This window comes from Actinopolymorpha alba DSM 45243 (assembly GCF_000373925.1).
GTDB classification, from domain to species: Bacteria; Actinomycetota; Actinomycetes; order Propionibacteriales; family Actinopolymorphaceae; genus Actinopolymorpha; species Actinopolymorpha alba.
Genome location: NZ_KB892707.1, coordinates 287,304 through 344,578 on the forward strand (window position 1 = coordinate 287,304; position 57,275 = coordinate 344,578).

Here is a 57,275-nt window from a genome sequence, read left to right on the forward strand (position 1 = left end):
GCCTTCGCCCGCGCACAGTTGGGTGAGCCCTACGTCTTCGGCGCGGCCGGTCCAAGCAGTTGGGACTGCTCGGGCCTGACGATGATGGCCTGGCGCCAGGCCGGCGTGTCGCTCCCGCACTCCTCGCGTCAGCAGTACGCCGGCTCGGCGAAGATCTCGCGGTCGCAGCTCCAGATCGGCGACCTGGTGATCTTCTACAGTGACATGCACCACGTCGGCATCTACGCCGGCAACGGCATGGTCATCCACGCGCCCCGCCCCGGCAAGAACGTCGAATACAGCCCGATCAGCTACATGCCGTACGCCGGCGCGGTCCGGCCTGGCTAAGAAGGTCGCGCGACCTCGCAGATGACGACCCTGACGGCCGGGAGTTTCGCCGGTCAACCTGCCCGACGGCGGGCTGACCGGCGAGGCTCCCAGCCCAACGCCGGCCGTTTCTCCCGGAGCGGTCGGTCCCTTTTTCGTACGATGCGAGGGTGATGGGCGATCCTCCCCGGCGGGTGCGGCGACGTTCGGGGTCTCACGCGCGGACTCTCGTTCTTTCGGCGATCGTTCTGGGCTGCGGTGTCCTCGTCCTCGGGCTGTTCACGTCCGAGGCGGCTCCGGTCAAGGGCCCGTCGATCCCGTCGGCGGCCGATCTGCGAGCCGGCTCCCAGCGCCCGGCAGACCCGCCCCTGACGAAGCCGGCGGCTCCGACCGTGTCGAGTCGCGCCAGCCACCTCGCGGCCGAACGCTTCGACCAGGCCCAGCAGTTGCTCGCCAGACAGGCGGCCGCTGTCCGTGACCGTGACCGGGACGCGTACCTCGCCACCATCGACCCGCAGGAAGCCACCTTCGCGAAGGTCGCGGCCCGTACCTTCGACAATCTCGTCCGGATGGGGGTCACCGACTACCGATTCGGGTCGCTGGTCGAGGACCTGGGAGGGCTCACGCCCGAGCGCCGCGAGGTCCTGGGCCCCACCGCCTGGGTGGCCGACGTGGGCGTGACGTTCCGGCTCGAGGGTCCGGATCCCGAGTTGTGGAAGACCGACCTCCGCACGGTGTTCGTCGAACGCCAGGGCGTGACCTATCTCGCGGCTGACGGCGAGGGTACGGATTCCGGCGCGGCGACACCGCTGTGGCTGTCCGACACGGTAGGGGTCGTGCGGAGCAAGCACACCATGGTGATCGGCGCCGGCCCGCAGAGCCGGCTCGAACGCTACGCCCGAACGGCGGAGCGTTCCGTCTCCCGGGTGAGCCGGGTGTGGGGTGACGACTGGCCGGAGTACGTCGTGGTGATCGTGCCGGCGACGCAGGCGCAGATGGAGCGGATGGTCGGTGTCGAGCCGGACAGCCAGAACGCCGTGGCCGCGGTGACGACCTCGGTCGGCCGGGTCGATCCCTCGAAGGCGTCGCACATCGTGCTCAACCCCGAACCCTTCGACAAGATCGGGTCGCTCGGCCGGATCGTCGTTCTCACCCACGAGACCACCCACGTGGCCGCGCACGCGACGGTGAGCACGATGCCGGTCTGGCTGTCCGAAGGCTTCGCCGACTACGTGGGCTTCCACGAGTCCGGGCTGTCCACCGCCGTCATCGCGCAGGAGTTCCTCGCGGAGGTACGCCGCTCGGGCGGCCCGGAGGAACTCCCGGGCGGCCCCGACTTCGATCCGCAGGCCAAGGCGCTCGACCAGGCCTACGAATCCGCATGGAGCGCCTGCAAATACATCGCGTACCGCTGGGGTACAGACACACTCGTCGAGTTCTACCGCGTGATGGACGGCGCGAAGTCCGAGGCTGAGCAGGACGAGGCCTACGAGACCGTGCTGAACACCACCCGCGAGGACTTCGTCGCGCGCTGGCGCAGGTATGTAGAGGTGAAGAGCAGGGGCGGATAGCGAAGAGCAGGGCGGATAGCAGGTGAACCAACGGGGGATTGCTCGACGGCCCGCACTTGTCGTGCTGGCGGTCCTGGTCGGTTGTCTCGCCGCGGCGGTGCTCTTCACGACGCCGTGGGCGCCATGGGAGGACGTCGCGGCCGCACCCCCCGTGCCGCACATTCCGATCACGGCCGACTTCACCGCTGACGAGATCGCGCGCAGCGAGGCGTTCCAGTTGGTGCGGCTGCCCGTGTACATCTCCAGCGCCGTCGGCCTCCTCGCCGCGATCGTGCTCGGCTTCACCCGGCTCGGCGCCCGGCTGAGCGCGCGCGTTCTGCCCTGCCTGCGTCCCTGGTGGGCGCGGGTGCCGCTCGGCGCGTTCGTGGTGATGGTCGTGACCCGGATCGCGACCCTGCCGTTCGACTTCTGGCTGGAGATCGGGCGGCGGGAGCGGGGTATCTCGACGCAGCCCTGGGGGTCGTGGGCGCTGGACCTGCTGCTCGACTTCGCCGTCGTCGCCTTCGTCACCGTGCTGCTGCTCACCGGACTGGTCGGCTTCGCGCGGCGGTTTCCGCACTGGTGGTGGGCGCCTGCGGCCGCCAGCGCCGCGGTGCTGGTGCTCGTGGGGTCCTACGTCTATCCGGTGTTCGTCGAGCCGATCTACAACCGGTTCGCACCGATGCAGCCCGGACCGCTGCGGACGTCTCTGCTCGAACTCGCCCGCGAGGACGGCGTGGCCGTCAAGGAGGTGCTGATCGCCGACGCGTCCCGGCGTACGACGCGGTTGAACGCCTACGTCTCCGGCTTCGGACCGACCTGGCGCCTGGTCATCTACGACACGTTGCTGGAGGAGGCGACGCCGCAGCAGGTGCGGTTCGTCGTCGCGCACGAGCTTGGCCACGCCAAGCACGAGGACGTCCTTCGGGGCACGCTGGTCGGCGCACTCGGCGTCGGCCTCGGGGTGGTGGCGCTGGCGGTGCTGCTGGACGTACGCCGGGTGCTCCGGTGCGCCGGTGTGCCGTCGGTGGCCGATCCGCGGGCGGTCGCGATCGTGCTCGCGCTGGTCGCTCTGGGTATGCAGGTCAGCGGCCCGTTACAGAACCTCATCTCGCGGCGGGTCGAGGCGCGGGCGGACGTCCATGCGCTCGAGGTCACCCGCGATCCGGCCGGTTACGCGATGACACAACGCTGGCTCGCCGTCACCAACCGGAGCGAGCTGGATCCGGCGCCCCTGGCGTACGGGCTGTTCGCCACCCATCCGACCGCACCGGAGCGGATCGCGCTCGTGCGCTGGTGGGCCGTCCTCGAAGGCGATTCGCCGATCCCGTCGCTGGCCGCGCGCTAGGGGTCGCGGTCGAACGCCGCGGCGTGGGTCCGGTCAGGAGAGCCGGATAGGGTCGGTAGACGTGGCGCGCACTCTGGTGGTGACCAACGACTTCCCGACCCGCCAGGGCGGCATCGAGGCATTCGTGCTCGCCCTGTGCCAGCGGATGCCGCCCGCCGAGGTGGTGGTCTACACCGCGTCGATGCCAGGCGACCGCGCCTACGACGCGACGCTGCCGTTCCCGGTGATCCGTGATCCGGCGGGCACGCTCCTGCCGACCCCCGTGGTCGCCCGGCGTACCACCGAGGTCATGCGCTCGGAAGGCTGTGACCGGGTGGTCTTCGGTGCGGCGGCGTCCCTCGGGCTCCTCGCTCCGGCGTTACGCGCGGCCGGCGCCGAGCGGATCGTCGGGCTCACGCATGGGCACGAGACCTGGTGGGCGCGGGTACCCCTCGCTCGCCAGGCCCTGCGCCGGATCGGGCGGACGACTGACGTCCTCACCTACCTCGGGGAGTACACCCGCTCGGTGATCGCGGCGGCGGTGGCCCCAGACGACGCCGCCCGGATGGCGCGTCTGACGCCCGGCGTCGATGTCGAGGCGTTCCGTCCGGGCACCGGTGGTGAGGTCGTCCGAAAGCAGTTGGGCATCGCTCCCGACCGACCGGTCGTCGTCTGCGTCGCCCGGCTCACCGAACGCAAGGGCCAGGACATGCTGATCCGGGCCTGGCCGCACGTGCTGCGCGAGGTTCCCGACGCCGTGCTTCTGGTGGTTGGCGACGGCCCGCACCGGCTGGCGCTCGAGCGGCTGACGGACGAGGCCGGGGTACGCGACCACGTGGTGTTCGCCGGAGCGGTCCCGTGGTCCGACATCCCGCCGTACTTCGACGCCGGCACCGTCTTCGCGATGCCCTGCCGTACCCGCCTCGGCGGGCTGGAGCCCGAGGCACTCGGGATCGTCTTCCTGGAGGCGCAGGCGAGCGCCCTGCCGGTGATCGTGGGTGACTCGGGTGGTGCGCCGGACGCTGTGCTCCATGGGGAGACGGGGTACGTCGTCGATCCCTACAACCCGGTCGCGGTCGGGGCGAAGGTCAGTGCGCTGCTCGCCGATCCGGCCCGCGCTCGGGCGATGGGGGAGCGTGGCCGGGCCTGGGTCCGCGAGAGCTGGACCTGGGAGGCATCGGTGGCGCGGCTGCGGGACCTGCTGGGATACCCGCGCGACGCCGGATGATCACACTGGCATGGGGATTCGAGTGCGCGGCCGGGTGGCGGCGGCCCGGCGGCGGTAGCTGAGCAGGCGGATCCCGGCAGCGGAGGCGACCAGGACCCCGGCGGCTCCGAACCCGGCCGCGGTACCCAGGACCGGCAGCCCGTAGGCGAGGCACCCACCGAGGAGTACGCCGAGGATGGCCAGCCCGGCAGAGGTGGCGGGATCAGGGCCGGGCGGGTTGGGTCGGCCGGTTTGCGATGCCAGTGGCCCGCGCGGCCGGCCGAGGAACGCCGCCACCACCAGCCCGGCCACCACCACGGCGAGCGCGACGGCGAGGACGACTGACGCCACCATCCACGTACTCCCGAACGTCCGGGACGCCCATGAGGCCGCGACCACGCCCAGCAGCCAGGCGGCGGCACCGCCACAGACCCGGTCCGCGAGGGCGCATCCCTGGCGGACCCGCGCGCGGATGGGACGCCGCCGGTGTGGGGGCGCGAAGACCGTCATCGCGACGCCGGCGACCGTGACCAGCGCGAGGGCCGCCCACGTCGTCCACGACCAGGGGACGCCGTGCCGGCTGAGGGCGGGACGGTCATCGGTCACCGGTGAGGTGTCGCTGCCGGTGCCCGAGGGGCTGGTCAACGTCCTGACCTGACCTCCCGGGGAAGGACATGAATCGGGCTGCCCGGGCCTCGCCCTGACGGTCAGGATGAGCGGCGTTCCAGTTGCCTGGTCGTAGACACAGGGCGGGTGGCCGAACGCCCGCGTGACCGTGGCGTCGATCCGGCCGACGAGGAGGGGCTCGGTGCTGTCGTAACTCACGGCGAGGACGCCGGACGGGGATAGGACCGTGCGCGCCTGGGTGAGTGCCTCCGCGGTCAGGGTGTACGACGAACCTGGCGTGGGAACGCCCGGCAGTTTCGCGCCCGCGATCCGTGCGCTGAGGAGGATCAGGTCGTAGCGAGCGCCGGGATCGGCGCGCTCGAGGAAGGTACGCGGGTCTGTCACGTGGACGCTCACCCGCGAGTCGGCGTACGGCTGGCCGGGGTGGCGCCGGCGACCGAACTGGACCAACGCCGGGTCCACCTCGACCGCGTCGACCTGGTGGGCGCCCCGCGCGAGGGCGAGAGCGACCTCGTTGCCGGCGCCCGCGCCGAGGATCAGCACGCGCGGCGGGTGACCACCGGAGGCCTGGTCGAACGGCACTGCGGCCAAGGGGTCAGACCGCACCAGGGGCTCGGCCTCGCGAAGGGGTGGCACCGGCGCGCCGTCGAGGGTCAGCCGGATCGGCCCCTCGCTCCCGGACGCCTCGGTGATCGAGGCGTACGGCGACCACGTGGTGCCGGTGGCGAGCACCTGCGTGCCGAGGAGCAGCGGCGGGATTGCCAGCACCGCGACCAGCCCGGCCGGCACCGCCGGGCGGGCGAGGAGGCAGATCGACCCGACCGCGACGAGGACGGCCCAGCCGAACGGCGGGGTGTCAGCCGAGAGGAGGGCCGCGTCGACGCCGCTGCCGGCGAGCGCGCCGAGTGCGGCCAGGGCGAGCGCGGTGACGGGGCGCAGCCCGGCTGGTCGGGCCGCCCGAAGGGTCCGGCCAGCGAGTTCGCCGTACCCGGCAAGGATCGCCGCGCTCGCGAGCGCGGCGAGCGGGACCGCGACCTGGGCCGGCGGGAGGGGGACCACCGCGAGCCAGACGACGAGCAGGGCGAGGACCAACGGGCCGTACGCCGGAGCCCAGCGCGGCCGTCCGGCGCGAAGGAGCCCGAACGCCAGTCCGAGCAGGCCGCCGAGGAACACCGCGTTCGGTACCCGCTCGAGCCGGAGGCCGTACCACTCCGCCGAGCGCGGTAGGGCCAGGAGGAGGAGCGTGACCAAGGCCCCGGCCAGGACGATCCGTACGCCGGCCCGCATCAACCCTCCAGGCGCTCCGTGGGTGTTGTCCGGGTCTTTGGGCGCCGGCTCGATCCCCTCAGGTGGACCGGCCGGACATACTGGCGTCCCGGCGTCCGGTTGAATCTATCCGGGCCGGAGGCAGAGAGGCGGAGGTGAGCGGCGTGCCGCAGGTCGACCTCGCGGACGACTCGTTCGTCGTGGCGGGCCCCGCGGTGGTGGCCGACCGGCTGCGCGGCCCGGAGTTCTGGCGGGCGTGCTGGCCCGCGGTCGACCTCGAGCCCTACCACGATCGCGGGGACGAGGGCATGCGGTGGTACGCCACCGGCGCCCTGGTCGGCACGGCCGAACTCTGGCTCGAGCCGTACCACGACGGCACCCTCGTGCACGTGTTCCTGCGCGCGGACCCGGCGGAGGCGCTGCCGCCTGGGCGCCGGTTCGAGCGGTTCCGGCGACGCTTCGCGCTGTCTCTCAAGGCGGCGCTGTTCGCGCTGAAGGACGAACTGGAGGACGGCCGCGCGGTCGGGACCGGGCTGGGTACGCCGGCCGTCGATCCGGCCAGTGGCACTGGTCCGGTCGCTGAGCCAGAGCCGGCCGTCAACGTCGAGCCAGTCGCTGACGCCGAGCCGGCCGCTGACGCCGAGCCGGCCGCTGACGCCGAGCCGGCCGCTGACGCCGAGCCGGCCGCTGACGCCGCCTGGGCCGATCGGGCGGCGTATCGGCGATCCGCACCCGCGACGAGTGGCCTTACCCTGATGCTCTCCGAGCTGGCGTCCGGGGAGTCCGACGCCTACGAACTGGTCGACGTACGCCGGCTCGAGGGCGGCATCGCCACGGCGACCCACCGGATCACCGTGGCCTACGGTCCGGGGCGGACCGAGCGGCAGTTGATCCTGAAGCGGTACGTACCCGACGACACGACGGCGACCCTGGAATGGGAGCGGTTGGCGTTCGCGGCGCGGTGCGGGATCCCGACGCCGGAGCCAGTCCTGCTCGACGCGGAAGGGCGGTGGTTCGGGAGCCCGGCCCTGGTGATGAGCGCGTTGCCGGGCGAGGTGAGGTACGACCACGCTGACCCGAAGGCCTGGGTGGCGGGACTCGCCACGGCGCTCGCGGCCGTCCATCGGACCGACCTGTCACCGCCGGTGCCCTCCGTCCTGCTCAGGACGCCGACCTGGCAGTCGTACGACCCATCGGAGCTGCCGCCCGGCCCGCGGACGGACGCCATCACCCGGGTCGTCGGCCGGCTGCGCGAGATCGCGGCCCAGCAACCCGTGGTGCTCTGCCACAGCGACTACCACCCGGGCAACGTGCTCTTCGAAGACGGCGTGGTCAGCGGTGTCGTCGACTGGAGTGCCGCCCGGCTCGAGCCGGCCGTCTCCGACGTGGCCAACTGCCGGGCTGAGCTGGCTCTGGTCGCCGGTGGCGAGCTGGCCGACCTGTTCCTCGCGGCCTACGTCAAGGCATCCGGCGGACCGCTCGACTCGCTGCCGTACTGGGATGTCCTCGCCGGTGCGCGCACGTCGCGCTGGATCGCGTACGCCGAGGAGGCGATGAACCCGTTGGGCGCGCAGGTGACCGCGGAGGGTGCCCGGAGCCGGGTGACGGCGTTTGTGGACGACGCCCTCGCGGCCGCCGAAGCGGATCTGTAGCGCCGGTATCTTGCTCGAGGGCTCGCCCCGGTTGGCGATGAACGACTCTCGTATCGAAGCTCACCCCGAGCCGTCCACATCTGGATGGCTTACGGATGAGTTTGCAGCGTGATCATGAATCGACCTGTAGGTCGCTCACTATGCGAGATCGCCCACCGGCGTACTGAGGCTTATTCAAACCGCCCTAGTCGTCGAGGCCCTTCCGCAGGTCGGGGCAGGTCGGCGAGAGGCTCTGGCGCAGGTCGTTCGCGCTCGCCCCTAGGCGCCCGGCGGCCGCCCCAAGCGCCTGCCAGGCCCTTGGCGTGGTGTCCTGTCCTCCCCGCAGGTTTTCGATGGCCTTGCTGAGCTGGGAGACCGACCCGGAGAGCGCGGAGACCTGCTTCTCCCACTCCGTCGGGACGACGACACGGAGTGACCGCAGGTTCTTCTGTACCTGGGCGATGGCCCGCTGGGCGCTGTGAATCTCGCTGTAGTCCTGCGCGGTCAGCGCGCCGAGCGAGTTCTGCACGGCCAGGGCCCGCGCACAGACGGTGGCCTTCCCCGCCGGCGTGGGACTCGCCTTGGCCGGGGGCGCGTCCCGCGTCGAGATCGCGGGACGTGCCCGGCTGCCGGCGCCGGAGTCACCGACGCAGCCGCCCGGCGCCACAAGTAGAACGAGGGCGGCAGCGGCGACCGGAATCCTCGGCCACCACCCACCTCGCCTCGGCCCGTTCCGCGCTGCGACACCGAAATCCGGACGGCGCGTAGTACCTCGTTGCCAGACCATCCGTGCCGCCCTCTCGTCACCGGTCAGGCGCCAGTGTTCAGCGAGGAGGAGGGTGGGGTCGCCCTCCTCAGCGGATGAGATGCCACGTGCCCAGGGTCACCGCAGCCGAGCCGTCAGCTCTGCATTGGTTCGGCTGCGGTTCACGGACAGACGTGATGGAGGTGTCTCGGCTTCTTCACCGAAACTCCTCCGCCAAGTCACGGCAACCTCGCGAGCGATCTCGCATAGTGAGCGACACTCGAACCCGACCTAGGATCGTGAAGGATTCTGGTCAAATGTCGACGAAAATCCTTCACGATCATGGCCCGCCACCTCGGCGAAGTTGATCACACCGGCGGTTGTCGGTGCGCGCCCCCATACTTTGGAACGCGCGCTGGCCGTGGCGGCCGGCCACCTTCGACCACGCGCACGACGACGTGCGGGAAGGAGAGGCGACATGACCGTCGTACTCGCGATCGGCACCGGCAAGGGGCTGTTCCTCGCCCGCAGCGGCGACGACCGGCACGAATGGCAGATCAGTGGGCCGCACTTTCCGATGACGGCGGTCTACTCCGTGGCCATCGACACCCGCCGACAGCCGGCCCGGCTACTGGTGGGCGTGAGCAGCTCCCACTTCGGACCCAGCGTCGCCATCAGTGACGACCTCGGCGAGACGTGGCAGGAGCCGGAGGTGGCTCCGATCGCGTTCCCGACCGAGACCGGCGCGGCGCTCGAACGCGTCTGGCAGTTGACTCCCGGCCGGGCGGACCAGCCCGACGTGATCTACGCCGGGGTCCAGCCGTCGGCGTTGTTCCGCTCCGAGGACGGCGGGCGGTCCTTCGCGCTGGTGCGCGGCCTGTGGGATCACCCGCACCGCGAGCACTGGGAGCCGGGGTTCGGCGGCAAGGCCGTGCACACGGTGCTCCCGCATCCGACCGATCCCGCCAGGGTGGTTGTCGCCATGTCCACCGGCGGCGTCTACCGCACCAGTGACGGCGGCGCGACCTGGGAGGCCACCAACACCGGCATCAAGGCGTATTTCCTGCCTGACAACCCCTATCCGGAGTTCGGTCAGTGTGTGCACAAGATCGCTCGCCATCCCGACCGGCCCGAGCAGTTCTTCGCCCAGAACCACCACGGCGTCTACCGCTCCGACGACGGCGGCTCCACGTGGGTGTCGATCGCGGATGGGCTGCCGAGCGACTTCGGCTTCCCCATCGTGGTGCACCCCCACCGGCCGGGCGTCATCTACACCTTCCCGCTCACCGCTGACGGCCTGAGGTTCCCTCCGGAGGATCGCTGCCGTATCTACCGGAGCGAGGACGCGGGCTCGACCTGGACAGCCCTGGCGAAAGGCCTGCCGGAGGAGGGGTTCTACGCGACCGTGCTGCGCGACGCTCTCGCCTGCGACGACGCGGACCCAGCCGGTGTCTATGTCGGTGCTCGGTCGGGCGAGGTCTATGCCAGCGCAGACGAGGGCGAGAGCTGGCGGCTGGTGGCTTCCCACCTCCCGGACGTGCTCTGTGTCCGCGCGGCCGTGGTGGGGTGAGGCATGACTCTTTCCGGTGTGCGGGTCGAGGTGCTGGTCCCGGCCGTGCTGCGTACTGACTGTGGGGGAGCGGCTCGGCTTTCTTTCGTCCTCTCCTCGCCCGCCACCCTCGGTGATCTGCTGGCGGAGGTCGCCGGCGCCCATCCCCGCCTCGAACGCCGGGTACGCGACGAGCAGGGTGCGATCCGTCGCTACGTCAACGTCTACGTCAACGGCGAGGAGGCTCGCTCCCGCGCTGGTGTCGCGACCCCGCTGCACGACGGCACACAGGTGCAAATCGTCCCCTCGGTGGCTGGCGGCTGACCCTCACCGACCCTCAGGTCAGCACGTCCGCCGCGACCCTGAGGTCGGCGACGAGTCCGGCGTACACCTCGTCCTGGTTCTCGGCACGCAGCACCGCGGACGGGTGGATGGTGGCCACCACGACCGGCGCCGGCCGGTGTTCGGAGCGCTTCCCCGCGTGCTCGGAACGCTCGCCCAGGTTGGGGCGCGGCAGCGGGATGCCGCGCTGTTCGGTGACCTTGAACGCCGGCCCGAAGATCGCCTTCGCCGCGGTCGCGCCCAGGCAGATCAGGAGTTCGGGCTCGAGGAGGGCAAGCTCCGCCTCGAGCCAGGGACGGCACGCCAGGATCTCGGCGCGGTTGGGTGTCTTGTGCAGGCGCCGCTTGCCGCGTTCGGGCCGGGTGAACTTGAAGTGCTTGACGGCGTTCGTTACATAGGCGCGGGACCGGTCGATTCCGGCATCCACCAGGGCCTGGTCGAGCACCCTGCCCGCTGGTCCGACGAACGGCTGGCCGCGTCGATCCTCCTGGTCGCCCGGCTGCTCACCGAGCAGGACCACCCGGGCGTCGGGATCCCCGTCACCGAAGACGGTCTGGGTCGCCGACAGATAGAGGTCACAACCTTCGCATGACCTGGCCGCATCCTTCAGCCCGGCCAGGTCGGCATCCTCCGGGACGAACTCCGCGGCGGTGCGCGCCGGTATACGAGCCATCACCTGCGCACCTACCCCGTCGTTCGCGTGCCAATCGATCCCGCGACGCTCCCGCGCGCCAGCGAAACCGCGTCGAACGGCCGCCCGCATCGAACCTGACGGCCGATGCGGGACAGCGCCGAAGCGGATCGGGGCTACGTCGGAGCGCGTGGATACGCTGGCGGCGGTCGGCGTGATCGGGAGCAGGTGTCAACGGAGGCTTGCATGAGCGGATTCCACCAACCACGGGCGGCGCGCCGGATGACCGCGGCCGCGACAGCGTTCCTCGCGGCGTTGGAGCCGCACCAACGCACGGCCGCGACCGCACCGTTCGACACCGCCGACCACCGCGAGTGGACCTACCTCCCCGGGTCGCGACCGGGCCTGGCGCTGCTGGACATGGACCAACACCAGCGCGAGCGCGCGATGGAGTTGCTGGACACCGGCCTGAGTGAGCGGTCCGCGGCCGAGGCCCGCGCGATCATGGAGCTGGAGACGATCCTTCGCGAGCTCGAACGCGCGGCCGGCCGGTCCGGCTGGGAGCGGCGCCACCGAGATCATTTCTGGTTCCGCATCCTGGGCGATCCAGCTGGCACCGCGCCGTGGGCCTGGCGGGTCAACGGCCATCACCTGGCTGTCCACCTGACGGTGGTCGGTGACGCGGTGGCCGCGACCCCGCAGTTCTTCGGCGCCAACCCCGCGGTCGTGCCGAGCGGACCCCATGCCGGACACCGCACCAACCCCGCCTACGAAGACCTCGCCCGCGACCTGCTCGCGGCCCTGACCCCCGACCAGCGGCCGATCGTGATCAGCGATCCGGTGGCATCTGACGACATCCTCACCCGGCACGACCCGGTCGCGGACGTGGGACGCGTGCCCCGCGGGCTGGCGTACGCCGACATGACCGAGCCGCAGCGGGAGTTGCTGAAGAGACTGGTGCGCCGCTACCTCGACCGGGTGACACCCGACGTGGCGCAGGCAGCCTGGCTCGAGGCCGTGGACGCCGGGCTCGAGCGGGTGACGTTCAGCTGGGCCGGCTCGGACGAACGCGGTCGCGGCCACTACTACGCGGTGGTGGGCCCGACGTTCCTACTGGAATACGACAACGTCCAAAACAACGCCAACCACGTCCACACCGTGTGGCGGGACCTCCGCCACGACTGGGGTGAAGACCTGCTCGCCGCCCACTACGCCGCGCACCATTCCTGATCGTTGGGCGGTGCTGGGTCCGTCCGGTGGATCGGTCGTTGATCAGCAGTTGATCAACTCCGCTCGAGCCCGGCAAGGAATCCCGCGACCGCGCGGGCGAACTCCTCCGGATCGTCGTCGTGCACGAAATGCCCGCACCCCGGGAACTCCCGCAGCTCGGTGAGCGGGCGCTGGGCGGCCATCTCGCGTGCCAGCTCCGTGGTGAGGACGGCGCTGTCCTGCCCGTGCAGAAGCAGAGCCGGGCAGGTGGACGCCAGCCAGTCGCTCCACCAGTCGCCGAGCAGGGCGTACTGCGAGGCCATCATGGCGTCGTAGTCGCACAGCAGCCCCCAGCCGTCGTCGTACTCCACGGCGCTGTCAAGGAAGTAGCTGGCGTCGGGGATGCCGTGGGCTTCGATCGCGGCCCTCAGGCCGTCGATGGTGGTGGTCCGTCGTGGCCAGCCGCGCACGTCCAGCACAGGCTCCCGTACAACCGCGCCGGCCTCCTCGATGACCAGCGCGCGCACCAGGTCTGGATGGCGAGCCGCGAGCTGGTAGGCGTTGACGCCGCCCATCGAGTGGCCGAGGACGATCAACGGACCAAGGTCCAGGGTCTGGATGAACGCCGCCGCGTCCTCCACGTAGGCGGACCGGCTGTGGTCGTTGCCGCGCTCACTTCGCCCATGGCTGCGTTGGTCGAGCACGATCACCCGATATCCAGGAGCGAGCGAGGTGGCCAGGGCACTGAACGTCCTGGGGGCACTCGCCGGATCCTATGGGTTGAGTGAACGCACCCGCGCGCTGCAAGGTCCTCTCGGCGCGGCCTCTAATTCGGTCGCGATCGGGTCGGGGACCTGGCCACACTGAGGCAGCATGGGCCACGTCGATGTCGCGGATGTCCGCTATCAGCTGCCCGACGGCCGAGCGCTGCTGAGCGAGGTCAGCTTCCGAGTAGGTGACGGCGCGAAGGTCGCCCTGGTCGGTGCGAACGGTTGTGGCAAGACGACCTTGCTCCGGATCATCGCCGGCGATCTACGCCCGGGCGCGGGCTCGGTGAGCCGCAGCGGCGGACTCGGCGTGATGCGGCAGTTCGTCGGGACCGGCCGGGGTACCCCAACGGTCCGGGATCTGTTGCTGTCGGTGGCGCCCACTCGCGTGCGCGCCGCGGCCGAGCGGCTCGACCTGGCCGAGCTCGCGCTGATGCATCGTGAGGACGAAGCCACCCAGCTCGAGTACGCCGCCGCTCTCGCCGAGTGGTCGGACGCCGGGGGATACGACTCCGAGGTGGTCTGGGACATCTGCTGTACGGAGGCGTTCGGGCGTTCTTACGACGGGGCGAAGTGGCGGGACGTCGGGACACTGTCAGGCGGTGAGCAGAAGCGACTTGTCCTCGAAGCCCTGCTCCGAGGGCCCGATCAGGTGCTCATTCTCGACGAGCCCGACAACTACCTCGACGTACCCGGCAAGCGCTGGCTGGAGGACCGGCTCCAGGAGAGTCGCAAGACGGTGCTCTACGTGTCCCACGACCGTGAGTTGCTGGCCCGGACCGCCGAACGCATCGTGACCCTGGAGGCCGGATCGGCGTGGGTGCACGGGGACGGGTTTGGTTCCTATCACCAGGCTCGGCTGGACCGGCATGCCCGCTTCGAGGAACTCCGCCGCCGCTGGGACGAGGACCGCGCGAAACTGCAAGCTCTGGTTGACACCCTGCGGCTGGCGAAGTCGCCGAAGACGCAGGCGGCGGTGAGCCGGCTGCGGAGGTTCGACGAGGCCGGTCCACCGCCCGAACCCCCGCGCCAGCAGAAGATCCGGATGCGCCTCGCCGGTGGGCGTACCGGCGTTCGTGCGTTGACGTGCACCGGGCTGGCGCTGAGCGGCCTCACCAGGGCGTTCGACCTGGAGGTGTTCTACGGCGAACGGCTCGCCGTGCTCGGCGCCAACGGCACCGGCAAGTCGCACTTCCTCCGCCTGCTCGCCGGTTGGCCCGATCTGGACAAGGTGGCTCACGAGGGCACCTGGAAGCTCGGCGCGCGGGTGGTGCCCGGCCACTTCTCGCAGACCCACGAGCGGCCAGACCTCGAAGGGCGGACCCTGCTCGAGATCCTCTGGGAGGACTGCGCCCTCCAGATCGACGCGGCGGCCTCGACGCTCCACCGTTACGAACTCACTGCCGCCCGCGAGCAGAAATTCGAAACGCTGTCCGGAGGCCAGCAGGCGAGGTTCCAGATCCTGCTCCTGGAAGTCGGGCGTCCGGGGCACCGGGTGCCGCCCGGGGTCCGGGCCGCGGCCGCCGGCGATGGCCGGCTCGCCGCCACGATGCTGATCCTCGACGAGCCGACCGACAACCTCGACGTGGCATCAGCCGAGGCCCTCGAGGCAGGCCTGGGAGACTTCGACGGCACCGTCGTCGCGGTCACCCATGATCGGTGGTTCGCCCGGTCGTTCGACAGGTTCGTGGTCTTCTCATCCGACGGCACGGTCCGCGAGACTCCTGAACCCGTGTGGGACTGCTGATGCACGCGAGCCCTTCTGCACCGCGATAACCTGCACGAGACGGAACGAACACCGTCCGCAGACACATGGCTGCGGGGCAGAGGGGTAGGACGCAGTGGCAGACAGCACAAGCTCCAGCGTCACGATCGCGGCAGAACCGGCAAAGATCATGTCCGTCATCGCCGATTTCGAGTCCTATCCGACGTGGGCGGCGGCGGTGAAGGAGGTGGAGGTCCTCTCCTCACACGAAGACGGCCGTGCCGATCACGTGCATTTCGTCCTGAACGCGGGAGCGATCAAGGACGACTACACCTTGTCCTACACGTGGGATGTCAATCGCGAGGTGCGCTGGACGCTGGTGGAGGCCAAGGTCGTCAAGTCGTTGGATGGCGCCTACACGTTGCGTGACAAAGGCCGCGGCAATACCGAGGTCACCTACCGGTTGGCGGTGGACGTCACTTTTCCGATGATCGGCTTGATCAAACGTAAGGCCGAAAAGGTCATCATCGACACGGCATTGAAGGAACTCAAGAAGAAGATCGAGCAGGGCTGACCCCAAGCCCTGAGCCCCACGCCCGCGGGCGGCCGTGACACGGCCCGACCCGAGGCTGGCGACCTGGTGGCCGGCGCCCGGTACCCTCTCCCGGAGTTCGGCGTACGAGGTCGAGCACTGACCGGATCGTGGGCAGCACCTCATCGTGGGGGTCTGGTCAGCGTCCGGTCGGCTCGTCGTACGGTTTTCCGTCATGGCATGGGCCGGCAGGGCATGGCAACCCTGGTCTGCTGGCCTCATCGGGCCGCATGGGCGCGGGCCGTATCGGGCATCGGAATGTGAGAGGGGCAGGTCGGCGTGAGTGACATGCGCAGGGCCGCTCAAGAAGGATCGCCAGCCGGCACGAGTGTGGAACGCGAGGCCGCGACCCGACCGCCGGGAGATCCGCCGCCCCGGTTGACGATCGGCGTCGACGTGGGCGGCACCAAGACCGCTGCCGGCGTGGTCGACGAGCACGGCGCGATCATCCGGGACGCGCGTCGCGAGACGCCCGCGACCAGCCCAAGCGAGATCATCGCCGCGATCGGTGACCTCGTCGAGGAGCTACGCGGCGACCACGAGGTGGAGGCGATCGGGGTCGGTGCGGCCGGTTTCGTCGACGCCAAGCGTTCGACCGTTCTTTTCGCGCCCAACCTCGCCTGGCGGGAGGAGCCGTTGCGGGCGGAGATCGAGAAGCTGACCGGCCTGTCGACGGTGGTGGAGAACGACGCGAACGCCGCCGCCTGGGCTGAGTTCCAGTTCGGCGCGGCTCACGACGTCGACGACATGATTCTCCTCACGGTCGGCACCGGCCTGGGCGGCGGCCTCGTCCTGGCGGGCGAGCTCTACCGCGGGGCGTTCGGGGTGGGCGGGGAGGTGGGACACCTCCGCGCCGTTCCCAACGGGCACCTGTGCGGGTGCGGCAACAAGGGGTGCTGGGAGCAGTACGCCAGTGGCAGCGCTCTGGTGCGGGAGGCCCGTGAGTTCGCCCGGTCGAGCCCTCCGCAGGCGAGCTGCCTCCTCGAACTCGCGGGTGGTCGGGCCGACCGCATCGAAGGGCCGATGGTCACCAAGGCGGCCGCGGACGGCGATGGGCCCTCCCGCGAACTCCTGGAAGACCTCGGTCGTTGGCTGGGCGAGGGCATCGCGACCCTGGCGGCCGTCCTCGACCCGGCAGTGGTCGTCGTCGGCGGCGGGGTCTCCGAGGCCGGCGACCTGCTACTCGACCCCGCCCGCAAGGCGTTCGCGCGCCAGCTCACCGCGCGCGGGCACCGTCCGGTCCTGGAGATCCGGCGCGCGATGCTCGGCAACGAGGCCGGCATCATCGGGGCAGCTGACCTCGCCCGGCGGCGCTGATGGCGTTCATCCAGGCACTCACCATCGGCGTCGACATCGGCGGCACGAAGGTCGCGGCGGGCGTCGTCGATCCGGAGGGCAACGTCCTCGAACGCCTCCGCCGGGACACCCCCTCGACCAGTCCGCAGGCGACCGAGGACACCATCGCCGATGTCGTCGCGGAGCTGCGCAGCCGTTACGAAGTGACCGCGGTCGGTATCGGCGCTGCCGGCTGGATCGACGTCACGGGCACGTCTGTGTTGTTCTCGCCCCACCTGGCCTGGCGGCACGAGCCGCTGCGAGACGCCGTACGCCGGCGGATCCGGCTGCCGGTGATCATCGAGAACGACGCCAACGCCGCCGCCTGGGCCGAGTGGCGCTTCGGCGCGGGGCAGGGCGAGAGCCACCTGGTATGCGTGACGCTTGGCACCGGCATCGGTGGAGCCGTCATCACCGACGGGGTGATGCTGCGCGGTAAGTACGGCGTGGCCGGGGAGTTCGGGCACATGACCGTCGTACCCGGTGGTCACCGCTGCGAGTGCGGCAACCGCGGCTGCTGGGAGCAGTACGCCAGCGGCAACTCGCTGGTCCGCGAGGCGCGCGAGCTGGCCGCGTCCGGCTCGCCGGTCACCCAGAACCTCCTCGACCGGGTGGGCGGCGATCCCGGGCGGATCACCGGGCCGGCCGTCACCGAGGCCGCCAAGGACGGCGACCCGGTGGCGGTTGAGCTGCTCGAGGAGGTCGGCCGATGGCTCGGCGTGGGGCTCGCCAACATCGCAGCGGCGTTCGACCCGGGCACCTTCGTGGTGGGCGGGGGAGTGTCGGAGGCTGGTGAGCTGTTCCTCGGCCCGGCCCGGGACACCTTCCGGCGTACGCTCACCGGGCGGGGATTCCGGCCTGAGGCGCAGATCCTCCGCGCGGCCCTCGGCAACGAGGCGGGCCTGGTCGGTGCGGCTGACCTCGCGCGGGAGAACATCCGGCTCTTCCGTCGTCGCCGCCGTCGCCGGCCAGCCGGCGAGCGGCTCCGCGCCCGCGTCGACCGGCTCTCCGACCTGTAGCGGGCGCCCGCTCCGAGCCGCTCCCGCGCTTGGTTGGGCCGGCGCCGCACTGGTTGACCTGACAAGGAGTGGAGACTTTCCCGTGTTGGAGCACGGAAAAGTCTCCACTCCTTGACGTCCCAGCCGCCGAGTTCAACCGTCGGGTCACCGAGTTGTCCACAGCGGGCGAAGGTGCTGAGTTATCCACCGGCCGCATCAGCGAGGGCTACCTGCGCGTGCGCATGCCTCATGGTGAAGGGATGCGTGAGGAACTCCCGGGATCGCTTCGACACGACCTTGTCAGACAGGCTGGAGCGGTGTCGCGCCACCAGGTCGTGACGTCCGGCCTGTCCGACGAATTCCTCGAAGCGCAGCTGCGCGCGGGCCGTTGGCAGCGCGTCCATCGTGGCATCTACGTCGCTCACAGAGGACCACTCAGTCGGAAAACCGCTGTCTGGGCCGCCATCCTGTACGCCGGGCCCGGTGCGGCCGCCAGCCATCACACGGCAGCGGAGCTGTGGGGTATCGCGCCGGAGCTCGACGTCACGATCCATGTCGCCGTTCCGTCCAATCGTCGGCCACCGGGACAACGCCTCCACCGTCAGGGGATTCGACACTCTGCGGTGCGGCTGGAACGACGTCGTACGCAATACCTGCGACGTTGCGGCTGAGGTGGCGACGATCCTTCGGCGCAACGGCTGGCGAGCAACACCTTGGGTGTGCCGGCCCGGCTGCGTGGCAGGCAAGGCCTGAGCCCCGCGTACCACCCGTGAGGTCGTAGACAGTGGAGATTTTCCCGTGTTGGAGCACGGAAAGATCTCCACTCCTTGCCCGAAAGTCCCGCTCCGACGCCGCACCTCAGCGGCAGAGCCCGATCAGCGTCCGATCAGCGTTCGATCAGGGTGAGCTCGAAGGAGTAGCGCGAGGCGCGGTAGAGATGCGTGCCGTACTCCACCGCCCGGCCCACGTCGTCGTACGCCGTCCGCGTCATCGTCAGCAGTGCGGCGCCCTTGGTCTCGTGCAGGTCCCTCGCCTGCGCGACCGTGGCCGAGCGGGCACCGATGGTCTGGCGCGCGACCCGTAGTTGGACGCCGCCCGCGCGCAGGAGTTCGTAGAGCCCGTGCTGCTCCAGCTTCTCCGGCGTGATGTCAACGAGCCCTTGCGGTAGGTAGTTGGTCATGAGGGCAAGGGGTTCGTCCTGGGCGTAGCGCAGCCTCCGGATGCGGATGACCTCGGCCTTCTCGGCAAGGCTGAGCGCGTCCGCGATCTCCTCGGGTGCTGGCACGACTCGCAGGTCCCGCACCGTCGTGGTCGGATGCTGGCCTGACCGGATCAGGTCGTCGTACAAGCTGGAGAGCTCGATCGACCGCCGTACCTGCGACTGCACCACCTGGGTGCCGACACCGCGCTTGCGGACCAGGAGCCCCTTGTCGACCAGGTAGCGGATCGCCTGCCGCATGGTCGGGCGGGACAGCGACAGCTGGTCGGCGAGGACGATCTCGTTGGGCAGGCGGGTGCCGGGTGCGAGGGTGCCGGCCATGATCGACTGCTCAAGCTGCTCGGCGACCTGGAAATAGAGCGGGACGGGACTCCGGCGGTCCACGGTCACGGCGAGTTGGGTCACGCCCGGCTCCTAGAGTCTTAAGAAACGACCAAGTAGCGCGCCGCATGGACCGGGCGGACTGGCGGGGCCTGCGCGGCCAGGTGGTCGGCGCGGACACGCGGTCGCTCGGCGCCACGGTCTCGGCGCGAGGTCCAGTCTGCCGTATGAAGGTGCGAAGAAGCTAACGTCAGAATGTCCTAACAAACTATTGACACCCCCGACATGCTGGAGAAAACTCTGCGTTGATCTGGACTGCGCGGAGGTTTCACTACGGAAGGCGGCTGCATGAAGGTTGGGCTGGTCGGCGTCGGGCGCATCGGTGCGCTGCACGCCGAAACCCTCCGTGATCTCCCGGAGGTGGAGACGCTCTTCCTGGCCGACGCGGACGTGGCACGCGCCCGCGACACGGCCGACAAACTCGGCATTTCGTCGTCTGGCAGCGTGGCAGAGCTCCTCGCCAGCCGGCCCGACGGCATCGTGATCGCCGCCGCCACCACCGCCCACGCGGAGCTGGTGCACCTGGCCGCCGACGCTGGCGTCGCGGTGTTCTGTGAGAAGCCGCTGGCCTCCGATGTCGCCGGCACCCGTGAGGTGATCGCCCATGTCGCCGCCGCGGGAGTCCCGCTCCAGATGGGTTTCCAGCGCCGCTTCGACCCCGGATACCAGGCCGCCCGCGCGCGCCTCCAGGCCGGCGAACTCGGTTGGCTCCACTCCGTGTGGGCGTGCACGCTCGACCCGGCGCCACCGCACGCGTCGTACATCCCGACCTCGGGTGGGCTCTTCCGCGACTGCAGCGTCCACGACATCGACGCGATCCGGTGGGTCACCGGCCGCGAGGTGGCCGAGGTGCGCGCGACGGGTGCCAACAAGGGCGCGGACTTCTTCGCCGCGGCTGGGGACGTCGACACCGCGCACGCGCTGCTCACCCTCGATGACGGCACCCTCGCCGCGCTGGCTGCCACGCGCTACAACGGCGCCGGCTACGACGTGCGGCTCGAACTCCACGGCTCCCGCCGCACCTTCGTGGTCGGGCTGGACGACCGTGCCCCGCTGGCGTCGGCCGAAGCTGGTGTCACCTGGCCGACCGAGCCGTCGTACGCGAACTTCGCGGAGAGGTTCCGGAGTGCGTACGCCGCGGAGCTTCGGGCGTTCGTCGACGTGATGGCAGGGCGTACGCCCTCACCGTGCAGTGGGGAGGATGCGTTGGAGGCGTTGTACGTCGCAGAGGCGTGCGAGCTGTCCCGGCGGGAGAGTAGGACAGTGCGGATCGAGGAGGTTCGGCGATGACGTACGACCTGATCACGATGGGACGGGTCAGCGTCGATCTCTATCCCAACGACATCGGCGTACGCCTGCCGGATGTCACGTCGTTCGCGAAGTTCCTCGGAGGCAGCGCGACCAACGTCGCGGTGGCGGCCGCCCGGCACGGCCGGCGGACGGCGGTCATCACCCGCACGGGCGCGGATCCGTTCGGCGACTACATCCATCAGGCGCTGCGAAGCTTCCATGTCGACGACGCGTTCGTCACGCCGGTGCCGGGGCTGCCGACGCCGGTGGTGTTCTGTGAGATCTTCCCGCCCGACGACTTTCCGCTGTACTTCTACCGCTATCCCAAGGCGCCCGACCTTGAGATCCACGAGTCCGAACTCGACTTCGACGCGATCACGTCGGCGCGGATCTTCTGGGTGACCGGGACCGGCCTGTCAGAGGAGCCCAGCCGGTCGACGACGCTGGCGGCGTTGCGCGCCCGCGAGCACCGCCAGCACACCGTGCTCGACCTCGACTACCGTCCGATGTTCTGGCGCACCGACGAGGCCCGCGCGGTGATCGGTGCCGCCGTCGAGCACGTCACCGTGGCGGTGGGGAACCTGGACGAATGTGAGATCGCCGTCGGCACTCGGGATCCCGACAAGGCCGCGCAAGCTCTCCTTGACAGGGGGGTCGAGCTGGCCGTCGTGAAGCAGGGGCCTGCCGGCGTGCTGGCGCGGACGCGTACGCAGGAGGTGGTTGTGCCGCCGGTGCCGGTGGAGGTGGTCAACGGCCTCGGCGCGGGCGACGCGTTCGGTGGGGCCCTGTGCCACGGGCTGCTGGCCGGGTGGGAGCTCGAACGAATCATGGGGTTCGCCAACGCCGCCGGAGCGTACGTCGCGGCGCGGTTGGCCTGCGCCGACGCGATGCCCAACGAGGGGGAGGTCGAGGAGCTGCTGCGGTCGGCGGATCTCCAGGCTGATCCCGCGGAACGAACGGAGCGGGCGGATGGCTAGCCCTCGGGTGGATGTCCGGAAGCTGGCCGAGACCCGCTTCCGCGATCCGGCGGCCGTAGCCTCGGCGTACGCCGCTCGCCGCCGCCGCGCCATCGTCGGTCCGCGCGAGAGCCTCATGATCATCGCCGCCGACCATCCCGCTCGGGGCGCGCTGCGGGCGGGCGATCGGGCGGACGCGATGGCCGACAGGTCGGAGCTGCTGGCCCGCCTCATGGTCGCGCTGGAGCGGCCGGGGGTCGACGGTGTGCTGGCCGCACCCGACGTCCTGGAGGACCTGCTGTTGCTCGGGGCGCTGGAGGGCAGGGTCGCGATCGGTTCGATGAACCGCGGCGGCCTGCCCCGCGCGGCGTTCGAGGTCGACGACCGGTTCACCGCCTACGACGCGGACAGCATCGACCGCTTCCGCCTCGAAGCCGGCAAGATGCTCCTCCGGATCGATCTCGACGATCCGGCCACCGCGGCCACCCTCGACACCTGCGCCCGGGCGGTGAGCGCGCTCGCCGAGCGCCAGCTGGTGGCGCTGGTGGAGCCGTTCATGTCGCGCCGGGTCGATGGCCGGCTCACCAACGATCTCAGTCCGGATGCGGTGGTCCAGTCCGCGGTGGTGGCAGCCGGCCTGGGTACGACGAGCGCGTACACCTGGCTGAAGCTGCCGGTGGTCGAGGAGATGGAGCGGGTGGCCGCGTCGACGACCCTGCCGATCCTGCTCCTGGGTGGCGAGGTCTCTGGCGACGCGGACGCGGCCTACGCTCAATGGGAGAAGGCGCTCGCGCTGCCCACCGTCCGCGGTCTCGTGGTCGGACGCTCGCTGCTGTACCCACCTGACGACGACGTGGCGGCGGCGGTCGACACCGCGGTGAGCCTGCTGCCCACGGGGAGGGAATCGTGACCCATCACCTACCGGCGGGGCTGCTCGCCGACGACATGTGGAGCCTCCAGCTGACGCCGAAGCAGGCGGGGTGGGCATACAGCGGTCTGCGGGTGCTCGACCTGCCAGCCGGCGCCTCGCACGCGTTCAGCACCGGCGAAGAGGAAATGGTCGTCCTGCCGCTGGCTGGGCAGGGCGTGCGGGTCGAGTGCGATGGTGCGGCGTTCGAACTGGCGGGGCGGACCAGCGTGTTCGCGGGCGTCAGTGACTTCGCCTACGTTCCGCGGGACGCCGAGGTGACCGTGCGGGCGCCGCACGGTGCCAAGCTGGCCCTGCCGTCCGCGCGGTGCAACCAGCGGTTGACAGCACGCTACGGTCCGGCGGATCGGGTTCCGGTCGAGTTGCGCGGCGCCGGTCAGTGCAGCCGCGAGGTGCACAACTTCTGTGCGGCTGGGGTCTTCGAGGCCGACAAGCTGATCGCCGTGGAGGTGCTGACGCCGGGCGGTAACTGGTCGTCGTACCCTCCACACAAGCACGACGAGGACCGGCCCGGCACGGAGTGCCCGCTGGAGGAGATCTACTACTTCGAGGTGGCGGACGGACCGCACGGGCCCGGCGTTGCCTACCAGCGCGTCTATGGCACACCGCAACGTCCGATTGACGTACTGGCAGAGGTACGCAGTGGCGATGTGGTCACGATCCCACACGGCTGGCACGGGCCGTCGATGGCCGTACCCGGCTACGACCTGTACTACCTCAACGTGATGGCCGGGCCGAACCCCGACCGCGCCTGGCTCATCTGCGACGACCCCGCGCATGGCTGGATCCGCGAGACCTGGAAGGACCAGCCGGTCGATCCCCGGCTGCCGATGACACGATCGGGAGGTCACTGATGAGCAGGAGCGAACCTGACGCAGTGAGTCGGAGTGGCCGGCGCCCGGTGCCGAAGGCCGCTACGCGCTGTCCGCGAAGCGAATGAGGAGGGTGAGCGACCAATGAGCGCAGTCCGTCTCACTGTGGGCCAGGCCCTGGTGCGGTTTCTGGCCAACCAGTGGTCCGAACGCGACGGCACCGAGCAGCGCCTGATCGCCGGCTGTTTCGGGATCTTCGGCCACGGCAACGTCGCTGGTCTGGGCCAGGCCCTGATGGAGTCGGCGAGGCGCGACCCGGCGGAGTTGCCGTACTACCAGTCCCGCAACGAGCAGGCGATGGTGCACGCCTCCGTCGGCTTCGCGCGGATGCGGAACCGCCTTCAGACGTTGGCATGTACGACGTCGATCGGTCCGGGCGCGACCAACCTCGTCACCGGCGCCGCACTGGCCACGATCAACCGCATTCCCGTCCTGCTACTGCCGGGCGACATCTTCGCCACCCGCGTCGCCAACCCTGTGCTGCAGGAGCTGGAGGATGCCCGGTCGTACGACGTGTCTGTCAACGACACCTTGCGTCCGGTGTCGAAGTACTGGGACCGCATCAACCGGCCCGAGCAGCTCATCCCGGCCGCGCTGGCGGCGATGCGGGTGCTCACCGACCCGGCCGAGACCGGTGCCGTGACGCTGGCCCTGCCGCAGGACGTGCAGGCCGAGGCGTACGACTGGCCCGAGGAGTTCTTTGCCCGGCGGGTCTGGCATGTCGGACGGCCGGTGCCGGAGCCGGCCGCACTCGACCGTGCCGTCGAGCTGATCCGAGGCGCCCGACGCCCGCTCATCCTGGCCGGTGGCGGCGTGATCTACGCCGACGCGACGGAGCAACTGCAGGCCTTCGCCGAAGCGACCGGCATCCCGGTGGGCGAGACGCAGGCCGGCAAGGGTGCCTTGACGTTCGACCATCCCGCCAGCGTGGGTGCGATCGGTGCGACCGGCACGACCGCCGCCAACGCGCTGGCCCGCGAGGCCGACGTGGTGATCGGGATCGGTACCCGCTACAGCGACTTCACGACGGCGTCCCGCAGCCTCTTCGAGAGTCAGAACGTGCGGTTCGTCAACCTCAACGTGGCGGCGTTCGACGCGGCCAAGCAGGCCGGGGAGGGCCTGGTCGCCGATGCGCGGGCCGGCCTGGCGGCGTTGACCGAACGCCTGGCCGGCTGGCAGGTCGAGCCGGCGTACCGTCAACAGGCACGGGACCTTGCCGCCCACTGGCAAGGCGTCGTTGACAGTGCCTACGGCGCCGGCCACGCACCGTTGCCGGCGCAGACCGAGGTGCTCGGTGCGGTCAACGAGGCGGCCGGCGACCGCGGTGTGGTCATCAACGCAGCGGGCAGCATGCCTGGCGAGCTGCACAAGCTGTTCCGGGCGCGTGATCCCAAGCAGTACCACGTGGAGTACGGCTTCTCCTGCATGGGTTACGAGATTGCCGCCGGACTCGGCGTCAAGATGGCCGCGCCTGATCGCGAGGTGATCGTCCTGGTCGGCGATGGCTCCTACCTCATGCTCTCCCAGGAGATCGTCACCGCCGTCCAGGAGGGTGTGAAGCTCACCATCGTGCTGGTGCAGAACCACGGGTACGCCTCGATCGGCTCGCTGTCCGAAAGCGTGGGCGCCGAGCGGTTCGCCACGAGCTACCGCTACCGCAATCCCGAGACGGGCGCCCTGGACGGCGACGTCTTGCCCGTCGACCTGGCCGCGAACGCCGCGAGCCTCGGAGCGGACGTCCTGCGGGCGAGCAGCATCGAGGAGCTACGGTCGGCGCTGGCCAAGGCACGCGAGGCGACCCGCACCACCCTGGTCTACATCGAGACCGACCCGCTGGCCGGCGGACCGTCCTCCGAAGCCTGGTGGGACGTTCCGGTCGCCGCGGTGTCCGAACTCGAGCCGACGCGGCAGGCCCGCGTGGAGTACGAGCGCAACAAGCCCAGCCAGCGGCACTATCTGTGATCGAGGTTTCGCCATGTCCACCAACCAGCACACCCACAACGGCCTGATCGAGCACTGGATCTCCGGCGCGACGACGCCGGGTTCGTCCAGCCGTCGTGCCCCGGTGTGGAATCCGGCGACCGGCGAGCGGCAGGCCGAGGTCGTCCTGGGGACGGCCGCGGATGTCGACCTTGCCGTACGCACCGCCGCGAAGGCGTTCGAGACCTGGCAGGAGGTGTCGGTCACCAGGCGGTCGAAGATCCTCTTCGCGTTCCGCGAACTGGTCAACCAGCACGTCGACGACCTCGCCCGGATCGTGACCTCCGAGCACGGCAAGGTGTTCTCGGACGCCAGGGGAGAGGTGCTGCGGGGCCTTGAGGTCGTGGAGTTCGCGTGCGGAATCCCGCAACTGCTCAAGGGGGAGTTCTCCGAGCAGGTGTCAAGCGGTGTGGACGCGTACTCGTTCCGGCAGCCGCTCGGTGTCGTAGCTGGGATCACGCCGTTCAACTTCCCTGCCATGGTGCCGATGTGGATGCACCCGATCGCGATCGCCTGCGGCAACACCTTCGTGCTGAAGCCGTCCGAGCGCGACCCGTCCGCGGCGCTACTGGTCGCCGAACTCTGGCAGCGGGCAGGCCTGCCCGACGGTGTCTTCAATGTCGTGCACGGCGACAAGGAAGCCGTCGACGCGCTGCTGGACCACCCGGAGATCGCGGCGGTGTCGTTCGTCGGTTCGACGCCGATCGCGCGGTACGTCCACGATCGCGCATCGGCCACTGGCAAGCGGGTGCAGGCTCTCGGCGGCGCCAAGAACCACGCGGTGGTCCTGCCCGACGCCGACCTCGAGTTCGCGGCCGACCACATCACCGCAGCGGCGTATGGCTCGGCCGGCCAACGCTGCATGGCGATCTCGGCCGTCGTCGCGGTCGGAGCCGCGGGTGACGCGCTGGTGGAGAAGCTGCGGACCCGGGCCGAGACCGTGCGGGTCGGGCCGGGCGAGGACGACACCGCGGAGATGGGTCCCGTCGTCACCCGGGAGGCGCGGGATCGGATCGCGTCGTACGTCGACACCGGTGTCTCCGAAGGCGCGGCCGTCGTGGTCGACGGTCGTGGCCTACGCCTCGAGGGTCACGAGGACGGGTTCTTCGTCGGTCCGTCGCTGCTCGACCAGGTGACGCCCGCGATGAAGGTCTACCAGGACGAGATCTTCGGCCCCGTCCTCGTCGTCCTGCGCGCGGAGACGCTGGAGGATGCGATCGAGTTGGTGAACGCCAACCCGTACGGCAACGGCGTCGCCATCTTCACCAGCGGTGGTGAAGCCGCCCGCACCTTCCAGCGCAAGGTCAGCGTCGGCATGATCGGCGTCAACGTACCCATCCCGGTGCCGATGGCGTTCTACAGCTTCGGCGGGTGGAAGGACTCGTTGTTCGGAGACCGGCACATCCACGGTCCCGAAGGTGTGGGCTTCTACACCCGCGCCAAGGCGGTGACGTCGCGCTGGCCCCATGTGGAGCACGCGGGGGACGCGGCCTTCCACTTCCCGACCGCACGCTGAGATCCGGGCGGCGTCAGCGCCGCCACCGTAACGACACGGTGTGGTTCCGGCCCCGCTCGGGCTTCGCCCGTCCGGGCCCACCCCCACCGCAGTTCGGCAACAGAGTAGGTGAGAGTTCCGGCGCGTTTCTCAGACCTCCAAAGGAGGAGGACCCGTGAAGCTCATCCGAGGGTTGGGTGTGGTCGCCGCCGTCGCGGCGCTCGCGATCTCAGGTTGCTCCAACGCCGCTCCCGAGCAGGGCGGCGGTCCGAACGAAGCGGCAACGAACAAGACCGACACCCCCGCCCGGGGTGGGCCCGCCCAGAACGCCATCACGGTCGCCGTGGTCACCCATGGGCAGGCGGGTGACACGTTCTGGGACATCGTGAAGTCGGGGGTCGACCAGGCTGGCAAGGACGAGGACGTCAAGGTCACCTACAACGGCGATGGCGACCCGGCGAAGCAGAGCCAGCTCATCGACAACGCCGTGGCCCAGAAGGTCGACGGGCTGGTGGTGTCGATGGCCAACCCCGACGGCGTCAAGGCGAGCGTCGAACGCGCTGTGCAGGCAGGGATTCCCGTGATCACGATCAACTCCGGACTCGAGCAATCCAAGGCGTTCGGTGCGATCACCCACGTCGGCCAGAGCGAGGAGCTCGCTGGTGAGGCGGCCGGTGAGAAGCTGCGGGAGGCTGGGATCAAGAACGTCATCTGCGTGGTGCACGAAGCCGGCAACGTCGGGCTCGAGGCACGGTGTGATGGCGTCCGCAAGACCCTGGGCGGTCGGGTCAGGAACCTCCAGGTGGAGGTGTCGAACGTCGCCGACGCCCAGAACACCATCAAGAGCCAACTGCTCGCCGACAAGTCCGTCGACGGCGTCCTGACGCTCAACCCGGTGGTCGCGAAGGCGGCGATCCTGGCCAAGGCGGAGGCCGGCAGTCAAGCCCAGCTTGCGACGTTCGATGTCTCCGCGGACATCTGCGCTGCGATCGCGGCCGGTGACATGCTCTTCGCGGTCGACCAACAGCCTTACCTGCAAGGCTATCTGCCGGTGAGTTTCCTGGCGCTCAAGGTCAGGAACGGCAACGATGTCGGCGGCGGCCAGCCGGTCTACTCGGGCCCGGGTTTCGTCACCAAGGACAACGCGGCGAAGGTCCAGCAGTTCGCCGCCCGCGGGACTCGCTGACATGGTCGCGCGGGCTGTGTCGCTGCCGGGTGAGGACGGGCCGACCACCATCAGCCCGCTCACCCGGATGCTGCGCCGCGCCGAGGTCGGCGCGGCGGTCGCCGCCGTCGCGGTCTTCGTGTTCTTCAGCCTCGTGACGGAGAGCTTCGCCACGCCTGGTGGTGTCGCCACCTGGCTGGACTCCGCCGCGTTGTTCGGGATCATGGCGATCGCGGTGGCGCTGCTCATGATCGGCGGGGAGTTCGACCTGTCGGCCGGCACCATGGTCGGCTCCACCGGCCTCATCGTGGGCATCCTCACCACGCACTCTGGCGTCAACGTGTGGTTGGCAGTCGTGCTGGCGTTGGTGTTCGCCGTTGTCGTGGGGGCCTTCAACGGTTTCCTGGTGATGCGTACCAACCTGCCGAGTTTCATCGTGACCCTCGGGACCTTCTTCGTCCTCCAGGGGCTCAACCTCGCGCTCACCAAGGCGATCATCGGGCAGGTCGCGGTCCAGGGACTGAACGCCGTCCCCGGTTTCTTCGACGCCCGGTGGCTCTTCGGCTCGACTTTCTCGTTGTTTGGTACGGCGTTCCAGATCTCGGTCGTCTGGTGGCTCGTCCTCACCGCGGTCGCGACCTGGATCCTCATGCGAACCCGCGCCGGCAACTGGATCTTCGCCGTCGGTGGCGCCCAGGTCAGCGCCCGGCAGGTCGGCGTACCGGTCCTGCGCACCAAGATCGGGTTGTTCGTGGGTACGGCGGCCGCCGGCTGGCTCGCCGGGATGCTCCAGCTGTTCCGTACCTCCACGGTGCAGGCGTCGACCGGTGTGGGCCAGGAGTTCATCTACATCATCTGCGCGGTGGTGGGTGGCTGCCTGCTGACCGGCGGCTATGGTTCGGCGATTGGCGCGGCACTCGGCGCGCTCATTTACGGCATGACCTATCAGGGCATTGTCTTCGCTCAGTGGGACAACAACTGGCTGAAGGCATTCCTGGGCGTCATGCTGCTCGCGGCGGTCCTGGTCAACACCTACGTACGCAGGCGTGTCGAGGTGAGCCGATGACGTCCACGACGCCGGCCGAACGGTCGCCGACCACCGCAACGGCCCTCCTCGAGGTCGAGAAGATCGGCAAGAGTTATGGTCAGGTTCACGCCCTCCGCGGCGTGAGCGCGACGATCAACGCGGCCGAGGTGACGTGTGTCCTCGGCGACAACGGCGCGGGCAAGTCGACGTTCATCAAGATCCTCTCCGGCGTTCATCCGCACACCACTGGAGAGCTACGGGTCGACGGCAGGCGGACGCGCTTCGCGAGTCCCAGGCAGGCACTGGAGGCCGGGATCGCCACGGTCTATCAGGATTTGGCCGTGGTGCCGTTGATGCCGGTCTGGCGTAATTTCTTCCTGGGATCAGAGCCCACCAAGGGAATCGGACCACTGCGCCGTCTCGACGTCGCCTTCATGAGGCGTACGACCCGAGCCGAGCTGGCGAGGATGGGCATCCACCTTCGCGACGTCGACCAGCCCATCGGCACCCTGTCGGGTGGTGAACGCCAGTCTGTCGCCATTGCCCGCGCGGTCTACTTCGGCGCCCGGGTGCTGATTCTGGACGAACCCACCGCGGCGCTCGGGGTGAAGCAGTCCGGCGTCGTTCTGAAGTACATCGTGGCTGCCCGGGACGCCGGACTCGGTGTCGTCTTCGTCACCCACAATCCGCATCATGCCTACCTGGTAGGGGATCGCTTCGTGCTCCTCAAGCGCGGTGTGATGGTGGGTGGCTATGCCAGGACGGAGTTGACGCTCGCGGAGCTTACCCGTGAGATGGCAGGAGGCGCGGAGTTGGCAGCCCTCGGCCACGAGCTGGCCCGGACCGATCCGGGGACATCACCGCCTGATCGGTGGTCGGAAACTGACCCTGTGGGATCCGGCCCCCACGGGCTTCGCCCGTTGGGCCCACCCCCACCGCACCGGGACATTGAGAAAGAATCGCAACAAGGAGTTGACACGTGATGGAGCTAGGTCCGCTGGCCGGCAGGATTGCTGGAGCGCCGATTTCCTGGGGAGTCTGTGAGGCTCCCGGCTGGGGTTACGAGCTTCCCCCGTCGGTGGTGCTCGCCGAGATGGCACAACTCGGGTTGGCCGCGACAGAGCTGGGGCCGACCGGCTATCTCGGGTCCGATCCCGACGCCGTCCGCGCGACGCTGGACCCGCATGGGCTCACTCTGGTGGGTGGGTTCCTGCCGGTGGCCCTTCATGTCGCGCCGGAGGTCGACCTTTCAGAGGCCGAGGCAGCGATCCGCACCCTGGCGGCGGCTGGCTCTGAAGTGGTGGTGCTCGCCGCCGACGCCGGACCCGGTGGGTACGACCGTAAAGTCCAGCTTGACGCGACGGAATGGTCGCAGCTGCTGCGCAATCTCGACCGGGTGCGGTCCCTGATCAGCGACCTCGGACTCCGGTCGACGCTACATCCCCATGTCGGCACCGCGATCGAGTCCCGTGCGTCGGTGCTCCGTCTTCTCCAGGACAGCGACGTCCCGTTGTGCCTCGACACGGGTCACCTCGCCATCGGGGGCACCGATCCGTTGGAGATCGTGCGGAACGCCGCGCAGCGGGTCGGCCACGTCCACCTGAAGGACGTCCGCCTCGACATCGCCAAGCAGGTCGCCGACGAGACCGTGAGCTTCATCGATGGCGTGCGTTCAGGGTTGTTCGCGCCCCTGGGGCAAGGCGACGTTGACATCGCGGGAGTGGTGACAGGCCTTGAGGAGGCGGGCTTCACGGGGTGGTACGTGCTGGAGCAGGACACCGCTCTCGCCGGTCCGCCCGCACCAGGCGAAGGACCGTTGGTCGACGTCCGTCGCAGCGTGGAGTACCTACGGGACACCGTCGTTCCGGCGCTCGCATCGTGAAGGGGCCGTTGATGGACGTACGCGTGGGTGTCATCGGCACCGGGATCATGGGCGCGGACCACGTGCGGACCCTCGCCACCTCGGTGTCCGGCGCCCGCGTCACGGCAGTCGCCGACATCGACCAGGAACGCGCCCGGGCCGCGGTCGCCGGGTTGTCCGGCGTTCAGGTGCACAGCGATCCGATGTCGGTGGTGCAGGACGGTGAGGTGGACGCGGTTCTCGTCGCGTCCGCCGACTCGACCCACGAGAAGCTCGTCCTCTCCTGCCTCGATGCTCAGAAGCCGGTGCTCTGTGAGAAGCCGCTGACGCCGACACCCGAGGGTGCGTTGCGGATCATCGCGGCCGAGACAAGCCTTGGGCGCCGGCTGGTGAGCGTGGGCTTCATGCGGCGGTACGACCCTGGGTACGCCGATGTCAAGGCAGGCTTGCGCCAGGGTGTGGTGGGGGCGCCGCTGATGCTGCACTGCGTTCACCGCAATGCGGCGTCGCGACCGAACACACCGGGAGCGAATCTGATCACCGGCACCGCCGTCCACGAGATCGACATCGCCCGGTGGCTCTTCGACGAGGAGATCGTCGCGGTGACCATCCACCGTGGTCGGCGCTCGTCGAAGGTCGTGGGCGACACACCCGACCCGCTCCTCGTGATCCTGGAGACTGAGTCGGGCGTCCTGGTCGACGTCGAGGTGTTCGTGAACGCGCAGTATGGCTACGACGTGCGCTGCGAGCTGGTGGGGGAGTCCGGCTCGGTGAGCCTTGACGAGCCGGCCCGCACCCTGCTCCGGGGCGCGCGGAGCCGCACGACCGGGGTGTCCCTGGACTGGCGTGACCGGTTCGCGGAGGCGTACCAGCGGGAGCTGCAGGACTGGGTTGACGGTGTGGTCGTGGGCGAGCAGCGCGGGGCGAACGCCTGGGACGGGTACGCCGCGACCGTCGTCGCGGCGGCGGGCGTCCAGGCGTTGAAGCGAGGGGAGCCGGTGCGAGTCCACCTCGAACCCCGACCGGACGGGTACGCGCCGAGTTCTGGCGCGGCGTGAGACGCGCCTTGAATGTCTCCGCAAGCATATAGCTGACCTGGTATGTTTGGTCCTGCTCACGGTCACGGGGGTCGCCGAGGGGTCGCTGCGGGAAGCCGTTGACGATTCCGCGTGACCCCGGGCGTGCCCCCACCCCCCAGGCAAGCCGAGCAGGAGAACTCTCGTGAACGAAACCCTCCGTACCGTGGACGGTCGGCCCGTACTCCGGATCGAACGCCGCCTCGCGCATCCGCCGGAGAAGGTCTGGCGTGCCCTCACCGAACCCGCGGAACTCAGCCAGTGGTATCCCTTCCGGGCAATCGAGCTGGACCTCCGGGTCGGCGGCACGATCCTTTTCGACGACGGCCAGGGCACGACCATGGATGCGGTCATCACCGAGCTCGACCCACCCCGGAGCTTCGCGTTCAGTGAGCGCGCGCCCGCGGAAATGACACGGGAGTCCGACGATATCGTCCAGTTCGAGTTGCATCCTGACGGCGGTGGATGCCTGCTGGTCTTCAGCCACACGTTCGACGACCGGCCCGCGGCGGCCAGCTACGCCGCCGGATGGGTCGGATGCCTCGATGCCCTGCGGATGGTGCTGGACGGTGAGGACGTCAAGCTGCCCGACGATTCCGTCGAGCGCCACGAAAGGTTCATCGCGAAGTTCGGGCTCGGCGTCGGTACAACCGAGACCGGTCCCGACGGGTGGCAGGTGCGATTCGAACGCCAGCTGATGCGCCAGCCGATCGAGCACGTGTGGGCGGCACTGAACGCCGCGTTCGACGTACCCAACTCCGAAATGTCGGCGCCGGTGGTCGGCGGTCCGGTGCCGAGGGGATTCACCACCGCCCAGGTGCCGGCCGGAACGGTCACCGCGGTGAGCGCCCCGACCATGGTGGAGTACGCCTGGCTGGCAGGTGACGAGCCGGCCGGCCGGGTCCGATGGGAGCTGTCCACCGGGCCAGGAGGAGCGCGCATCATCCTCACCCAGTCGGGACCGGCGGGGTACGACGCCCAACGGGCCATCGCGCTGGCGGCCTGGCAGGACCAGCTCGCCGTCCTCGTCAAGCGCCTGCTGGAAGCGACCTGATGACAGGTCACGAAGGGACGCACATGCTGGGAAGGCTCTCCACGACTGACAACGGCCGCTTGTCACTCCGCTACGAGCGGCGGCTCGCCCACCGGCCGGAGAAGGTCTGGCGCGCGCTCACCGAATCCGACCAGATGCGCGCGTGGGGATTTCCGGCAATCGTGGACTTCGATCCCACGCCGGGAGCCAAGCTCCGGTTCGACATGACGCCGGAGGCGAAAGAGCGTTTCGAGATCCCCGAGGACGCAGACACGATCACCGAGGGCGAGGTCACGCTGGCGGAGCCGCCGAAGCTGCTCGAATACACCTGGGGTGCGGAGATCCTCCGCTGGGAGCTCACCTCTGACGGTGACGGTGGCTGCCATCTGGTGTTCACGAACATCTTCGACGACCGCGACGGTGCGGCCGCGATGGGCGCCGCGTGGCACGCGTGCCTGGAGGTGGTCGAGGCGTACCTCGAAGACCGGCCGGTCGACTGGTCGGTCTGGGATCGCGCCGAGGAGCTGACCCGTGAGTACGAGGGCGGCGTCAACTGACGGCCGCCCCGATATCGGGGAGCGCGGACGCGATTCGAGGGCGGACGTGACTCGAGGTCGGAGATGAGCGGAAGCTCGTGGCTCGGTATGGGCGCGGTGTGGCGGTCGTTGGGATGGACCGGCGCCGCAACGTCTGCCCCTGCTGTATGCGGGCTGGCTTGTCGGGCCAGGATGGAGCGGTGATGGACACAGATGGCGGCGATTCGATCGGGCGGTTGCGGGAGGCGATTCGCCGGCTCGCCGAGTTCAATCGCGAACGGACGCCGACGGGGGTTCCGCACGACGACGCCGACGAGGTTGTCGGCACGATGGCCAGTGATGATGCGTTCGGCTTCGACCCGTTTCCCTTGCTACGTGCGCTCGATGATGCTGGAGCGCGGGTGGTTGTGATGGGCCAGGTCGCCGGCATCTTGCACGGGTCGACTGAACTGACCGGTGACCTCGACCTGCTGTGGGATGGCGATGTGGTGCAGGCCCCGGCTTTGGCGGCAGCGTTCGCGCGGGTGGGCGCTGTGCTGACCGATGACAGCGGCGTGGTCGTGCCATGTGCCGCCCAGGCGTTTACCCTGCCCAAGGTGCAGTTTCGCTCTCCGAGTGCCAGCGGTGACTGCTGCACTCCGGCGCTGCCGTGGGGCGATCTGCCGGTCACCCGGTTTCTAGGCCGCTGTCAGATGGCTGTCGCCGACGACGGCACGGTGGTGCGCTACCTCAACCGTGATGACCTCATTCGGATGCGCCTGGCCGTTGGTCGGGTGAAAGACCTGCGCCGCGTCGAGGAGCTGCAGCGGGCACCGTGAGTGGGGAGCGACGCCCTCACGCCAAGTCGAGCGTGGCGATCCCCAACGGTGGCTCGCATGCAGCGAGACGTCTCTTAGCCTTCCCCCGCAAGTTGGAAAGGTGAATCCCGCATTCATTACGTCCGGATCGGCCGTTGGTTGATATCGATCCAGGGTGGGGGTATGTATTCGGGTCTACCATTTCGACCCATGCGGACTTGCCAGCCGCTGTTGTGAATGAGGTTATGGTGCGTGCCGCACAGTAGGACGCCGTTGTTGAGGTCGGTTGGGCCTCCGTCGACCCAATGGGTTATGTGATGGGCTATGCACCACTTCGCGGGGCGGTCCACGCCGGGAAGTTGCATTCCATGCCGTCGGGATGCCGAGGGCGTGGCGTTGGGCGGCGGTGAAGAAGCGGGTGGTGCGGCCCAGGTCGAGGACTTGGCCTTTGCTGTCGAGGACGGCGGGGATGACGTCGGCGTCGCAGGCCAGGAGTCTGGCGGTTTCGGCGGAGATTTGCTCGCCGCTGTCCAATGTCGCGTAGCCGATTCCGGTGACGAGTTGGGCCAGTGTCATGGTGATGATGATCTGCGGCTTGGTCCCACCCCCTGGTAGGGGCTTCACCCGCGGCGAGGGCGAGATCGAGCAACTCTACGAAGGCGTCGCCCAGGCGGCGGGAGGCGGTGCGCGTGTCGGGTCCGTTCGCGTCGGTCTTTCGTGGTCTGGCCAGTGGGTCGAGGAGTGCTTTGAGGCGTGCCATTTCGTCGATGGGTAGTTGGACGCGGGCGGACTGCAAACCTGGGCCGGAGTGGGAGAACGTGATCGAACGCTTCTGTTCAGCCCGCTTGCGTTCCCGCTCCAACTGCTCGCCCAGCCGCCGCTCAGCATCCTCTGGCGCGATGGTCTCGTACAGCTGGATCCCCAACTGCCGAAGCTCTTTCGGATCATGGCGGCTCGCCAACTGCAGCAGACGCGCTTCACCCTCGCGTTTGAGTTCGTCGCTGATGTCCTTGGAAAGCAGGTCGATCGACTCACGGATGATCTTCGCATGCAGGAAAGAGATCCTGCCCGCCGCGAGTGCCTGGCCGGTGGCTTGAAGGTTGGTCTCCAACGCCTTGGCCAGCTTGACATCCGCGCCGATCTCGCCGGGGTGAAGGTGCAGCTTGTGCCGCAGCCACGCCGCCGTCGACGTCGCCCCCGAGGCGAGCTCTCGCGTATCAGCATCATGGATGAACCGCAGCCGCAAAGCCTCAGCCATAGCGACGATCTGGTGCGCCTGCTCCAGCCCGTCAGCAGAGTCGGCGTCCGTACACGACCAGAAAGAGGAGTTCAACGCCTGAGCAAGCCCGTCCTGGACCATATCCAGCAACCCACGCAACGGCAGCGTGGGCGGGGCGCCAGTCGTGACATCCATAACCGAAACACTATCGGCGACCACCGACACAACCCTGCCCGAAAGAGCCCATTCCAATGGCCTCAGGAAGGTAGTTTTCCGTGGCCAGAAATAGCCTTGAGTAATCGAAGTGAGAGCCCTTCCGTGAGCCGCCCATCCATTAAGTGGACCGCCGAAAAACCAGATTCCACGTCTCTCTTTCACGCTCAGCAAATGACCGGGCCCGGCAAGGAGCGCCGCCGCGCCACCAGACACACGAAACCCACGACCGGCGGGTCAGCATCCCTCTGGACGGCAGCGCCGGATACCGTCATCCCATGACGCAGCTGCGGGTCCTCAGCTACAACGTACGGGGGCTGCGAGACGACGTGCCGGTGTTGGCGGAGATCGTCCGCCGCTGCCGCCCCGACGTGCTCGTTGTGCAGGAGGCGCCGGCCGTTCTGCGCTGGCGTTCGAAGTGCGCGGCCCTGGCCCGCACGTGCGGCCTCGTCTATGTGGCTGGCGGGCGCACTGCCGGCGGCAACCTCCTGCTCTGCCATCAGCGGATCAGCGTTCACGGTGTGAGCGAGCAGCGGATTCCACAGCGACTCCGCGACCCGATCCGGGGAGTGGTCGCCGCCACGTTAGGCGAGGGTTCGCTGCGCTTCGGTGTCGTCGGCATCCACCTCGGGCTGTCCGCTGAGGGGCGCCGGCGGGAGGTGGGCGAGGTGCTCGCGACCACCCGCTCGTTCGGTGACCTTCCGGTGATTGTCGCCGGTGACCTCAACGAACATCCGGACGGCCCGAGTTGGAAGGCGTTCACAGAGGCCGGACTGCGCGATCTCGGCGTGGACGGCGCCGTCGCGACGTTCCCGGCCGGCGGCCCTTCGGCCCGGATCGACGGAATCTTCGCATCCGGCGAGCGGATCGTGGGGCGCGGTTGCGGCGTTCCCGAGTCCGCGGGCCTCGCCGACGCCGGGGATCCTGAGGACCCCAGTGACCTCGGCGCGGATTTCGTACAAGCCAGTGACCATCTTCCGGTCCTGGCCGTCCTCGACATCTCCTGACGGTGCCGCCCGCCAGCTTCGTTATACAAGCTATCTGCCAGCCGAATACTCCACCGGTTTCCTTGACGGCATTGGGCCGGACGTTCACGATTCCTTGTGACGCAAGGAGTTTCGAGGCCAGCTTCGACGCCGGAAGAGCGCGTGGCCGCACACGTGAGGGGTGGGACCGGTGGAGTCGGTTCTGGACGCGAAGCTGTTCGAAGGGCGCGTCGTGCTGGTCGTGGGGGGTACCGGCGGCATCGGTGGTGCGGTAGCCGAGGAGTTCGGCCGGCTCGGCGCCAGGGTCATCGCTGCTGGCCTCCCCACTGGCACGCCGTCAGCCGGCGACACGAGGGTCGCTGAGGTCGTCACCGTTGACCTCGCGCGGCCGGGCGAACTCGAGGAGCTGATCGCTCGGCAAGACCAGCTTGACGTCCTGGTCAACAGCGCCGGCATCATCGCGCGCCGGCGAGAGTACGAACCCGCCGTTTTCACCAGTGTGGTGGACGTCAATCTCACCGGCACCATGCGAGCCTGCGTCGCGGCCCGATCGCTCCTTTCGGCCTCGGAAGGCAGCATCATCAACGTCGCTTCGATGTTGAGCTACTTCGGAGGCCCGCTGGTCCCCGCCTACTCCGCCAGCAAGGGCGGCGTCGTCCAGCTCACCAAGTCCCTCGCCGTCGCATTCGCCGAAGACGGTATCCGGATCAACGCCGTCGCCCCCGGCTGGATCCGTACGCCCCTCACCGCGGCACTCCGCGAGGACCGCGACGCCGAGCGCCGCATCCTCGAGCGCACTCCGCTTCGCCGTTGGGGCACGCCGGACGACCTCGCGCAGGTGGTGGCGTTCCTCGCCTCGCCGGGAGCGGCCTTCATCACCGGGGCTGTCGTTCCCGTCGACGGCGGATACCTGGCGGCGTAGATCCAGGAGCCCCAGTAGGTCCACAGGACTGACCGGGTTGCGCCGGGCGTCGAGCCTCAGTTGATGCGTCCGGCATCGGTCAACCGGTCCGGCGTACCCCACCACGACCTGGAAAGGACACAGACATGACCGAACGCGAAGCCAAGGACCTGGTGTTCGGGAAGGTGGCCGAATCCGACGGCGTCCTGCAGGAGATCGCGATCGCCGCGATGCCGGACGATGAGCGGATCTGGGTGGAGCAGGAACCAGACGTGTGGTTTCGCCCGCTGATGTTCAACACCGTGGTGGGGCAGTGGTGCAACCTTCTGCGGGTCACCAGGTCCGGCATCGTCTCACGGCACCGCCATCCCGCCGCCGTCTACGGATATGTCATCAAGGGGAAGTGGCATTACTACGAGCACCCGTGGGTTGCCGAAGCTGGCCATTTCGTCTACGAACCACCAGGTGAAATCCACACCCTCACCGTTCCCGAGGACTGCCCGGAGATGGTGACCTTCTTCAATATCACCGGCGCGATGGTCTATCTCGACGCCGAGGGGCGCCAGATTGGCTACGAAGACGTCTGGACCAAGATCGAGCTCTGCCGCGCCCATTACGCGAAAGTCGGGCTGGGGGCAGAATTCGTTGAGCAATTCATCCGGTGAACCGCCGACTGATCACGATCGTGGCAGTGGGGAGCCGCCGTCATGGACCTCGCCCAGATCTATCGCTTCCGCCTGGACTGGATCGCAAGCTTCGTCGCGGTCGCGCGGTACGGCGGGTTCTCAGCCGCCGCCGCGGCGCTGTACCGCTCGCAGCCTCGGGTCAGCATCCACGTCGCTGAACTCGAGCGCGCACTCGGCGTCAAGTTGTTCGACAGGTCGGTGCACCCGGCCGTCCTCACCCCGGAAGGGCGCGCGGCCCTCCCACACGCCGAGGCGGTCCTGCACCACGTTCACGAACTCTGCAACGGTGCGGCCGCCGACGGCAGCGTCCGCGGCGACGTGCGCCTGGCGATCTACCCCAGTGCGGCGGCCTTCCTGATCCCCGACCTGCTGGTCGAACTCCGCCAGGCCCACCCGCACGTCAAGCTTGCCTTGCGGGAAGGGCCGACGATGGCGCTGGACGAGCTGCTGCTCGCCGGCGAGGCCGACCTGGCGGTCCGCCCGGTGCTGCCCCCGGTGGGGAGCGAGAAGCTCGCGCACGCCGTCCTCTGGCACGAGCCGCTCGTGGCCGTTGTCGGTCAACGTCACCCGCTGGCGACGCAGACCTTCGTGGAGCTGGACGAGCTCGCGGGCATGGCGCTGATCACCATCGGCGAAGGGGAGGAGCAGGCGAGTTCGCAGTTCGAGACCAATCTGGTGTTCGAGCAGGCTGGGCTCTCACCTCAGGTGGTGTTCCGGACGAACCAACCGCAGACGCTGGTGGCGCTGGTCCGCCGAGGCCTGGGCATCGGCGTGACCAACGGGCTGGCCATGACGACCTCCAACCTCGATGGCGTACGTCTGGTACGCATCGCGGACGCGCACTGCGAGCGCGAGGTGGCCCTGTGGTGGCGTACCGACCAATCTCGTTCGTTGGCCGTGTCCGCCGTTCACGAGATCATCTGCGGGCTTCCCGAGCCGTCGCTCGCGGCTCAGACGATGGCGCCGTCATCGTCGTCAGGTGGCCCGCCCTTCATGCGGAGCACCAATGCGAGGAAGCCGCCGATGAAGGCGACCACGCCGAGCAGCGCGAACCACGCGGGGACGTAGATGTCGGCGACGGTGGCGACCAGGAGCACGGCCGGGCCACCGAACAACGCGAGCCAGGCGACCTTGGTCACGGAGTCGAGCGGCGGCAGCGGGGGAGGCGGCGGGGGTACGTAGCGCTCCTCGGACGGCGGCCGGCCACCGGAACCCCGCGAGCCCTCGGCAGCGTGGTCGTCCCGGGCGCCCGAACTGGACCGATCGTCTCCGGGGTCGTCGGTGCCCGCCAACTCAGTCGGTTGGGCGAGGCTTTCGTCGACGTCCTCGAGCGCCGGCCACGGCCGGTCCCCGCCGGCCAGGTCGCGGTCGTAGCCGGCCACGATGTCGGCCCAGGCGCGTTCCTCGTCAAAGGTCGCCATCCGGGACCGGTCTGGATCGGGCTCGGGATGGTCGGCGGGATCGGAGTCGCCTCCTGCCTCGCCGCCGCTGTCGCCGGCCGCCTCGGTCACCGCGTCACCAGCGCCCCCGGACTCGCGGTCATCGGGGGATGTGCGGTCACTCGGGGAAGCCTCGACGCCTGAGCCTGCCTGGCTGTCGGGTCCGTCGTCCCGGAGTTTCGGGAGGTTGTCGCCGAGCAGCGTCCGGGCCCGCTCCTGCGCGCTCGCGTCGACGTACAACCGGTCACACGGAACCGAGGGAAACCGGATCTCCAGGCACAGACCGGGCACCGGCGGACAGGGCTCGGTGTAGGCGGCGACCTGCGCCTGCCGGAGGATCGTGAGCATGGCGTCGGCCGCGTCGGGATCAAGGTCGGCGATCGCGACATAGGACGCGGCATTCAGACCGTTGTCTCGCATCGCTACCTCCCCGGAGACGAACCCACCACTCTCAGGACGCACCACGTGGAGCATGGCCGGCCCGCGTCCCCCGCGTTACGCGCACCGACCTCAGGTTGCATCATCCAGCTCGACTCTGGCACAGGCGTTCGACGAAACCATGGGTCTCCTCGAAGACCGTGAGCGCGTCGAAGTCGAGTGTGGCGACATGGTAGCTGTCGGCCAGCGTGTGTTCTTCGATCTCCCGAGAGCCGACACGCGCTCGTAACAGCCGCAGGCTCGAGCCGTCGAGGACGTGGTCGTTGGCTGACCGGAACACCAGGAGCGGCTGCGTCACCCGCGGGAGGTCGGCGGCGACGATCCGCCAGAGCCGGGTGAGGGAGTACAACGCGGTCAGGGGCGTGCGGTCGTAGGCACCCTCATGGACACCGGGTTTGTGGATGTCGTGGCCGAGAGCGGGCTGCGAGGGTACGAACCGATGCAGCACCGGCAGGGCGACCAGTCGTGGATCGCGGCTCCAGATCGCGGGGTTGACGACGACCACGCCGGCCACCGCCGGGCCATGGACCTGCGCCAACCGCAGCGCGAGGCACCCGCCCATCGACTGCCCACCGACGACCACCGTGTCGCAGTCCTCGGCCAGCCGCAGGAAGGCCCGCTCCAGTGCGGCGAACCAGTCCTGCCATCCCGTGCGGTTGAGCTCCTGCCAGGTGGTCCCGTGGCCGGGCAGGCGCGGAACCGCCACCCGTAACCCCTGCGCCGCCAGGTGCTCAGCCCACGGCCGCATCGACGCGGGCGAGCCCGTGAAACCGTGACAGAGCAGGACTCCGGTCGGCCCGGTGCCGGCGTACAGAGGCTCGGCGTGCGGCAGCACTGCCACGGGCACGCTCCCTCGGAGATCGCGCGGATGAGGACACGGAGAGTACCTGGTGCGGCATCGTTTCATGCCGCCACGTCCCCTCGACCGCTTTGTCCACCATTCCGTAACAACACGAAACCGGGCCCGGCGTTGCTCCGGCCCTGGCGGAGGCCTAGGGTGCCGAACAGGAAGACGGAGGTGGGGCTTGTTCTATTGGTTCCTCAAGGTCTTCGCTCTGGGGCCGCTTCTCAAGACGATTTACCGGCCCTGGGTCGAAGGTCTGGAGAACGTTCCCCGCGAAGGTCCAGCAATCTTCGCGAGTAACCACCTGTCTTTCGTCGACTCCGTGTTCCTACCGCTGGTGGTTACGCGGCGCATCACCTTCCCGGCGAAGATCGAGTACTTCATCGGCACCGGGGTGAAGGGGCGCCTCACGGCACTTTTCTTCCGGGGGATCGGGCAGGTGCCCATGGACCGCGCCGGCGGCCGGGCCAGCCAGCTCGCGCTCGACGCCGGCCTCCGGATCCTCCAGCGCGGCGAGATCTTCGGCATCTACCCCGAGGGCACGAGGTCGCCCGACGGGCGGCTCTACAAGGGCAAGACCGGCGTCGCCCGGCTCGCCCTCGCCTCCGGCGCGCCCGTGCTCCCCGTCGCGATGATCGGCACCGACAAGATGCAGCCGCCCGGCAAGGCGCTCCCCAAGCTCATGCGTCCCGGTGTCCGGATCGGCAAGCCACTGGACTTCTCCCGCTACGAGGGCATGGAGGACGACCGGTTCGTGCTCCGTTCCGTCACCGACGAGATCATGTACGAGCTGATGGAGCTGTCGGGCCAGGAGTACGTCGACATCTACGCGCAGAAGGCCAAGGACGAGCTGGCCCAGGCCAGGCGGCGCCCGATCGACTCCGGTGACCGCCCCACACCCGGAGGGCCGGAGGGCCCGGACGGCGCCGCCGGCGGGACGTCCGAGCCGTCCGCCGAACCATCCTCCGGATCGGAGGAGCCCGGCGATCCCGGCGTCCGCAAGGCGAGCTGACCGTGTCAGAGCCTGGGTCGGGCGTCTCGGACGCGTTCCGGCCAGTAGTACCCCCACCCGACCAGGACCAGCTGCCCCGGCCGGGCGGTGAGCTGGCTGCCCCGGGAGTCCCAGACTCGACCGGTTCGCTCTGGAAGGCGCTGGCGGTCCTGCGGTTCGTACTCCTCGCGCAGGCACTCGTCGTCAATCTGCTCCGCTGGCAGGAGTTCGACCACCCTCTGACCGGGTGGCTGATCCTCACCGTGATCTCGGCGTGGACCCTGATCGCCACCTGGCTCTATGACGCTCCCCGCCGGCGCCGGTGGCCGGTCCTGACGGCGGACCTCGCCATCGCCATCGGTGCGTTGCTGACCACGCCGTACGTCCTCAGCGACGAGATGCTGGCTCGCCACGACTTCACCGTTCCTACGTACTGGATCACCGCGGCCGTGCTCGCGTGGGCGATCCACGCCGGGTGGGCCGGTGGTGTCGCGGCCGGCCTCGCCGTCGTACCAGCCGACCTCGCCACCCGCGCGGTGTTCAACGCCACGACGGTCGGCAACCTGTTTCTCCTGCTGTTGGCCAGTGCGGTCGTCGGATACACCTCGCAGTTGATACGCGAGGCCGCGGCTGAGCGGGCCCGCGCCACCGAGCTCGCCGCCCGGACGGCTGAGCGGGAGCGCCTGGCCCGGGTCGTTCACGACGGGGTCCTGCAGGTGCTGACGTACGTCCAGCGGCGAGGTACCGAGATCGGGGGTGACGCCGCAGCGCTCGCGGCAGCGGCCGCGGAGCAGGAGGAACGCCTCCGCGCGCTCATCCGCGGGCAGCCCGGAACTCTCGAAGGCCGCTCCGACGGTCAGGTCGACCTCGGTCGGGGGCTCGCCGGCCTGGGCGCGGCCGGAATCTCCGTCGCGGCCCCCGCCGAGCCGGTGTTCCTTGCCGCCGGAGCCGCCGGAGAACTCCTCGCCGCGGTCGGCGCCGCCCTCGACAACGTGCGCCAGCACGCTCCCGCCGCACGGATCTACCTCCTGCTCGAGGACGACGGCGGCGGCGTCGTGATCAGCGTCCGGGATGACGGTCCCGGCATCCCCGACGGCCGCCTGGGCGAGGCCGAAGCCGACGGGCGGATGGGCGTGAGCCGGTCGATCCGCGGTCGGCTCCACGAACTCGGTGGCACTGCCACGCTCACCAGCGCGCCGGGCAAGGGCACCGAATGGGAGCTCCGCGTTCCCCGTTCCTGACCCGACTCGCTCCTGAGGATCCGCGCTGGGGCGCGGCCCGGGCGTCTCGTGGGCTCGAGTACGACGTTGACGAGGCACCCGCCAGGGTGCGTAAGGTCGTTGCCATGATCCGCGTGATGGTTGTCGACGACCACCCGATGTGGCGAGCGGCCGTCGTGCGTGACCTCGACCAGGCGGGGTTCGACGTCGTGGCCGAGGCGGGTGCCGGTGACGAGGCGCTGCGGCGGGCGGAGGCGGTCCGGCCCGAGGTCGTCGTGCTCGACCTGCAGATTCCGGTGCTCGGCGGGGTCGAGGTGACGCGCCGGCTGGTCGAGGCCGACTCCGGTGTCCGGGTCCTGATCCTTTCCGCGAGCGGTGAGCAGTCGGATGTCCTCGCCGCGGTCAAGGCGGGTGCTGCCGGCTACCTGGTGAAGTCGGCCTCCCGGGAGGAGTTCGTCGACGCCGTACGCCGTACCGCCGAGGGTGACGCCGTCTTTACGCCGGGGCTCGCCGGACTCGTGCTGGGGGAGTTCCGGCGCCTGTCGGGAGCGTCGCGGGTTGCCGAGCCGGTCGCGCCCCAGCTCACGGAGCGCGAGACCGAGGTGCTCCGGCTGGTCGCGAAGGGACTGAGCTACAAGGACATCGCCGAGCGCCTGGTGCTCTCGCACCGCACCATCCAGAACCACGTCCAGAACACCCTCCGCAAGTTGCAGTTGCACAACCGCGTCGAGTTGGTGAGGTACGCGCTGGAGTCCGGCCTGGACGGTTCCGACGACGACGCTGGAGACACGGGCGCCTCCGGGCATGTCCGTCATGCACCGTGATATGTCCGGATCCGGCCCCGTCGCCATCGCGGCGACCAGTGTGGTGCTTCGGCGTCACGCACGGATGCTGACACTCCCGGCGTGGCGCCCTGGCCCCGCCGGGTGGGTGGACAGCACCGCGACTAGGCTCGACAACGACCTGTTCTTGCGGTCTTGTGAAAGGACTGTCAATGCGCGTTGGAGTGCTCACCGGCGGTGGTGACTGCCCAGGCCTGAACGCCGTCATCCGCGCCGTGGTCCGCAAGGGTGTCGCGGAGTACGGCTATGAGTTCCTCGGCTTCCGCGACGGCTGGAAGGGGCCGCTGGAGAACGTCACCTGCGAGCTCGGCATCCCGCAGGTCCGGGGGATCCTCCCGCGCGGCGGCACCATCCTCGGATCCTCGCGGACCAACCCGTTCAAGATCGAGGGTGGCGTCGAACGCGTCAAGGAAAACCTGGCCGCGAATGGCGTCGACGCCCTCGTCGCCATCGGCGGTGAGGACACGCTCGGCGTGGCGACGAAGCTGTCCGAGCTCGACGTCAACGTGGTCGGCGTACCCAAGACGATCGACAACGACCTCGGCGCCACCGACTTCACGTTCGGCTTCGACACCGCGGTCAACATCGCCACCGAGGCGATCGACCGGCTGCACACGACCGCGGAGTCCCACCACCGGATCGTCGTGGTCGAGGTGATGGGACGGCACGCGGGCTGGATCGCGCTCCACTCCGGCCTCGCCGGCGGCGCGAACGTCATCCTCATCCCCGAGGTGCCGTTCGACATGGAGAAGGTCGTCGAGCACGTCGAGAGCCGGTTCCGCACCAACTACTCGCCGATCATCGTGGTCGCCGAGGGCGCGACGCCCAAGGAGGGCACGCACGCCCTGCACAGCGAGGAGCTGGACGCGTTCGGCCACGTCCGCCTTGGTGGCATCGGCGACATGGTGGCGCAGGAACTCGAGAAGCGCACCGGCAAAGAAGCCCGTGCGGTCGTCCTCGGGCACACCCAGCGGGGCGGCACGCCCACGGCGTTCGACCGGTGGCTCGCGACGAGGTTCGGCCTGCACGCCATCGAGGCCGTTCACGACGGTGACTTCGGCAAGATGGTCGCGCTGCGGGGCACCGACATCGTGCGGGCGCCGCTCGCCGAAGCGACCCGCGAGCTGAAGGTCGTGACTCCCGAGCTGTACGCCGAGGCCGGCGTCCTCTTCGGCTGACCAACCCGGTGATCATGATTGTGATCATGAAGCCGAACGGGGTTATATGACCGGTCAGCCTTCATGATCACGCTCATGATCACGGCGCGGGACGGAGTGCGGGGGAGCATGGCCGACCTGACGGCTCGCGCGGCGCGCGGAGGGCGTGCCTTACCCTCGTGGGCGTGAATTCTCTCAGCGCCTGGCGAGCCCGTCCGGCCGCCCAGCAGCCGGAATGGCCCGATCAAGCCGCCGTCGATGCCGCCTCCGCGCAGCTCCGGACATTTCCGCCACTCGTCTTCGCCGGCGAGTGCGACGCCCTGAAGGCACGGATCGCCGATGTCGCGACCGGCAGGGCGTTCTTCCTGCAGGGTGGCGACTGCGCCGAGACGTTCAACGGCGTCGGTGCTGACGCGCTGCGCAACAAACTCCGCACGATCCTGCAGATGGCGGTCGTGCTGACGTACGCGGGCAGCGTGCCGGTCGTGAAGGTCGGCCGGATCGCCGGTCAGTACGCCAAACCACGGTCGAAGCCCACGGAGACCCGCGAGGGTGTGGAGCTTCCGGCGTACCGCGGCGACGCTGTCAACGGCTTCGAGTTCACCCCGGAGGCCCGCGTCCCCGACCCTGACCGGCTGGTCCGGATGTATCACTCGTCCGCGGCGACGCTCAACCTCGCCCGGGCGTTCGTGATCGGCGGTGAGGCCGATCTGCGCCAGGTCCACGCCTGGAACACCGACTTCGTCCGCGACAGCCCCGTCGGGGAGCGCTACGAACGCATGGCGCGTGACATCGACCGCGCGATCTCGTTCATGCACGCGTGCGGCGCGGACCCCGCGGAGTTCCACTCGGTCGACTTCTACGCGAGCCACGAGGCGTTGCTGCTCGACTACGAAGAAGCACTCACCCGGATCGACTCCCGCACCGGTACGCCGTACGACACCTCGGGTCACTTCCTCTGGATCGGTGAGCGGACGCGGCAGCTCGACGGGGCGCACGTGGAGTTCGCCCGTCATGTCCGCAACCCGATCGGTGTGAAGCTCGGTCCGACCACGACGCCGGAGGACGCGCTCGCGTTGATCGACGTCCTCGACCCCGAGCGGGAGCCGGGCCGGCTGACGTTCATCACCCGGATGGGCGCGGGCAAGATCCGTGACGCGCTGCCGCACCTGGTCGAGAAGGTCACCGCCAGTGGGGCGAGCGTGGCCTGGGTGTGCGACCCGATGCACGGCAACACCTTCGAGACGCCGAGCGGCTACAAGACGCGGCGGTTCGACGACGTGCTGGATGAGGTCGAGGGCTTCTTCGAGGTCCATCGCGCCCTCGGCACGGTGCCGGGCGGTCTCCACGTCGAGCTCACCGGTGACGAGGTGACCGAATGCCTCGGCGGTGGGCACGAGTTGGCCGAAGCAGACCTCGTCCACCGGTACGAAACCGTCTGCGATCCGCGGCTCAACCGGGCTCAGTCCCTCGAGCTCGCGTTCCTCGTCGCAGAAATGCTGAGCGCTCGCTAGTCACGTTCGCCGGTTCAAGAAAAATTCAAGGTCGGCGACTACGTCGGTCGGGCAATCTCTCCCATGGTGCGCAGCCGTCCGTACGGTTTGCGGCCGTCGTCGTAGTGCGATGCGGCTCGAGCCGACGGCGTTCTACGAAGCCTCTGGTAAGGCGTTCCAGTTCGAGACTCGCCCGTCGCACGGTCGAGGAACGTCCGGAGTGACCACATTGGCGGCCGGCGGTACCCACTGCGGTGCCGACCGGGGGGTGGCACCGCAGTGGAGCCGCCGCCGACCAAACTGCGTCACGTCCGGTCGTGAGATCACTGGATGTCTTTACGCAGGGCTGGCCAACGGGCATAGGCCACCGCAGTGCCGACCACGGGGCGGCGATGCGGTGTGCCTCGCCCGGCCCGGATGATTGCTCGCGTACCGCAGTCGACGCACGGTTCTCCTGGTCGCTGCGCTGTCGTGTGAGGCCCATTCGGGCCTTAACTCCCTACGTGTCACCGTTGTTCTCCAGGAGGGTGTACACCTGCTGCGCCTCACCCACGCCCAGCTCGCGGAACTGTTCGTACGCTTCCCGCAGGAACTCCCGGGCGCGCTCGGTCTGGCCCACGTCGCGGAGCGTCTCGCCCAACCGCCAGGACACGTACGCCGCCTCGAACGGAAAGGTCGCCCCCTGACAGAGGTTGAGGCCGGTCTCGCAGTGTCGCAGGGCCAGGGAAAGCTGGCCCGACAGCCGAAGCGCGTGCGCGAGTTCGGCGTGCAGGGACACCGTGCGCTGCCGCATCTCGATCCGCTCGGCGATGGTGAGGGCGGCTCGGAGTTGGCCGACGGCCTCGGCGTAGCGGCCCGAGCCCAGGTGGGTGTTTCCGAGCATGGACAACGCGATGGCTTCACCGCGACGGTTGCCGAGCGTGCGGTGGAGCGCGAGCGACTCCGCGGCGAGCGGCGCGGCCCGAGCCGGGTCGTCGGCGATCAGGTAGGCCTCGGCGAAGTTGGTGAGGATGACGGCCTGGCCCACCTGGTCGCCGTTCGCCTGCGCGAGTTCGAGTGCCTCCTGGAGTGCGTTGATGGCGTCCGCGGAACGACCGAGTCGCGCGTGGGTGGTACCGAGGTGGGCGAGTGCGATCGCCTCGGCGTAACGGTCACCGGTCTCCCTGCTGAGCGCGAGTCCGTCCAGGAGCGACGCGGTCGCGGTCGCGAATTCTCCCCGCCGCCACAGCACCTCTGACAGGTTCGTCAGCGTCACACCCTCACCGTGCCGGTCACCGATCGCGCGGTACGACGCGAGCGCCTGGTGGTACTCCTCGACCGCCTCGTCAAGGCGGCCTTGCCGGGCGATCGCCAGCGCGATGGCCTCGGCGAAGTCGGCCTTGGCCTGCGGGTCATCCAGCCGGCGCGCGACCTGGAGGGCCTGCTCACACAGGAGTTCCCCATCGGTCCACTGCGACTTGTGGGACTGGAATGACTCGAGCGCGTGGGCGACCTCCATCGCCACGGCCGCGCGGCCGTCGTCGGGGGACGAGGCGGCCTGCCGGGCTAGCGCGAGGAGGTTGGCGTACTCGTCCGCGGTCCAGGCGATGGCGGTGGCCCGGTCGGAGAGCGGCAGGGCGCCCATGGTGTTCAGGCCGGAGTTGCGCGGCGTGGTTCTGATCAGCTGCGCGGCCCGCGCCGAGGTGCCGAGCCAGATACGCCAGGCGCGATCGAGCGCGGCGTTGTTGTACGCCTCAGAACCCGCGCGGGCGGCCACCTCCCGCGCGTAGTCGCGGGTGAGGTCGTGCATCCGGTGACGGCCGGGCGTACGGCTCTCGAGGAGTTGAGCGTCCAGGAGCCGGTCGAGGATGGTCTCGGTGGTGGGTTCGTCGCGGTCGAGGAGGCGGGCCGCGACAGGCACGCTGAGGTCTGGTCCGTCGGGGAGGGCGAGGAGACCGAAGGCGCGTGCGGCCTCCTGATCGAGCTGGATCTCACTGTCGTGGAGGGCGCGGTAGGTGACGTCGAGGCAGGCCCGGACAGTCAGATCGTGGTGACCGAGTTCGTCAAGGCGACGTTGACGGTCGGTGAGGCGTTCGACGAACGTCCGGATCGGCCAGTCGGGACGGGCGAGCATCCGCGCGGCCGTGATGCGGAGTGCGAGTGGGAGGTGGCCGCAGAGTTCGGCGAGCCGGGCAGTCTCCTCGGGCGCGGCGGCGCAGCGGCCCGAGATGTCGAGCCGGCTGAGGACCACCGCGGACTCCTCCGGCGGGAGGGTGGTGAGGCCGATGTGGACGGCGTCGTCGAGGGTCGTGAGGGGGCTACGGCTGGTGATGAGGGCAGCGGACCTGGTGCCGGTCGGGAGGAGTGGGCGGACCTGGCTGACGCCGGCGGCGTTGTCGAGAAGGACCAGCAGCTTGAGTTCGGCGGTGATCGTCCGGAACAACGCGGCCGCCTCGTCGACATCGGACGGGATGGCGCTGCCGTCCACGCGGAGCGCCCGCAGGAACCTGCTTAGTACGTCGAGCGGCTCCAGTGGTGAGAGGCCCGGACTCGCGCCCTGCAGGTCGACGTACAGCTGTCCGTCCGGAAACTGGCTGCGAACGCCGTGCGCGGCGACCAGCGCGAGCGTCGACTTCCCGATCCCACCAGGTCCGTAGACCGCGACGGTCGCGGTGGCGCTGAAGAGGGCCTTCTGGGCGTCGGCGAGCTCGGGCCCGCGCCCGACGAAGGTCGCGGGCAGGCGTGGGAGCTGGCGGGGGAGTTCGGGCTGGGAGGACGCGGCCGAACCACCGGCCCGGAGGCCGGCGACGGCGGAGATGGGCACCTCCAACGTGGGGTCGCGGCGAAGGATGCGCTGGTGGAGACGCTGGAGCTCGGGTCCGGGTTCGGTGCCGAGCTCCTCGCCGAGGTGGTCGCGGGTGCGGGCGTACAGGTCCAGCGCCTCGGCGCGCCGGCCCACGGTGCTTAGCGCCCGCAGGAGCTGGCCGATCAAGGGCTCGGACAGGGGATTCTCGTCCAGCCAGTCCCGTAGGTCGTCGATGAGTTCGGCGTGCCGGCCAAGCCGGAGCTCGAGCTCACCGAGTTCGGTGAGCGCCGCGAGGCGCTGCTGGCGGAGGTTGTCGCGGGTCCGCGCCACCCACTCCCCGGGCAGGTCGGCGAGGGGACTGCCGCGCCAGAGGCCGAGTGTTGAACGCAGCAGCCGGGCCGCGCCCCGGGCGTCAGTCCTGACGAGGGTGTGTGCCTCGGTGAGGGACTGACGGAAGCGGACGAGATCGACCTGCTCCGGTGTGGCGGTCAGGGCATAGCCGCCCGGCTTGCGGAGCACCGTCACCTCGGGTCCGAGCGCCCGGCGGAGTCGGGTGAGGTAGCTGTAGAGGGCGCGACGAACTTCCTTGGGCGAGGAGTCCCCCCAGACCCGCTCCACGAGGACCTCGATGGGCAGGGGGTGTCCGGGTGTGACGGCGAGCGCCGCGAGCACGCAGCGCTGCTTGGCCGGACCGATGTCGATCCGTCCGTCCGCTGACCAGACCTCGACCGGCCCGAGAAGCCGGAACTCCATCACACCTCCGCTCCCGGGCCTGCTTCCGTCGCGATCAGGGGCAATCCCACCAGAATAGGCGGATGCCGGACGGAGCCAGGGCCGGCTAGCGTGTCAGGTGTGACCGAGACCCCGCACGACCCCCCGATCGATCTCCGCAGCGACACCGTGACCCGGCCGACCGACGGGATGCGGGCCGCGATGGCTTGTGCCGACGTCGGCGACGACGTTTACGACGAGGACCCCACCTGCCACGCGCTGGAGGAACGCGTCGCCGCGCTGCTCGGCAAGGAGGCGGCGGTCTTCACGGTCACCGGCTCGATGGCCAATCTGCTGGCGGTCCGGGCCCTCGTCCCGCCCGGCAAGGAGGTGCTCTGCGAGGCTCGGGCGCACATCGCGCGGGCCGAACTCGGCGCCCACGCCGCGATCTTCGGTGTCACCAGCCGCACCTGGGCCCACCCCCGTGGCCTGCTCGACCTGGACGCCGTGCAGGCGATGCTGGTGCCGGACGCCGGACCGTACTTCGTGTCGACCGCGGCCGTCTCGGTGGAGAACACCCACAACTTCGGTGGCGGCAGCATCCAGCCGTACGAAGGACTCCGCAAGCTGCGCGAGGTCACTGGCGCGGTCGGAGTCGGCGTTCATCTCGACGGTGCCCGGCTGTGGAACGCCAGCGTCGCGGCGGGGATCCCGGTGGGGGAGTACGCCGCGCTCGCCGACACCGTGTCGGTCTGCCTGTCCAAGGCGCTCGGCGCGCCGGTCGGCTCGGTGGTGGCCGGCACCGCCGAGCAGATGGCGGAGGCCAGGATCTGGCGGAAGCGACTCGGCGGCGGCTGGCGGCAGGCGGGAGTGCTGGCGGCGGCCGGGCTCTATGCGTTGGATCACCACCTCGACCGGTTGGCCGACGACCACACGAACGCGAGGGACCTCGCGCGCCGGCTGGCCGACGCGGTGCCCGGCAGCGTCGACCCCGCGGCCGTGGAGACCAACATCGTCGTGCTCAACCTGCCGGCGACTGGTCCGACGGCGGGTGAGGTGGCGGCGCGGGCCCGGCAGGACGGCGTACTCATCTCGGTACTTGGCCCGACCACGCTACGGCTCGTCACGCACCTCGACGTCGACCAGGCTGCCTGTGCGCACGCCGCCGAAGTGCTCGCCCGGGCGCTCACCAGCTGACACCCCAGCCCTCAAGCAGGGTGGGCGGCGTCGCCGTCAGCTGAGGGGTTCGGCCGGACGGCGACCGAGCAGCGGGGGTAGCTGGCGTACGGCGGAGGCGAGTTCGCGCAACTCAGAGCCCGCAAGGGAGTGTTGACCGTCGACGACCGCGTTCTCAGGATCGGGATGGACGTTGATCAGGAGGCCGTCGGCGCCGGCCGCGATCGCCGCCCGGGCGAGGGGCACCACGAGGTCGCGGCGGCCGCACGCCTGGGACGGGTCGGCGATCACCGGCAGGTGTGACAGCTGCTGCACGAGCGGGATCGCCGAGATGTCGAGGGTGGAGCTGGTCGCCGTCTCGAACGTACGGATGCCGCGTTCGCAGAGGACGACGTGGGGGTTGCCCCGCTGCGTGAGGTACTCCGCCGCCATCAGCCACTCCTCGATGGTGGCCTGCATCCCGCGCTTGAGCAGGACGGGCTTGCCCGTGCCGGCCACACTGTCGAGGAGTGGGTAGTTCTGCATGTTGGCCGCGCCGATCTGCAGCATGTCGGCGTACGACGCGACCAGCGTGACATCGGCCGGGCTCATGGCCTCGGTGAGGATGAGCAGGCCGGTTGCCTCGCGGACGTCGGCGAGGATCTTGAGTCCGTCCTCACCCATGCCCTGGAACGACAGCGGGAACATCCGCGGTTTGTACGCACCACCGCGCAGGACACGGGCACCCGCGGCGGCCGCCAGCCGGGCCGCGCTGTGGGCCTGTTCGGCGCTCTCGACCGCGGCCGGACCCGCGATGAGGGTGAAGGTGTCAGGGCCGATCGGGATGCGGTGCCCAGGAGGCCCGATATGAATCACCGAGCGTTCGGCGTGGGCCTGGCTGCTGACCAGTTTGTACGGCGCGGAGACCCGCAGGATGGTGGAGACGCCGGGCATGGCGGGCAGGTTGAGCTCGTAGCAGCGTTGGGTGTCTCCGACGATGCCGATGATGGTGCGCAGCACACCATGACTGACGAACGCCTGGCTGCCCACGGACTCGATCCGCGCGACCACCGCTTCTATCTGGTCCTGGGGAGCGCCAGGATTCATGACAACCACCATGGCGAGGCGCGCCTCCGATCCTCGCCGGCGAGCCTCCGGGCCGGCGAGGAGCTGAGCGTATCCGCTGACCAGCTCGTGGACGCCTACCCGTCCGAGATCCGGACGCCGCAAGGCCAGCTTGCGTGCACTTGCGGGTGAGGGTGCGGGGATTACTACGCGGGAAACCGGCGACCGGCCTCTCACGTGGGCCTTAGAGGTCGTGACCTCTCAGCCGTCCTCCTGGTAGGAGTACCGCTGGCCGGACCACGGGTCGCCGGTGTTGTGGTAGCCCCGCTCCTCCCAGAAGCCCCGGCGTTCCTCGGTGAGGTACTCGATGGAACGAAGCCACTTCGGGCCCTTCCAGGCGAACAGATGGGGCGCGACGAGCCGGAGTGGTCCGCCGCGTTCCGGTGGCAGTGGCTGGCCGCCGACGCGGGTGGCGAGGAGCGTGCCCTCGGAGCGGAAGTCGGCGAGGGTGAGGTTGGCGGAGTAGCCGTACTGCGCGCAGGCGAGCACCCAGCTGACGTCCTCGCGCGGAGGAACAAGCTGGAGGAGCGCACCCGCCGGGATCCCCTCCCAGGCGAGGTCGGGAACGCTGAAGCCGCTGACGCAGTGCAGGTCGCCGCGTACGCTCACCTGCGGCAGGGACTGGAGGGTGGCCAGGGTGAGTAGGTGCTCCTGGCCGGATGCCGTCGCGCCACCGACTCGTAGCTCCCAGGTGCTGGGGTCGGTCACGCGGGGGACCGGGCCGTAGTGGAGGACCTTCCAGTCGGTGGCCCAGCGCTGCCCGGGCGGGAGTCCATGCCGGGCGTCGATGTGTGAGGGACCGCTGGTCGACACGTCTGACTCCCCGCGCCGACTCTGCACGAAATCCATGATCTCAGATGCCGGAACGCTGCGGGGCGGGGGTCCTGAGGCTTGGGGCTTGGGGTTGGGGTCGGGGGCACCCTTGTCCGGCTCTATTGGCCAAGGGTGCCCCCGACTCACAAAACCCTCCTGCGGTCAGCCCTTCGGCTCCGAAAGTGTGAACGGACAGAACTGCTTCATCTGCGGGCCGACGCGGTTCTGGACCTGTTGCAACGCCTCGTCGGGAGTGATCTCGCCGAGGAGTACGCCTGACTGCGCGGCGTCCATGGCGTCCGAGACCTGCGCACCGACCGGGAGCGCCGGCCGGCTGAGCGTGTCTTTCAGCATGCTCGGGAAGATGCCTTGGTTCTTCGTGAGCTCCTGGTCATCAAGCAGGGACTTCCAGGTCGGAAGCTTGCTCTGGCCCTCGATGTAGAGCCGCTGCCCTTGTTCGCCGGCCATGAACTTCATGAACTTCCACGTCAGCTCCTGGTTCGGCGCCCCCTTCGGCATGGTGAGCGCGAAGCCACCGGCCCAGCTCATCGGCGGGTCGCCCTCCTTGGGAACGGGAAGGTACGTCACGCCGTAGTCGAGCTTTGGTGCGTAGTCGCGGATGCTCTGGAGCGACCAGTTACCGTCGATCGCCATGCCGATCTTTCCGGTGTAGAACGGCGACTGCTGAGGCGGTTGGTTCGGGGGACGGTACGTCGCGAGGAAGGTCTGGACCCGCCGGTAGCCGAGTTCCTTCGACCACGTCGCGAAGTCGTTCATGCTCTTCTCCCAGCCGGGGCTGGTGAAGGTGACCTCACAGGTCTTGTCGTCGAACCACTCGGCGTGGTTGATAAGCGCCCAGGTCGCGTGGAACGCCTGGCCATCCCAGGGGATGATGCCCATCCGGGTGTAATTGCCTCGCTTGTCCTTCTGGTCGATCTTCTTGCCGATTTCCAGAAGTTCGTCGATCGTGGGTGGGCCGTTGCTCGGGTCGAGCACGGCCGGGTCGACGCCGGCGTCTCGCAGCACGGTCTTGTTGTAGAGGAGTCCGCGCGCATCGGTGTCGAACGGCAGGGCGTACAGATCGCCGTTGTACGACGCCTCTCCGGCCGCGAACGGGAGGTACTTGTCCGTCAGGTTCTCTCCGTCCGCGTCCACTCGCGGCTGGAGGTTTTCGAAGAGCCCCACCGAGGCCTGCTGCGCCGTCGTGAAGCGGTCGATGATGTAGACGTTTGGCGGGGTCTTGCCGCGCACGGCGGCGATGAGCGCCGTGGCGTCGCCGGTGAACTGCCCCGACTTCGGGACCAGTTGGACCTTGACGCCGGGGTTGTCCTTCTCGAAGGCAGCGATGATGCGGTTCTGTGCCTTCAACTCGATCTCGCCGCCCAGGGACGTCCAGACGAGGAGTTGGTTGTCTGGCCGTTGACTCGTGCAGGCACCGGCGGCCATCGCCATCAGGAGGATGACCAGCGTCGTGAGACCAAGCCTGCGCGTGCGACTGATGCGCGATCCCATGTATCGAAGTCCTCTCACCTGCGCCCGGCGACTCACTTGAAGCTTCCCAACGTGATGCCACGGATGAAGTACTTCTGTGCGGCGAAGAAGAGGATCAGGAGGGGAAGCAAGATCATCAACGATGCCGCCATCAACAGGTTGAACTGAATGTCATGGCTGGTGCGGAAGGACTGGATGCCGATCGCCAGCGTCTGTTTGGTCTCGTCCTGGAGATAGAGGAGTGGTCCGAGGAAGTCGTTCCACGATCCGACGGCGGTGAAGATGGCGACGGCGGCGACCGCCGGCCGCGCCATCGGGAACACAACCCGCCAGAGGATCTGCCACTCGTTCGCGCCGTCGATGCGGGCGGCATCGAGGTGCTCGCGAGGAACCTGCAGCAGGAACTGCCGGAGCAGGAAGATGAAGAACGCGCTGGCCAGGAAGTGCGGAACGACCAGCGGAAGGTAGGTGTTGATCCACCCGAGCCAGGCGAACAGGTCGAAGGTCGGGATGATGGCGATCGGGAACGGGATGAACAACGTCGCCAGGACGAGGTAGAAAACCTTGTCCCGCCCGCGCCATTCGATGCAGGAGAAGCCGTAGGCGACGATGACGTTGGAGATTACCGAGCCGATGACGCTGAGGATCGTGATGAGGAAGGAGTTCCCGAAGTACGTCGCGAACGGGAACGCCTGGAACGCGTCGACGTAGTTACTCCACTTCCAACTCTCAGGAATGAGCGTCGGAGGAGTGATGCCGAGTTCCTCGTTGGATTTCAGCGACGTGGCGAACATCCAGTAGAGCGGGAGCAGGAAGATCGCCGACATCGCCACCAGGAAGATGCGAACAGCGATCTTGTCCCAGAGTTTGCGTGCCTGCCCTTCCCGGCGGGTCGCCACCGGGCCAGCACCTCGCTGGCCTGATACTGGCACCTCTGTGTGCGTGGTCATGATGTGGCCTCGATTCTGGATCCTGGTCGAGTTCGCGAATGTCAGGCGGAGATTTCGTAATTCACGAAACGTCTCGATACCTGATACACGAGCAAGGCCAGGACGACGCCGGCGAGGAAGAGCAGAATCGCGAGCGCGGAGGCATAGCCGAGGTTGGCGTAGCTGAACGCGTTCCGATAGAGATAGAGCATGTAGAACAACGTTCCGTTGTTCGGTCCACCCCTGGTCATGATGTAGGCCTGGGTGAATACCTGGAGGCCCCCGCTGATTCCAGTGATGAGGTTGAACAAAATCGCGGGCGTGAGCAACGGAAGCGTGATGCGGGTGAATGACTGGAACGCGCTCGCGCCATCGATCCGGGCGGCCTCGTAAAGCGTCTGCGGGATGTTGTTGAGACCGGCAAGGAAGATGAGTGCGGCATTGCCGGCGCCCAACTGTGCCATGGCCACGATGACCAGCTTGGCCGTCGTGGGCTCTCCCAGGAAGTCCCGTTGTTCACCACCAAAGAGGCTGATGATCTGGTTGGCGATGCCGGTTCCGGGGTTCACCAGCACGATGAAGATGAAGGAGAGCGCGAAAATCGGCGCGAGGGAGGGAATGTAGAGGGCGGTGCGATAGAACGCCACTTCCCGGACGTTGCGGTTCATCGCCAGCGCGAGCAGGAGCGCGACGATGAGGCCAATCGGAACCGCCCAGCCCGAATAGAACAGCGTGTTGTAGATCGACGTCCACATCACCGGGTCCTTGAACATCCGGGTGTAGTTGCCGAGCCCGAGCCACTGTGGTGACTGCATGCCGCTGTACTTCGTCAGGCTGATGGCCACCGAGTAGATGATGGGGAAGACGACGAAGGCGAGCGTGCCAACGATCCAGGGGCTGATGAAGAGGAGCCCCTTGGTTAGGTTGGACTTTTCTCGCGGACTCCATGCGGTCCGCGGCCTGCTGGGCGCCGTGCGGCGTGCACCGGTCGCCTCGGTTGTCGCAGTCAATCTCGTACCTCCGGTGAGCTGATGATGGCGCTACTGGCGCGCATCCTCCGGACGGAGATGTCACTTTCCTGGGACATGATGGACGGGTATGGACACGTTGCCAGGCGCCATTGCTGGGAACGTGTCCAGAAAAGGCCACGAGAACGAGTGCGCGTGCCAGGGACCTGCTCGGCAACGCGCATGGGTTTGACCCTTCTAGCCCGTACAAAAGAGAAGGGAAGCCACCGCGATCGGCCGATCGCGGCGGCTCCCCCTCGCCTACATCGTTGAATCAGAGGATGTCGGTGGATGTGAGACTTTTCAAGTCCCAAAACTGACAGTAGCTGCTACGGAACGTTGAGTGGAAATTCCGGGCTGACCCTACACGGGCAGGTGTGGCGACTCGTTATCGAGTCGGCGGCGCGGGGCGAGTTCGGCGGTGTAC

The 57,275-nt window shown here is 69.1% G+C and carries 54 protein-coding genes and 1 pseudogene (2 of these 55 cut by a window edge); 37 read left to right on the forward strand and 18 right to left on the reverse strand.

Features of this window, described 5'->3' with window-relative positions; all coding sequences use genetic code 11:
• The 4 genes from B141_RS0101265 to B141_RS0101280 all read left to right on the forward strand — a co-directional run.
• Nucleotides 1-327 carry the final stretch of a C40 family peptidase gene (locus B141_RS0101265; protein ID WP_026256794.1) on the forward strand. It extends 711 nt beyond the left edge of the window, so 327 of the gene's 1,038 nt are visible here — the last part of the coding sequence; the start codon falls outside the window, past its left edge; it ends in the stop codon at nt 325-327.
• Between the two features lie 152 nt (nt 328-479).
• Nucleotides 480-1,877, forward strand: coding sequence for a gluzincin family metallopeptidase (locus B141_RS0101270; RefSeq protein WP_020573353.1), 1,398 nt, complete (start codon nt 480-482; stop codon nt 1,875-1,877).
• A 22-nt stretch (nt 1,878-1,899) separates the two neighbouring features.
• Nucleotides 1,900-3,204, forward strand: coding sequence for a M48 family metallopeptidase (locus tag B141_RS0101275; RefSeq protein WP_084678033.1), 1,305 nt, complete (start codon nt 1,900-1,902; stop codon nt 3,202-3,204).
• A 61-nt stretch (nt 3,205-3,265) separates the two neighbouring features.
• Nucleotides 3,266-4,411 (forward strand): glycosyltransferase family 4 protein, encoded by a 1,146-nt coding sequence (locus tag B141_RS0101280; protein ID WP_020573355.1) that lies wholly within the window; start codon nt 3,266-3,268, stop codon nt 4,409-4,411.
• Here the strand turns inward: B141_RS0101280 and B141_RS0101285 are convergent, their stop codons facing one another.
• Entirely contained in the window at nt 4,412-6,304 is a 1,893-nt protein-coding gene (locus tag B141_RS0101285) for a spermidine synthase family protein (protein ID WP_020573356.1), read from the reverse strand.
• A gap of 143 nt (nt 6,305-6,447) precedes the next feature.
• On the opposite strand from B141_RS0101285, the gene B141_RS48920 reads away from it, so the two are divergent.
• Nucleotides 6,448-7,935, forward strand: coding sequence for a phosphotransferase family protein (locus B141_RS48920; protein ID WP_020573357.1), 1,488 nt, complete (start codon nt 6,448-6,450; stop codon nt 7,933-7,935).
• A gap of 184 nt (nt 7,936-8,119) precedes the next feature.
• On the opposite strand, the gene B141_RS0101295 is transcribed toward B141_RS48920, so the two are convergent.
• Entirely contained in the window at nt 8,120-8,581 is a 462-nt protein-coding gene (locus B141_RS0101295; RefSeq protein ID WP_020573358.1) for a hypothetical protein, read from the reverse strand.
• A gap of 556 nt (nt 8,582-9,137) precedes the next feature.
• Between B141_RS0101295 and B141_RS0101300 the strand changes: the two genes are divergently transcribed.
• Complete coding sequence (locus B141_RS0101300; protein ID WP_020573359.1) at nt 9,138-10,229, forward strand: WD40/YVTN/BNR-like repeat-containing protein; 1,092 nt, start codon at nt 9,138-9,140, stop codon at nt 10,227-10,229.
• Between the two features lie 3 nt (nt 10,230-10,232).
• A complete protein-coding gene (locus B141_RS0101305; RefSeq protein ID WP_020573360.1) occupies nt 10,233-10,532 on the forward strand; it encodes a ubiquitin-like small modifier protein 1 in 300 nt (99 codons plus the stop codon).
• A gap of 13 nt (nt 10,533-10,545) precedes the next feature.
• On the opposite strand, the gene B141_RS0101310 is transcribed toward B141_RS0101305, so the two are convergent.
• Entirely contained in the window at nt 10,546-11,223 is a 678-nt protein-coding gene (locus B141_RS0101310; protein ID WP_026256797.1) for a UdgX family uracil-DNA binding protein, read from the reverse strand.
• Nucleotides 11,224-11,427: 204 nt separating this feature from the next.
• On the opposite strand from B141_RS0101310, the gene B141_RS0101315 reads away from it, so the two are divergent.
• Nucleotides 11,428-12,411 (forward strand): DUF3500 domain-containing protein, encoded by a 984-nt coding sequence (locus tag B141_RS0101315; RefSeq protein WP_020573362.1) that lies wholly within the window; start codon nt 11,428-11,430, stop codon nt 12,409-12,411.
• A 53-nt stretch (nt 12,412-12,464) separates the two neighbouring features.
• On the opposite strand, the gene B141_RS38380 is transcribed toward B141_RS0101315, so the two are convergent.
• Nucleotides 12,465-13,130, reverse strand: coding sequence for an alpha/beta fold hydrolase (locus tag B141_RS38380; protein WP_084678035.1), 666 nt, complete (start codon nt 13,128-13,130; stop codon nt 12,465-12,467).
• 133 nt (nt 13,131-13,263) lie between these two features.
• On the opposite strand from B141_RS38380, the gene B141_RS0101325 reads away from it, so the two are divergent.
• The 4 genes from B141_RS0101325 to B141_RS38385 all read left to right on the forward strand — a co-directional run bounded on the left by B141_RS0101325 (nt 13,264) and on the right by B141_RS38385 (nt 17,808).
• Nucleotides 13,264-14,904 (forward strand): ABC-F family ATP-binding cassette domain-containing protein, encoded by a 1,641-nt coding sequence (locus B141_RS0101325; RefSeq protein ID WP_020573364.1) that lies wholly within the window; start codon nt 13,264-13,266, stop codon nt 14,902-14,904.
• 94 nt (nt 14,905-14,998) lie between these two features.
• The gene (locus tag B141_RS0101330) at nt 14,999-15,436 is read left to right on the forward strand and encodes an SRPBCC family protein (protein WP_020573365.1); all 438 of its coding nucleotides are present in this window, start codon (nt 14,999-15,001) and stop codon (nt 15,434-15,436) included.
• Between the two features lie 306 nt (nt 15,437-15,742).
• A complete protein-coding gene (locus B141_RS0101335; RefSeq protein ID WP_157180755.1) occupies nt 15,743-16,771 on the forward strand; it encodes an ROK family glucokinase in 1,029 nt (342 codons plus the stop codon).
• On the forward strand, nt 16,771-17,808 hold the full coding sequence (locus B141_RS38385; protein WP_020573367.1) for an ROK family glucokinase: 1,038 nt from the start codon (nt 16,771-16,773) through the stop codon (nt 17,806-17,808). Before B141_RS0101335 ends, B141_RS38385 begins: the two co-directional genes overlap by 1 nt.
• A gap of 179 nt (nt 17,809-17,987) precedes the next feature.
• On the opposite strand, the gene B141_RS48925 is transcribed toward B141_RS38385, so the two are convergent.
• On the reverse strand, nt 17,988-18,212 hold the full coding sequence (locus tag B141_RS48925; protein ID WP_157180727.1) for a hypothetical protein: 225 nt from the start codon (nt 18,210-18,212) through the stop codon (nt 17,988-17,990).
• Here B141_RS48925 and B141_RS52650 point away from each other — a divergent pair.
• Nucleotides 18,123-18,458: a hypothetical protein gene (locus B141_RS52650; protein WP_420313566.1), complete on the forward strand. Its 336-nt coding sequence runs from the start codon at nt 18,123-18,125 to the stop codon at nt 18,456-18,458. The genes B141_RS48925 and B141_RS52650 overlap by 90 nt on opposite strands.
• 215 nt (nt 18,459-18,673) lie before the next feature.
• Here B141_RS52650 and B141_RS0101350 read toward each other — a convergent pair whose 3' ends face one another.
• The gene (locus tag B141_RS0101350) at nt 18,674-19,411 is read right to left on the reverse strand and encodes a GntR family transcriptional regulator (protein WP_020573369.1); all 738 of its coding nucleotides are present in this window, start codon (nt 19,409-19,411) and stop codon (nt 18,674-18,676) included.
• A gap of 264 nt (nt 19,412-19,675) precedes the next feature.
• Here B141_RS0101350 and B141_RS0101360 point away from each other — a divergent pair, with 264 nt between their 5' ends.
• From B141_RS0101360 to B141_RS0101425, 14 genes are all read left to right on the forward strand, one after another.
• A complete protein-coding gene (locus tag B141_RS0101360; protein WP_020573370.1) occupies nt 19,676-20,677 on the forward strand; it encodes a Gfo/Idh/MocA family protein in 1,002 nt (333 codons plus the stop codon).
• Nucleotides 20,674-21,654: a 5-dehydro-2-deoxygluconokinase gene (gene iolC, locus B141_RS0101365; RefSeq protein ID WP_020573371.1), complete on the forward strand. Its 981-nt coding sequence runs from the start codon at nt 20,674-20,676 to the stop codon at nt 21,652-21,654. The genes B141_RS0101360 and iolC overlap by 4 nt, the downstream gene beginning before the upstream one ends.
• Complete coding sequence (locus B141_RS0101370; RefSeq protein ID WP_040420278.1) at nt 21,647-22,543, forward strand: Cgl0159 family (beta/alpha)8-fold protein; 897 nt, start codon at nt 21,647-21,649, stop codon at nt 22,541-22,543. The genes iolC and B141_RS0101370 overlap by 8 nt, the downstream gene beginning before the upstream one ends.
• 35 nt (nt 22,544-22,578) lie before the next feature.
• Nucleotides 22,579-23,415 (forward strand): 5-deoxy-glucuronate isomerase, encoded by an 837-nt coding sequence (gene iolB / locus B141_RS0101375; protein WP_051113926.1) that lies wholly within the window; start codon nt 22,579-22,581, stop codon nt 23,413-23,415.
• Nucleotides 23,416-23,517: 102 nt separating this feature from the next.
• Complete coding sequence (gene iolD, locus B141_RS0101380) at nt 23,518-25,395, forward strand: 3D-(3,5/4)-trihydroxycyclohexane-1,2-dione acylhydrolase (decyclizing) (protein WP_020573374.1); 1,878 nt, start codon at nt 23,518-23,520, stop codon at nt 25,393-25,395.
• Nucleotides 25,396-25,408: 13 nt separating this feature from the next.
• Nucleotides 25,409-26,929, forward strand: a complete 1,521-nt coding sequence (locus B141_RS0101385) for a CoA-acylating methylmalonate-semialdehyde dehydrogenase (RefSeq protein ID WP_020573375.1) — start codon at nt 25,409-25,411, stop codon at nt 26,927-26,929.
• Nucleotides 26,930-27,083: 154 nt separating this feature from the next.
• Complete coding sequence (locus B141_RS0101390) at nt 27,084-28,094, forward strand: sugar ABC transporter substrate-binding protein (protein ID WP_020573376.1); 1,011 nt, start codon at nt 27,084-27,086, stop codon at nt 28,092-28,094.
• A gap of 1 nt (nt 28,095) precedes the next feature.
• On the forward strand, nt 28,096-29,139 hold the full coding sequence (locus B141_RS0101395) for an ABC transporter permease (RefSeq protein ID WP_020573377.1): 1,044 nt from the start codon (nt 28,096-28,098) through the stop codon (nt 29,137-29,139).
• Complete coding sequence (locus B141_RS38390) at nt 29,136-30,083, forward strand: ATP-binding cassette domain-containing protein (RefSeq protein ID WP_020573378.1); 948 nt, start codon at nt 29,136-29,138, stop codon at nt 30,081-30,083. Before B141_RS0101395 ends, B141_RS38390 begins: the two co-directional genes overlap by 4 nt.
• Complete coding sequence (locus tag B141_RS0101405) at nt 30,083-30,982, forward strand: TIM barrel protein (protein ID WP_020573379.1); 900 nt, start codon at nt 30,083-30,085, stop codon at nt 30,980-30,982. The genes B141_RS38390 and B141_RS0101405 overlap by 1 nt, the downstream gene beginning before the upstream one ends.
• Before the next feature lie 11 nt (nt 30,983-30,993).
• Complete coding sequence (locus B141_RS0101410; RefSeq protein WP_026256800.1) at nt 30,994-32,019, forward strand: Gfo/Idh/MocA family protein; 1,026 nt, start codon at nt 30,994-30,996, stop codon at nt 32,017-32,019.
• A gap of 163 nt (nt 32,020-32,182) precedes the next feature.
• The gene (locus B141_RS0101415; protein ID WP_020573381.1) at nt 32,183-33,091 is read left to right on the forward strand and encodes an SRPBCC family protein; all 909 of its coding nucleotides are present in this window, start codon (nt 32,183-32,185) and stop codon (nt 33,089-33,091) included.
• The gene (locus B141_RS0101420; protein WP_040420279.1) at nt 33,091-33,627 is read left to right on the forward strand and encodes an SRPBCC domain-containing protein; all 537 of its coding nucleotides are present in this window, start codon (nt 33,091-33,093) and stop codon (nt 33,625-33,627) included. Before B141_RS0101415 ends, B141_RS0101420 begins: the two co-directional genes overlap by 1 nt.
• 182 nt (nt 33,628-33,809) lie before the next feature.
• On the forward strand, nt 33,810-34,424 hold the full coding sequence (locus B141_RS0101425) for a hypothetical protein (RefSeq protein WP_020573383.1): 615 nt from the start codon (nt 33,810-33,812) through the stop codon (nt 34,422-34,424).
• Nucleotides 34,425-34,540: 116 nt separating this feature from the next.
• Here B141_RS0101425 and B141_RS51160 read toward each other — a convergent pair whose 3' ends face one another.
• From B141_RS51160 to B141_RS52105, 3 genes and pseudogenes are all read right to left on the reverse strand, one after another.
• Entirely contained in the window at nt 34,541-34,729 is a 189-nt protein-coding gene (locus B141_RS51160) for an HNH endonuclease signature motif containing protein (protein WP_237742597.1), read from the reverse strand.
• Nucleotides 34,647-34,979 carry a DUF222 domain-containing protein gene (locus tag B141_RS52100; protein WP_272944054.1) on the reverse strand — a complete coding sequence of 111 codons (333 nt, stop codon included), beginning with the start codon at nt 34,977-34,979 and terminating at the stop codon, nt 34,647-34,649. Before B141_RS52100 ends, B141_RS51160 begins: the two co-directional genes overlap by 83 nt.
• Before the next feature lie 97 nt (nt 34,980-35,076).
• A pseudogene (locus B141_RS52105) lies at nt 35,077-35,817 on the reverse strand (DUF222 domain-containing protein); the annotation flags it as partial.
• Nucleotides 35,818-36,113: 296 nt separating this feature from the next.
• Here B141_RS52105 and B141_RS0101435 point away from each other — a divergent pair.
• The 4 genes from B141_RS0101435 (at nt 36,114) to B141_RS46960 (ending at nt 39,476) form a co-directional block, all read left to right on the forward strand.
• Nucleotides 36,114-36,842, forward strand: a complete 729-nt coding sequence (locus B141_RS0101435; protein ID WP_020573384.1) for an endonuclease/exonuclease/phosphatase family protein — start codon at nt 36,114-36,116, stop codon at nt 36,840-36,842.
• Between the two features lie 169 nt (nt 36,843-37,011).
• Entirely contained in the window at nt 37,012-37,743 is a 732-nt protein-coding gene (locus B141_RS0101440) for an SDR family NAD(P)-dependent oxidoreductase (RefSeq protein ID WP_202805612.1), read from the forward strand.
• A 125-nt stretch (nt 37,744-37,868) separates the two neighbouring features.
• Nucleotides 37,869-38,387, forward strand: coding sequence for a 2,4'-dihydroxyacetophenone dioxygenase family protein (locus B141_RS0101445; protein WP_020573386.1), 519 nt, complete (start codon nt 37,869-37,871; stop codon nt 38,385-38,387).
• Between the two features lie 42 nt (nt 38,388-38,429).
• Nucleotides 38,430-39,476, forward strand: coding sequence for a LysR family transcriptional regulator (locus B141_RS46960; protein WP_084678036.1), 1,047 nt, complete (start codon nt 38,430-38,432; stop codon nt 39,474-39,476).
• On the opposite strand, the gene B141_RS48930 is transcribed toward B141_RS46960, so the two are convergent.
• Both B141_RS48930 and B141_RS0101465 read right to left on the reverse strand, forming a co-directional pair.
• Nucleotides 39,359-40,309, reverse strand: coding sequence for a hypothetical protein (locus tag B141_RS48930; RefSeq protein ID WP_157180728.1), 951 nt, complete (start codon nt 40,307-40,309; stop codon nt 39,359-39,361). The genes B141_RS46960 and B141_RS48930 overlap by 118 nt on opposite strands.
• Nucleotides 40,310-40,367: 58 nt before the next feature.
• Nucleotides 40,368-41,126: an alpha/beta hydrolase gene (locus B141_RS0101465; RefSeq protein ID WP_020573390.1), complete on the reverse strand. Its 759-nt coding sequence runs from the start codon at nt 41,124-41,126 to the stop codon at nt 40,368-40,370.
• Between the two features lie 184 nt (nt 41,127-41,310).
• Between B141_RS0101465 and B141_RS0101470 the strand changes: the two genes are divergently transcribed.
• The 5 genes from B141_RS0101470 (at nt 41,311) to B141_RS0101490 (ending at nt 46,853) form a co-directional block, all read left to right on the forward strand.
• Nucleotides 41,311-42,141, forward strand: coding sequence for a lysophospholipid acyltransferase family protein (locus B141_RS0101470; protein ID WP_020573391.1), 831 nt, complete (start codon nt 41,311-41,313; stop codon nt 42,139-42,141).
• Nucleotides 42,142-42,143: 2 nt separating this feature from the next.
• Nucleotides 42,144-43,361, forward strand: coding sequence for a MacS family sensor histidine kinase (gene macS, locus B141_RS0101475; protein ID WP_020573392.1), 1,218 nt, complete (start codon nt 42,144-42,146; stop codon nt 43,359-43,361).
• A 104-nt stretch (nt 43,362-43,465) separates the two neighbouring features.
• Nucleotides 43,466-44,164: a response regulator gene (locus B141_RS38395; RefSeq protein WP_020573393.1), complete on the forward strand. Its 699-nt coding sequence runs from the start codon at nt 43,466-43,468 to the stop codon at nt 44,162-44,164.
• 170 nt (nt 44,165-44,334) lie between these two features.
• Complete coding sequence (locus tag B141_RS0101485) at nt 44,335-45,360, forward strand: 6-phosphofructokinase (RefSeq protein WP_020573394.1); 1,026 nt, start codon at nt 44,335-44,337, stop codon at nt 45,358-45,360.
• Nucleotides 45,361-45,518: 158 nt separating this feature from the next.
• The gene (locus tag B141_RS0101490; RefSeq protein WP_020573395.1) at nt 45,519-46,853 is read left to right on the forward strand and encodes a class II 3-deoxy-7-phosphoheptulonate synthase; all 1,335 of its coding nucleotides are present in this window, start codon (nt 45,519-45,521) and stop codon (nt 46,851-46,853) included.
• A gap of 478 nt (nt 46,854-47,331) precedes the next feature.
• Here B141_RS0101490 and B141_RS38400 read toward each other — a convergent pair whose 3' ends face one another.
• Entirely contained in the window at nt 47,332-50,370 is a 3,039-nt protein-coding gene (locus B141_RS38400; RefSeq protein WP_020573396.1) for an AfsR/SARP family transcriptional regulator, read from the reverse strand.
• A 99-nt stretch (nt 50,371-50,469) separates the two neighbouring features.
• Between B141_RS38400 and B141_RS0101500 the strand changes: the two genes are divergently transcribed.
• Nucleotides 50,470-51,525 carry a threonine aldolase family protein gene (locus tag B141_RS0101500; protein WP_020573397.1) on the forward strand — a complete coding sequence of 352 codons (1,056 nt, stop codon included), beginning with the start codon at nt 50,470-50,472 and terminating at the stop codon, nt 51,523-51,525.
• A gap of 36 nt (nt 51,526-51,561) precedes the next feature.
• Here B141_RS0101500 and aroF read toward each other — a convergent pair whose 3' ends face one another.
• From aroF to B141_RS0101530, 6 genes are all read right to left on the reverse strand, one after another.
• On the reverse strand, nt 51,562-52,590 hold the full coding sequence (gene aroF, locus B141_RS0101505; protein WP_237742591.1) for a 3-deoxy-7-phosphoheptulonate synthase: 1,029 nt from the start codon (nt 52,588-52,590) through the stop codon (nt 51,562-51,564).
• A 219-nt stretch (nt 52,591-52,809) separates the two neighbouring features.
• Nucleotides 52,810-53,457 (reverse strand): molybdopterin-dependent oxidoreductase, encoded by a 648-nt coding sequence (locus tag B141_RS0101510; protein ID WP_020573399.1) that lies wholly within the window; start codon nt 53,455-53,457, stop codon nt 52,810-52,812.
• A 126-nt stretch (nt 53,458-53,583) separates the two neighbouring features.
• On the reverse strand, nt 53,584-54,933 hold the full coding sequence (locus B141_RS0101515; protein ID WP_020573400.1) for an ABC transporter substrate-binding protein: 1,350 nt from the start codon (nt 54,931-54,933) through the stop codon (nt 53,584-53,586).
• Between the two features lie 32 nt (nt 54,934-54,965).
• Complete coding sequence (locus B141_RS0101520) at nt 54,966-55,862, reverse strand: carbohydrate ABC transporter permease (protein ID WP_084678038.1); 897 nt, start codon at nt 55,860-55,862, stop codon at nt 54,966-54,968.
• Nucleotides 55,863-55,903: 41 nt separating this feature from the next.
• Nucleotides 55,904-56,851 (reverse strand): carbohydrate ABC transporter permease, encoded by a 948-nt coding sequence (locus B141_RS0101525; RefSeq protein ID WP_020573402.1) that lies wholly within the window; start codon nt 56,849-56,851, stop codon nt 55,904-55,906.
• A 360-nt stretch (nt 56,852-57,211) separates the two neighbouring features.
• Nucleotides 57,212-57,275, reverse strand: partial view of a DMT family transporter gene (locus tag B141_RS0101530; RefSeq protein WP_020573403.1) — the final stretch only. Its footprint extends 902 nt past the window's final position; only the last 64 of its 966 coding nucleotides appear in the window; its start codon lies beyond the right edge, outside the window — the gene reads right to left on this strand; its stop codon occupies nt 57,212-57,214.

Excerpts from the sequence above, each read along its gene's own strand:
- aroF (WP_237742591.1), bottom strand. The coding sequence starts at position 52,590 with ATGAATCCTGGCGCTCCCCAGGACCAGATAGAAGCGGTGGTCGCGCGG.
- iolB (WP_051113926.1), top strand. The coding sequence starts at position 22,579 with ATGTGGAGCCTCCAGCTGACGCCGAAGCAGGCGGGGTGGGCATACAGC.
- B141_RS0101360 (WP_020573370.1), top strand. The coding sequence starts at position 19,676 with ATGAAGGTTGGGCTGGTCGGCGTCGGGCGCATCGGTGCGCTGCACGCC.
- B141_RS0101510 (WP_020573399.1), bottom strand. The coding sequence starts at position 53,457 with ATGGATTTCGTGCAGAGTCGGCGCGGGGAGTCAGACGTGTCGACCAGC.
- B141_RS38390 (WP_020573378.1), top strand. The coding sequence starts at position 29,136 with ATGACGTCCACGACGCCGGCCGAACGGTCGCCGACCACCGCAACGGCC.
- B141_RS0101445 (WP_020573386.1), top strand. The coding sequence starts at position 37,869 with ATGACCGAACGCGAAGCCAAGGACCTGGTGTTCGGGAAGGTGGCCGAA.
- B141_RS0101300 (WP_020573359.1), top strand. The coding sequence starts at position 9,138 with ATGACCGTCGTACTCGCGATCGGCACCGGCAAGGGGCTGTTCCTCGCC.
- B141_RS46960 (WP_084678036.1), top strand. The coding sequence starts at position 38,430 with ATGGACCTCGCCCAGATCTATCGCTTCCGCCTGGACTGGATCGCAAGC.
- B141_RS38400 (WP_020573396.1), bottom strand. The coding sequence starts at position 50,370 with ATGGAGTTCCGGCTTCTCGGGCCGGTCGAGGTCTGGTCAGCGGACGGA.
- B141_RS0101310 (WP_026256797.1), bottom strand. The coding sequence starts at position 11,223 with ATGGCTCGTATACCGGCGCGCACCGCCGCGGAGTTCGTCCCGGAGGAT.
- B141_RS0101270 (WP_020573353.1), top strand. The coding sequence starts at position 480 with ATGGGCGATCCTCCCCGGCGGGTGCGGCGACGTTCGGGGTCTCACGCG.
- B141_RS0101325 (WP_020573364.1), top strand. The coding sequence starts at position 13,264 with ATGGGCCACGTCGATGTCGCGGATGTCCGCTATCAGCTGCCCGACGGC.
- iolD (WP_020573374.1), top strand. The coding sequence starts at position 23,518 with ATGAGCGCAGTCCGTCTCACTGTGGGCCAGGCCCTGGTGCGGTTTCTG.
- B141_RS0101425 (WP_020573383.1), top strand. The coding sequence starts at position 33,810 with ATGGACACAGATGGCGGCGATTCGATCGGGCGGTTGCGGGAGGCGATT.
- iolC (WP_020573371.1), top strand. The coding sequence starts at position 20,674 with ATGACGTACGACCTGATCACGATGGGACGGGTCAGCGTCGATCTCTAT.
- B141_RS0101305 (WP_020573360.1), top strand. The coding sequence starts at position 10,233 with ATGACTCTTTCCGGTGTGCGGGTCGAGGTGCTGGTCCCGGCCGTGCTG.
- B141_RS0101485 (WP_020573394.1), top strand. The coding sequence starts at position 44,335 with ATGCGCGTTGGAGTGCTCACCGGCGGTGGTGACTGCCCAGGCCTGAAC.
- B141_RS0101520 (WP_084678038.1), bottom strand. The coding sequence starts at position 55,862 with ATGACCACGCACACAGAGGTGCCAGTATCAGGCCAGCGAGGTGCTGGC.
- B141_RS52100 (WP_272944054.1), bottom strand. The coding sequence starts at position 34,979 with ATGACACTGGCCCAACTCGTCACCGGAATCGGCTACGCGACATTGGAC.
- B141_RS0101385 (WP_020573375.1), top strand. The coding sequence starts at position 25,409 with ATGTCCACCAACCAGCACACCCACAACGGCCTGATCGAGCACTGGATC.
- B141_RS0101410 (WP_026256800.1), top strand. The coding sequence starts at position 30,994 with ATGGACGTACGCGTGGGTGTCATCGGCACCGGGATCATGGGCGCGGAC.
- B141_RS0101395 (WP_020573377.1), top strand. The coding sequence starts at position 28,096 with ATGGTCGCGCGGGCTGTGTCGCTGCCGGGTGAGGACGGGCCGACCACC.
- B141_RS0101285 (WP_020573356.1), bottom strand. The coding sequence starts at position 6,304 with ATGCGGGCCGGCGTACGGATCGTCCTGGCCGGGGCCTTGGTCACGCTC.
- B141_RS0101515 (WP_020573400.1), bottom strand. The coding sequence starts at position 54,933 with ATGGGATCGCGCATCAGTCGCACGCGCAGGCTTGGTCTCACGACGCTG.
- B141_RS0101435 (WP_020573384.1), top strand. The coding sequence starts at position 36,114 with ATGACGCAGCTGCGGGTCCTCAGCTACAACGTACGGGGGCTGCGAGAC.
- B141_RS0101315 (WP_020573362.1), top strand. The coding sequence starts at position 11,428 with ATGAGCGGATTCCACCAACCACGGGCGGCGCGCCGGATGACCGCGGCC.
- B141_RS0101420 (WP_040420279.1), top strand. The coding sequence starts at position 33,091 with ATGACAGGTCACGAAGGGACGCACATGCTGGGAAGGCTCTCCACGACT.
- B141_RS0101370 (WP_040420278.1), top strand. The coding sequence starts at position 21,647 with ATGGCTAGCCCTCGGGTGGATGTCCGGAAGCTGGCCGAGACCCGCTTC.
- B141_RS38385 (WP_020573367.1), top strand. The coding sequence starts at position 16,771 with ATGGCGTTCATCCAGGCACTCACCATCGGCGTCGACATCGGCGGCACG.
- B141_RS0101335 (WP_157180755.1), top strand. The coding sequence starts at position 15,743 with ATGCGCAGGGCCGCTCAAGAAGGATCGCCAGCCGGCACGAGTGTGGAA.
- B141_RS0101405 (WP_020573379.1), top strand. The coding sequence starts at position 30,083 with ATGGAGCTAGGTCCGCTGGCCGGCAGGATTGCTGGAGCGCCGATTTCC.
- B141_RS38395 (WP_020573393.1), top strand. The coding sequence starts at position 43,466 with ATGATCCGCGTGATGGTTGTCGACGACCACCCGATGTGGCGAGCGGCC.